General features: G+C 45.4%; 50 protein-coding genes and 1 tRNA gene (2 of these 51 cut by a window edge). 37 read left to right on the plus strand and 14 right to left on the minus strand.

Annotation, left to right across the window (positions count from 1 at the left end):
* Positions 1–515 carry the 3' portion of an ATP-binding cassette domain-containing protein gene (locus tag ACESPQ_RS04095; RefSeq protein WP_257271275.1) on the plus strand. 211 nt of this gene lie to the left of the window's left edge, so the window shows 515 of its 726 coding nt (coding positions 212–726); its start codon lies off the left edge, out of view; the stop codon is at positions 513–515.
* Complete coding sequence (locus ACESPQ_RS04100; protein ID WP_373143964.1) at positions 509–2,857, plus strand: hypothetical protein; 2,349 nt, start codon at positions 509–511, stop codon at positions 2,855–2,857. Before ACESPQ_RS04095 ends, ACESPQ_RS04100 begins: the two co-directional genes overlap by 7 nt.
* 68 nt (positions 2,858–2,925) lie before the next feature.
* On the opposite strand, the gene ACESPQ_RS04105 is transcribed toward ACESPQ_RS04100, so the two are convergent.
* The 4 genes from ACESPQ_RS04105 to ACESPQ_RS04120 form a co-directional block, all read right to left on the minus strand.
* Entirely contained in the window at positions 2,926–4,380 is a 1,455-nt protein-coding gene (locus ACESPQ_RS04105) for a BclA C-terminal domain-containing protein (protein WP_373143965.1), read from the minus strand.
* A 175-nt stretch (positions 4,381–4,555) separates the two neighbouring features.
* A complete protein-coding gene (locus ACESPQ_RS04110) occupies positions 4,556–6,292 on the minus strand; it encodes an exosporium glycoprotein BclB-related protein (protein ID WP_118002684.1) in 1,737 nt (578 codons plus the stop codon).
* Between the two features lie 320 nt (positions 6,293–6,612).
* Positions 6,613–7,212, minus strand: a complete 600-nt coding sequence (locus ACESPQ_RS04115; RefSeq protein ID WP_002607931.1) for a BclA C-terminal domain-containing protein — start codon at positions 7,210–7,212, stop codon at positions 6,613–6,615.
* A 134-nt stretch (positions 7,213–7,346) separates the two neighbouring features.
* Positions 7,347–7,790, minus strand: coding sequence for a hypothetical protein (locus tag ACESPQ_RS04120; RefSeq protein WP_373143966.1), 444 nt, complete (start codon positions 7,788–7,790; stop codon positions 7,347–7,349).
* A gap of 406 nt (positions 7,791–8,196) precedes the next feature.
* Here ACESPQ_RS04120 and ACESPQ_RS04125 point away from each other — a divergent pair, with 406 nt between their 5' ends.
* From ACESPQ_RS04125 to ACESPQ_RS04170, 10 genes are all read left to right on the plus strand, one after another.
* Entirely contained in the window at positions 8,197–8,958 is a 762-nt protein-coding gene (locus ACESPQ_RS04125; RefSeq protein WP_373143967.1) for a DeoR/GlpR family DNA-binding transcription regulator, read from the plus strand.
* A 292-nt stretch (positions 8,959–9,250) separates the two neighbouring features.
* The gene (locus ACESPQ_RS04130; RefSeq protein ID WP_008819593.1) at positions 9,251–9,862 is read left to right on the plus strand and encodes a bifunctional 4-hydroxy-2-oxoglutarate aldolase/2-dehydro-3-deoxy-phosphogluconate aldolase; all 612 of its coding nucleotides are present in this window, start codon (positions 9,251–9,253) and stop codon (positions 9,860–9,862) included.
* Between the two features lie 15 nt (positions 9,863–9,877).
* Positions 9,878–11,797, plus strand: a complete 1,920-nt coding sequence (locus tag ACESPQ_RS04135; protein ID WP_242407418.1) for a PRD domain-containing protein — start codon at positions 9,878–9,880, stop codon at positions 11,795–11,797.
* Positions 11,790–12,254, plus strand: a complete 465-nt coding sequence (locus ACESPQ_RS04140; RefSeq protein WP_002607936.1) for a PTS sugar transporter subunit IIA — start codon at positions 11,790–11,792, stop codon at positions 12,252–12,254. Before ACESPQ_RS04135 ends, ACESPQ_RS04140 begins: the two co-directional genes overlap by 8 nt.
* Positions 12,251–12,565: a PTS fructose transporter subunit IIB gene (locus ACESPQ_RS04145; protein ID WP_002607937.1), complete on the plus strand. Its 315-nt coding sequence runs from the start codon at positions 12,251–12,253 to the stop codon at positions 12,563–12,565. Before ACESPQ_RS04140 ends, ACESPQ_RS04145 begins: the two co-directional genes overlap by 4 nt.
* A 5-nt stretch (positions 12,566–12,570) precedes the next feature.
* Entirely contained in the window at positions 12,571–13,614 is a 1,044-nt protein-coding gene (locus tag ACESPQ_RS04150; RefSeq protein WP_002607938.1) for a PTS fructose transporter subunit IIC, read from the plus strand.
* Between the two features lie 589 nt (positions 13,615–14,203).
* Positions 14,204–15,595 carry a glycoside hydrolase family 1 protein gene (locus ACESPQ_RS04155; RefSeq protein WP_373143968.1) on the plus strand — a complete coding sequence of 464 codons (1,392 nt, stop codon included), beginning with the start codon at positions 14,204–14,206 and terminating at the stop codon, positions 15,593–15,595.
* Between the two features lie 252 nt (positions 15,596–15,847).
* The gene (locus ACESPQ_RS04160) at positions 15,848–18,268 is read left to right on the plus strand and encodes a glycyl radical protein (protein ID WP_373143969.1); all 2,421 of its coding nucleotides are present in this window, start codon (positions 15,848–15,850) and stop codon (positions 18,266–18,268) included.
* Positions 18,262–19,170, plus strand: a complete 909-nt coding sequence (locus ACESPQ_RS04165) for a glycyl-radical enzyme activating protein (protein ID WP_373143970.1) — start codon at positions 18,262–18,264, stop codon at positions 19,168–19,170. The genes ACESPQ_RS04160 and ACESPQ_RS04165 overlap by 7 nt, the downstream gene beginning before the upstream one ends.
* Before the next feature lie 298 nt (positions 19,171–19,468).
* Positions 19,469–20,002 carry a hypothetical protein gene (locus ACESPQ_RS04170; protein WP_002607942.1) on the plus strand — a complete coding sequence of 178 codons (534 nt, stop codon included), beginning with the start codon at positions 19,469–19,471 and terminating at the stop codon, positions 20,000–20,002.
* A gap of 252 nt (positions 20,003–20,254) precedes the next feature.
* Here the strand turns inward: ACESPQ_RS04170 and ACESPQ_RS04175 are convergent, their stop codons facing one another.
* Positions 20,255–21,034, minus strand: coding sequence for a DeoR/GlpR family DNA-binding transcription regulator (locus ACESPQ_RS04175; protein ID WP_002607943.1), 780 nt, complete (start codon positions 21,032–21,034; stop codon positions 20,255–20,257).
* Between the two features lie 234 nt (positions 21,035–21,268).
* On the opposite strand from ACESPQ_RS04175, the gene ACESPQ_RS04180 reads away from it, so the two are divergent.
* Positions 21,269–22,342: a transaldolase family protein gene (locus ACESPQ_RS04180; RefSeq protein WP_002607944.1), complete on the plus strand. Its 1,074-nt coding sequence runs from the start codon at positions 21,269–21,271 to the stop codon at positions 22,340–22,342.
* 410 nt (positions 22,343–22,752) lie between these two features.
* Here the strand turns inward: ACESPQ_RS04180 and ACESPQ_RS04185 are convergent, their stop codons facing one another.
* Positions 22,753–23,340 (minus strand): NUDIX domain-containing protein, encoded by a 588-nt coding sequence (locus tag ACESPQ_RS04185; protein ID WP_002607945.1) that lies wholly within the window; start codon positions 23,338–23,340, stop codon positions 22,753–22,755.
* A gap of 128 nt (positions 23,341–23,468) precedes the next feature.
* On the opposite strand from ACESPQ_RS04185, the gene ACESPQ_RS04190 reads away from it, so the two are divergent.
* Positions 23,469–23,696, plus strand: a complete 228-nt coding sequence (locus tag ACESPQ_RS04190; protein WP_002607946.1) for a hypothetical protein — start codon at positions 23,469–23,471, stop codon at positions 23,694–23,696.
* Positions 23,697–23,780: 84 nt separating this feature from the next.
* A complete protein-coding gene (locus tag ACESPQ_RS04195) occupies positions 23,781–24,239 on the plus strand; it encodes a thioredoxin (protein ID WP_118002674.1) in 459 nt (152 codons plus the stop codon).
* Between the two features lie 304 nt (positions 24,240–24,543).
* Here ACESPQ_RS04195 and ACESPQ_RS04200 read toward each other — a convergent pair whose 3' ends face one another.
* On the minus strand, positions 24,544–24,855 hold the full coding sequence (locus ACESPQ_RS04200) for a hypothetical protein (protein WP_002607948.1): 312 nt from the start codon (positions 24,853–24,855) through the stop codon (positions 24,544–24,546).
* 139 nt (positions 24,856–24,994) lie between these two features.
* Between ACESPQ_RS04200 and ACESPQ_RS04205 the strand changes: the two genes are divergently transcribed.
* The 5 genes from ACESPQ_RS04205 to ACESPQ_RS04225 all read left to right on the plus strand — a co-directional run bounded on the left by ACESPQ_RS04205 (position 24,995) and on the right by ACESPQ_RS04225 (position 30,172).
* Entirely contained in the window at positions 24,995–25,453 is a 459-nt protein-coding gene (locus ACESPQ_RS04205; RefSeq protein WP_002607949.1) for a pyridoxamine 5'-phosphate oxidase family protein, read from the plus strand.
* Between the two features lie 453 nt (positions 25,454–25,906).
* Positions 25,907–26,884: a sugar ABC transporter substrate-binding protein gene (locus tag ACESPQ_RS04210; RefSeq protein ID WP_257376820.1), complete on the plus strand. Its 978-nt coding sequence runs from the start codon at positions 25,907–25,909 to the stop codon at positions 26,882–26,884.
* 2 nt (positions 26,885–26,886) lie between these two features.
* Positions 26,887–28,194 (plus strand): sensor histidine kinase, encoded by a 1,308-nt coding sequence (locus ACESPQ_RS04215; protein ID WP_002607951.1) that lies wholly within the window; start codon positions 26,887–26,889, stop codon positions 28,192–28,194.
* Positions 28,194–28,871, plus strand: coding sequence for a response regulator transcription factor (locus ACESPQ_RS04220; RefSeq protein WP_008727190.1), 678 nt, complete (start codon positions 28,194–28,196; stop codon positions 28,869–28,871). The genes ACESPQ_RS04215 and ACESPQ_RS04220 overlap by 1 nt, the downstream gene beginning before the upstream one ends.
* Entirely contained in the window at positions 28,868–30,172 is a 1,305-nt protein-coding gene (locus ACESPQ_RS04225; RefSeq protein ID WP_002607953.1) for an ABC transporter substrate-binding protein, read from the plus strand. Before ACESPQ_RS04220 ends, ACESPQ_RS04225 begins: the two co-directional genes overlap by 4 nt.
* 485 nt (positions 30,173–30,657) lie before the next feature.
* Here the strand turns inward: ACESPQ_RS04225 and ACESPQ_RS04230 are convergent, their stop codons facing one another.
* Both ACESPQ_RS04230 and ACESPQ_RS04235 read right to left on the minus strand, forming a co-directional pair.
* The gene (locus ACESPQ_RS04230) at positions 30,658–31,350 is read right to left on the minus strand and encodes a response regulator transcription factor (protein ID WP_002607954.1); all 693 of its coding nucleotides are present in this window, start codon (positions 31,348–31,350) and stop codon (positions 30,658–30,660) included.
* Positions 31,347–32,858: a HAMP domain-containing sensor histidine kinase gene (locus ACESPQ_RS04235; protein ID WP_257328131.1), complete on the minus strand. Its 1,512-nt coding sequence runs from the start codon at positions 32,856–32,858 to the stop codon at positions 31,347–31,349. The genes ACESPQ_RS04230 and ACESPQ_RS04235 overlap by 4 nt, the downstream gene beginning before the upstream one ends.
* A gap of 452 nt (positions 32,859–33,310) precedes the next feature.
* Between ACESPQ_RS04235 and ACESPQ_RS04240 the strand changes: the two genes are divergently transcribed.
* Positions 33,311–33,754 carry a hypothetical protein gene (locus ACESPQ_RS04240; RefSeq protein WP_002607956.1) on the plus strand — a complete coding sequence of 148 codons (444 nt, stop codon included), beginning with the start codon at positions 33,311–33,313 and terminating at the stop codon, positions 33,752–33,754.
* A gap of 66 nt (positions 33,755–33,820) precedes the next feature.
* Here ACESPQ_RS04240 and ACESPQ_RS04245 read toward each other — a convergent pair whose 3' ends face one another.
* Positions 33,821–34,699, minus strand: coding sequence for an alpha/beta fold hydrolase (locus ACESPQ_RS04245; RefSeq protein ID WP_002607957.1), 879 nt, complete (start codon positions 34,697–34,699; stop codon positions 33,821–33,823).
* Positions 34,700–34,841: 142 nt separating this feature from the next.
* Between ACESPQ_RS04245 and ACESPQ_RS04250 the strand changes: the two genes are divergently transcribed.
* Entirely contained in the window at positions 34,842–36,899 is a 2,058-nt protein-coding gene (locus ACESPQ_RS04250) for a BglG family transcription antiterminator (RefSeq protein WP_109771141.1), read from the plus strand.
* 122 nt (positions 36,900–37,021) lie between these two features.
* Here the strand turns inward: ACESPQ_RS04250 and ACESPQ_RS04255 are convergent, their stop codons facing one another.
* Together ACESPQ_RS04255 and ACESPQ_RS04260 are read right to left on the minus strand one after the other, a co-directional pair.
* Positions 37,022–37,486: a hypothetical protein gene (locus ACESPQ_RS04255; protein ID WP_002607959.1), complete on the minus strand. Its 465-nt coding sequence runs from the start codon at positions 37,484–37,486 to the stop codon at positions 37,022–37,024.
* Between the two features lie 133 nt (positions 37,487–37,619).
* On the minus strand, positions 37,620–38,396 hold the full coding sequence (locus tag ACESPQ_RS04260; RefSeq protein ID WP_373143971.1) for a DeoR/GlpR family DNA-binding transcription regulator: 777 nt from the start codon (positions 38,394–38,396) through the stop codon (positions 37,620–37,622).
* Positions 38,397–38,552: 156 nt separating this feature from the next.
* Here ACESPQ_RS04260 and ACESPQ_RS04265 point away from each other — a divergent pair, with 156 nt between their 5' ends.
* Positions 38,553–39,581 carry a 2-hydroxyacid dehydrogenase gene (locus tag ACESPQ_RS04265; protein WP_002607961.1) on the plus strand — a complete coding sequence of 343 codons (1,029 nt, stop codon included), beginning with the start codon at positions 38,553–38,555 and terminating at the stop codon, positions 39,579–39,581.
* A 108-nt stretch (positions 39,582–39,689) separates the two neighbouring features.
* Entirely contained in the window at positions 39,690–40,517 is an 828-nt protein-coding gene (gene rhaD / locus ACESPQ_RS04270; RefSeq protein WP_002607962.1) for a rhamnulose-1-phosphate aldolase, read from the plus strand.
* A 69-nt stretch (positions 40,518–40,586) separates the two neighbouring features.
* Here the strand turns inward: rhaD and ACESPQ_RS04275 are convergent, their stop codons facing one another.
* A complete protein-coding gene (locus tag ACESPQ_RS04275; protein WP_373143972.1) occupies positions 40,587–40,823 on the minus strand; it encodes a hypothetical protein in 237 nt (78 codons plus the stop codon).
* Between the two features lie 377 nt (positions 40,824–41,200).
* Between ACESPQ_RS04275 and ACESPQ_RS04280 the strand changes: the two genes are divergently transcribed.
* The 10 genes from ACESPQ_RS04280 to ACESPQ_RS04325 all read left to right on the plus strand — a co-directional run bounded on the left by ACESPQ_RS04280 (position 41,201) and on the right by ACESPQ_RS04325 (position 51,391).
* Positions 41,201–41,368 (plus strand): hypothetical protein, encoded by a 168-nt coding sequence (locus tag ACESPQ_RS04280; protein WP_258291445.1) that lies wholly within the window; start codon positions 41,201–41,203, stop codon positions 41,366–41,368.
* Between the two features lie 192 nt (positions 41,369–41,560).
* Positions 41,561–42,169, plus strand: a complete 609-nt coding sequence (locus ACESPQ_RS04285; RefSeq protein ID WP_002607965.1) for a response regulator — start codon at positions 41,561–41,563, stop codon at positions 42,167–42,169.
* Positions 42,170–42,492: 323 nt separating this feature from the next.
* Positions 42,493–42,975: a PTS sugar transporter subunit IIA gene (locus ACESPQ_RS04290; protein WP_002607966.1), complete on the plus strand. Its 483-nt coding sequence runs from the start codon at positions 42,493–42,495 to the stop codon at positions 42,973–42,975.
* The gene (locus tag ACESPQ_RS04295; RefSeq protein WP_002607967.1) at positions 42,972–43,274 is read left to right on the plus strand and encodes a PTS sugar transporter subunit IIB; all 303 of its coding nucleotides are present in this window, start codon (positions 42,972–42,974) and stop codon (positions 43,272–43,274) included. Before ACESPQ_RS04290 ends, ACESPQ_RS04295 begins: the two co-directional genes overlap by 4 nt.
* A 50-nt stretch (positions 43,275–43,324) precedes the next feature.
* Positions 43,325–44,740 (plus strand): PTS galactitol transporter subunit IIC, encoded by a 1,416-nt coding sequence (locus ACESPQ_RS04300; protein WP_002607968.1) that lies wholly within the window; start codon positions 43,325–43,327, stop codon positions 44,738–44,740.
* Between the two features lie 3 nt (positions 44,741–44,743).
* Positions 44,744–46,033 (plus strand): sn-glycerol-1-phosphate dehydrogenase, encoded by a 1,290-nt coding sequence (locus tag ACESPQ_RS04305; protein WP_373143973.1) that lies wholly within the window; start codon positions 44,744–44,746, stop codon positions 46,031–46,033.
* 8 nt (positions 46,034–46,041) lie between these two features.
* Positions 46,042–46,737 (plus strand): L-ribulose-5-phosphate 4-epimerase, encoded by a 696-nt coding sequence (locus tag ACESPQ_RS04310; RefSeq protein WP_002607970.1) that lies wholly within the window; start codon positions 46,042–46,044, stop codon positions 46,735–46,737.
* Between the two features lie 30 nt (positions 46,738–46,767).
* Positions 46,768–47,574 (plus strand): HAD-IIA family hydrolase, encoded by an 807-nt coding sequence (locus ACESPQ_RS04315; protein ID WP_109771138.1) that lies wholly within the window; start codon positions 46,768–46,770, stop codon positions 47,572–47,574.
* Between the two features lie 355 nt (positions 47,575–47,929).
* Complete coding sequence (locus ACESPQ_RS04320; protein WP_373143975.1) at positions 47,930–49,189, plus strand: hypothetical protein; 1,260 nt, start codon at positions 47,930–47,932, stop codon at positions 49,187–49,189.
* A gap of 33 nt (positions 49,190–49,222) precedes the next feature.
* Positions 49,223–51,391: an InlB B-repeat-containing protein gene (locus ACESPQ_RS04325; RefSeq protein WP_373143976.1), complete on the plus strand. Its 2,169-nt coding sequence runs from the start codon at positions 49,223–49,225 to the stop codon at positions 51,389–51,391.
* A gap of 514 nt (positions 51,392–51,905) precedes the next feature.
* Here the strand turns inward: ACESPQ_RS04325 and ACESPQ_RS04330 are convergent.
* Positions 51,906–51,981, minus strand: a tRNA-Val gene (locus tag ACESPQ_RS04330).
* Positions 51,982–52,826: 845 nt separating this feature from the next.
* Here ACESPQ_RS04330 and ACESPQ_RS04335 point away from each other — a divergent pair.
* The 3 genes in view from ACESPQ_RS04335 to ACESPQ_RS04345 are tightly spaced (at most 21 nt apart) and all read left to right on the plus strand, a layout consistent with a single transcriptional unit that may run on beyond the window.
* Positions 52,827–53,423 (plus strand): TetR/AcrR family transcriptional regulator, encoded by a 597-nt coding sequence (locus ACESPQ_RS04335; RefSeq protein WP_002607975.1) that lies wholly within the window; start codon positions 52,827–52,829, stop codon positions 53,421–53,423.
* A 21-nt stretch (positions 53,424–53,444) separates the two neighbouring features.
* A complete protein-coding gene (locus tag ACESPQ_RS04340) occupies positions 53,445–55,517 on the plus strand; it encodes an efflux RND transporter permease subunit (protein WP_373143977.1) in 2,073 nt (690 codons plus the stop codon).
* A 13-nt stretch (positions 55,518–55,530) separates the two neighbouring features.
* A protein-coding gene (locus tag ACESPQ_RS04345; RefSeq protein WP_002607977.1) for a hypothetical protein crosses the window boundary here: on the plus strand, positions 55,531–57,671 show its 5' portion. 25 nt of this gene lie beyond the right edge of the window; the window shows 2,141 of its 2,166 coding nt (coding positions 1–2,141); it begins with the start codon at positions 55,531–55,533; its stop codon lies off the right edge, out of view.

A 57,671-nucleotide genomic window follows, 5' to 3' on the forward strand; every position in this document is an offset into this window, starting at 1 on the left:
ATTATGCGTTGCTCGGTTATGCTCCGCAGCAGCAGGGACTGTATGATGAATTCAGCGGGGAACGGTTTCTGACCTATATGGCTTTGCTGAAAAACATCGACAGGAAACAGATACGAAAGGAGGTGCTGCGTGTCGCAGAGCTTGTGAATATGCAACAGCACCTCAAGCAGCGCTGCGGTGCATATTCCGGTGGTATGAAGCAGCGTATCCTGGTTGCGCAGGCATTGCTGGGGAGTCCGGAAATTCTGCTGTTCGATGAACCGACGGCAGGCCTGGACCCGAAGGAGCGGGTGTCTCTTCGTCGTGTGTTTGATTCGCTGAAGGAGGAGCATACCCTGTTGATTGCAACCCATGTTGTAAGTGATGTGGAATCCATTGCAGATGAGGTTATCTTTTTAAAGCAGGGCAAGCTGATCGCGCAGGGTGGTGTTGATGAGCTGCTGCTTTGCCATCCGGGTATCGCTTCACTGGAGGAGCTGTATCTGCATCTGTTTGCCGGGGAAGCGTCATGTTGAAAAATCTGTATGCAATGGAGCTGTATAAGCTGTGGAAAAATAAAAGGTTTCTGCTGTTTCTTTTCCTGCTGCTAGTATGCAATATCGGCTTTCTTTCCTACGAAACATGGGGGCAGCAAAGTGCAGAAACAACAGCCTATCAGAAATTATCCACCCATCTGCAGACCTTATCCGGTGATGAGCGCTTTACGTATCTGCAGGGGCATGCACACGACGTGGAGCTCGCCCTTGTACGTGAACAAATCCGCAATCTGAAAACACAGCACGATCCGCAGGCGGAGATGCGGATTGCAGCCTTGCGCGACCAGTATCCCGAGCTTAATCAAAGCGGAACTACACCTTCTTTATATATCGGTGATCTGGAAGCGGAAACTGCTTTCTTGCAGCCGATTATAAAACAGGCGGACACGGTGAAGCGGTATGCGGATTTTCTCAAAGAGGTCGAACAAAAGGCAAAAACGATATCCGCCATTTCCATATTTGCAAAGGAAGATAGCTTCTCCATCCGCAATATAGAGAAAAGCAAAGAGGATTATGCGGCAATGCATACAGTATCTATTGATTTCCAGCTGCAGGATGCCTTGCTGAAGGCGTTATCATATCCCATAACCGCTGTACTTGTCATGCTTGCAATTTTTCTGCTTGCGACCATGGTATATCAGCAGGAGAGTCAAAGAAAGCTGCTGCCGATGCTGTATGGGAATTTACGCGGCCGGCATACCTATATGAATACGAAGACGGCTTCCATTGCAGTATCCTCTGCTGTGATTGTTGGCCTGTTTTACGGGAGTAATCTTCTGCTTATGGAGCTTGCGTATGGCGGCATTCACCTGTCTGCTTCCCTGCAATCGCTTGCGGCTTTTCAACAATCCATTCTGCCAATCAGCATTTACCAGTTTCTTTTGCTGTTTTTCTTTCTGAAGATATGCATCTGTTTTATTTTCGCTCAGGCAATGCTGCTTCTCTGCATGGTTTTTAAGCATAGGGTAATCAGCTGTCTCAGTATGATTGCCTGTGTTCTGTTATCCTTGTTCATGCATATATTCCTATCTCCGACCGGGACCTTCCGTGTACTGTATTATCTGAATCCGATTCGCCTGTTTCAGGTGATTGAGCTGTTACAGGGCTATGTGAATTTCAATGTGTTTCAACAGCCTGTATCCCTAACATTGCTTTACGGCAGCCTGCTTTTCATTACGGCTGTACTATTGTTCGTGCTGCTGCATATCATGGTGGAGCGCTCTGGTCGTAGCTGTCAGCTTCCGGCATGGATACAGCGTATACATATGCCCGTCACCTGCAGTTTATGGGTACAGGAGTGCTATAAGCTTTTCTGGGTACAGAAAATAGCGCTCGTCCTGCTGGCTTTTGCCGGATTTCAGCTGTACAGCTATTCGCATACGCAGCTGTATACAAGTGAAAAGGAACGGTTGTGTTCCTCTTATATGCAAACGCTGCAGGGGGAGCTGACCAAAGAAAAGGAGCAGTTTCTTCAGAAGGAAAAGACCTATTATGAGGATTTGCACAAACAGGAGGCACGTCTGCAACAGCGTCTTGATCAAAAAGAAATCAGTATGGCGCAGTATCGCCGCCAGGTGGAGCCGATTTCCAACATGCTGTTAAAGGAGGAAACCTTTCAGGAGGTGCTGCAGGAATATGAATATGTAAAGCAGGATTCCTCACGTCAGTTTGTAGCTCCCTTTGGCTATCGGCGACAGTTTTTTGTATCTGATCGCTGGAGTACACTGATCTTTCTCTTCCTGTTTCTGCTGAGTATAGCGAATCTTCAATGCATTGAATATCGCAATAAACGGCAGATTTTGTTACAGACATGCGTGCATGCAAAAAAGGCGCTGGTAAACAGAAAGCTGATACTTGCATTACTATGCGGTACTGCCCTGTTTATCATGGCGCGTCTTCCACAGCTGCTCCTTCATGCAAAAACCTATGGATTTCCATGCATTACAGCGTCGATTACGTCCCTGCAGGAGTTTGCACAGCTGCCAGCCGGTATCCATATTGCAGGCTTTATGATAATGGCGGCAATCCTTCGAATGTGTGCCCTGCTTCCGGTTATCATGTTCTGCTTTATGGTTTCTGTCCGTGTCCGTCAGCAGCTGTTTACGCTGTTATCGGCATTGTTGATTTTTTTGTTTCCACTGCTGCTGTCTGCCGCCGGTATTCATGTTCTGGATGCGGTGAGTCTGTATCCGCTGCTGTATAATGAAAGCTGTATGACATCTGTTTCCGGAATGTGGAATCTATTGTTTTCCATCCTTGGTTATTTTCTGTTTTCCATTGCATGCTACCGCCTTGCCCGTTCCTTTGAAAAGCATGTATAAGAAAAAACACTTCCCGTTCATAGCTGCATTTAAGCAGAAGGGAGGTGTTTTTCTTTAAGACAGTGCTGCTAGTTTGCCAAAGCATCATCCAGACGCTTCACACTCAGTGTGACGGTAACGCCTGTACTCAGGGTCAGCGTTAAGGCGATAGCCGCACTGACTGCCATATCGATTATATCACCGGCTGATAAGGTTTCAATCACACTGCCGGAATAGATGGACTCTGTTGCGATTGCCAGCAGATGGCGTTCTTCCGTACTCGGTATGGCTGCACCGTTGCGTCGTACAGCAAGGGTAACGGCAGCCCCCAGTGAAGCGGAAGCGTTGAACATATAGTTGATTTCATAGACACCGCTGGTAACTATGGTTAATGCATTCACAGGGGCAAGATCAACATTGGAAGCAGGCATATCCACAGGAAGAGGCAGCTGCTGCTCAGCACCGATTAACAAATTCAGTGTCTGGGCGGAATCATTATACTTACCACCATAGGCAAGTAGACCTCCTCCGCCACCGCCTGGTCCAGTATCCCCGCGCGGGATGATGAAATTCAGCTCGATGCCATCCGGTGTTTCAACGTAGGACACATTGGCAGGAGTACCCGGTTCGGAGGTTGTCGTACTTCCAACTCTTACAATCGGTGTAGCTCCTGTTTCACCCTGCGGTCCTTGTTCACCCTGTGGTCCGGGTTCTCCCTGCGGCCCTGGTTCCCCCTGTGGGCCTGGATCACCAATAGGACCTGTCGGTCCGATGGCACCATCGGCCCCTGTAACACCAGTGGTACCTGTAGCACCTGTATTTCCGGTAGCCCCAGTTGGTCCCGTGGCTCCCGTCGGTCCTGTCGGCCCAATATCTCCAGTAGCACCAGTTACACCAGTTGCTCCGGCAGCGCCTGTACTACCGGTGGCTCCCGTCGGTCCTGTCGGCCCAATATCTCCGGTAGGACCAGTTACACCGGTTGCTCCGGCAGCGCCTGTACTTCCGGTAGCCCCTGTCGGTCCGGCAGGTCCGGTAGGCCCAGTTGCTCCATTTTCACCCGTAGCGCCAATGGCACCCGTCGGTCCGGTATTTCCGTTTGCCCCAGTTGGTCCTGTAGCTCCGATAGGGCCTGTTGCCCCTGTATTTCCAGTAGCACCAGTTGCGCCTGTCGGCCCGGTAGCTCCTACGCCGGGTCCTGTCGGTCCCGTAGCCCCTGTAACTCCGGTATCACCGCGGGGAATAACGAAATCCAGTACATGATTTGGCCCCCCGCTGTCATGTACCTGTGCCGGTGTTCCCGGGTCAGCTGTTGTTGTGGAACGAATGGTTATCGTCTCAGATAATCCGGTAGCGCCCGTAGCGCCGGTGAGACCTGTATTTCCGGTAGCTCCAGTGGCACCTGCTTCTCCTGCCGGACCTCTGAATCCCCGCGGCCCCCGCGGTCCAGGACAGCAGCATACATCATAGTCACCCTGGTCACAGGATGAAGAACTGCATTCATTGCAGCAGTTTTTGTCATCAAAATCATAGTCATCATAATGCATATCGTTCACCTCATTTATGTTAATTCATTTTAGTATATGGCTGAGCTTAAAAATGGGGAATGGTATTGTCCCGGTTCCGATGAAAAGACATGATTTTTTTAAGTATCCGGCAATCAGCTGTTAACTGATTGTCCGGTTTTATGAAAGAAAAACGATTCGGATGTGCAGTTGTCTATCAGGATATAGCGATTCCTGCGCTGGCATAGCCGGCAACTGTGTTGACAAGGCTCAATCCGGCAGCAGTAGCAGTGAATACAAGCAGCAGTCTGGTCTGGTTCGTAACTGCAATCGATAGACCTGTTGTTGTACCGGAGGATATCGTTCCGATAGCGATTACCCCGGTTATTGCCGGAGCAAGTGTCACAACTGCTCCTGGGACAGCTGTGAAGGAATTGTTTGGTGCTGTAGACTGATAAAGTGTTGCTGTGATCGTTACAGTGGAGCCAACCAGCGACAAAGCGGCAGTGGTTGAGAAAAAAGCAGAAATGGAAGTTATGGTACCTGCTCTTGGCATGGAAAATGCAAAGTTTGTCAGCGTTCCCGCTGCATTGGTCAGGTCAATAACACCACCTACAATGCTGACACCTGGCGCAGAGCTGCCGAAGCCGACAAAGCCCGGTGTACCAACAAGTCCGCCAGCAATCGTTGTTAGTGATAACGGAATACCGGAGCTGTAAGGAATGATTGCAGAGCTTCCTGCCAGACCGGTAGCTCCGGTTGCTCCAGTGACACCGATTGCGCCATCAGCTCCAGTAGCACCAGTGGCTCCGGTAGGTCCTGTGGCACCATCAGCCCCGGTGTTTCCGGTTGCTCCTGTCGGTCCCGTTGCTCCGGTCAAACCGGTACTTCCCGTAGCGCCTGTCGGTCCGGTAGGCCCGGCAGCACCATCCGGTCCGGTATTTCCCGTGGCACCAGTTGGTCCCGTAGCACCGTCAGCCCCGGTGTTTCCCATAGCCCCGGTCGGTCCCGTAGCACCTGTTAAACCGGTATTTCCAGTAGCACCAGTCGGTCCGGTAGGCCCGGCAGCACCATCGGCGCCGGTATTTCCCGTGGCTCCGGTCGGACCTGTTACGCCGTCAGCTCCCGTGTTTCCGGTAGCCCCGGTCGGTCCTGTTACCCCTGTGCTTCCGGTTGGTCCAATCCCTCCGGTAGCTCCGGTACTGCCTGTTGACCCGGTCGGTCCGATAGGACCGATTCCACCAGCTGCTCCGGTAATACCGGTAGCCCCGGCAGGTCCCGTTGGTCCGGTAGGCCCCGTGCTTCCCGTCGCACCGGTCGGTCCTGTCGCCCCCGTATTGCCTGTTGGTCCGCTAACGCCGTTGGCTCCGGTGTTACCCATAGGTCCTGTTGGTCCGGTTACACCGTTCGCTCCGGTATTTCCAGTAGCTCCTGTTATGCCGCTGGCACCAGTCGCCCCCGTAGCGCCTGCTGGCCCGATGGGTCCGGTATTTCCCGTAGCTCCGGTTGAGCCTGTGCTTCCGGTCGGACCCGTTGGTCCTGCCGGTATAGTGAACAGCAATGAAGCGCCGGAAGGTGTAAATGTCTCAGTGACACTGGCCTGTGTTCCCGGATCTCCGGTAATGGTTCCTGCAACGGTAATCACAGGTGTCATGCCCGTAGCTCCCGTGTTTCCGGTAGCTCCTATGCTTCCTGTCGGTCCGGTATTTCCGCGTAATCCTGCCGGTCCTGTATTTCCGGTATTTCCGGTAGCCCCGGTAGCTCCGGTAGGCCCGGTAGCGCCTACACCCGGTCCTGTCGCCCCGGTAGCCCCTGTTGAACCCGTCGGTCCGGTTGCTCCCCGAAATCCGCGTGGTCCCCGCGGTCCCTGGCAACAGCTGTTACAGTCACAGCTGCAGGAAGAAGCATCCTCGCCATAGCAGTCATCATGGTAATTATAATCATCGTAATGCATATTGCTCACCTCACTTTCTAAAACAGTACAGTATATGTAAGATAAAAATTCGTGTCGTGTTAAAGTCCCGGATTTTATATAAATACATATCCCAAAGCAAAAAAAGCACTCCTTTTTCTAATCTGTCTGAAGTACATCCTACATAGAACGAAAGGATAGCGTCTTCAGACTTTTCATCGGATACTCCTTTGGGGTATCCCCTCGTAAAAACAATACCAGTCACATGATGTGAATGGTATTGCAGGACCAGAGGATATCAATTAATAGAATGCAAATATTCAGGTATTGTGATAAAAATGTCAGAATCTTGTTTCTATACATCAGGCTATTCTAACAATATTTAATGATGCTCCGGTGCCGGATTGCAGGGTAACCGTACCATTTACTCCGTAAATTTGTAATGATAAAACATCCCCTGCTGTTAAAGACTGCATGAATGATACACTATATTCATTTGAGGATGTTGAGGACGTACTGATAGAGTTTAATATCGGCGTACCATTCCGTGTTACTCTTGATGACATTGGCAATCCAGATGTCATTTTGATAACATAGGATATGAAATAGGTACCTGTTTGATTAACTGTGAACTGCGTATTCGAAGCATTTGCCATAAATCCGTTTATATAGGGCTGAACAGGCAGAGGAATATTCGTTCCATCGGATGTTACCGAAACGGTAGCAGCGGAAATATTCAGTGCGGAGAGTGCATTCGTGATAACAGAAGTCCCGGTTGGACCTGTGGCACCTGTATTTCCTGTCGGCCCCGTATTTCCAATAGGTCCTGTTGCCCCGGTCGGACCTTGAAAACCGTGTGGACCGCGCGGCCCCGGACAGCAGCACGGGGTATAGTCATATGGATGACAGGAGGGCATACTGCATGGATCACAGCAGCTGTCATCGTATTCATCATAGTGCATAATACGTTCCAGTATATGGGGAACATACAAATCCTGTATTTACATTCTCCCATATCCGTTGCAATTTCTTTACATAACACAGGGAAAATTCACCTGCTTCCAGGCATCTTTATGGCAATACCTCCGCCGGCTTGCTATGGAGGCAGAAAAAAGCGGAGATGTCCTAACCTCCGCGCATCCCTTACAGGATAAATAAATCTATACTGCAGCTTGAAACCGAATACGCCGGTACGTCCATTCGGTCCCAATAGCAGTGCGCCTGCACGTCCGACAGCGGCAACTCCGCTTTCCAACGTAATAAATAAATCCTGATTCGGATAAAGCGTAATGATCTGCTGGAGGATATTTCTTATCTGCTCCTTACAGTCACAGCAAACGGTTTCCGAAGACCCGGCAGGTCTTGTGGGACCGGTAGCGCCTGTTGCTCCACTTGATCCTGTGGCACCCGTTGGTCCGGTAGCTCCACGATATCCTCGCGGACCCTGTGGTCCCTCACAACAGCAGCTCTCAGCACTGCTGCAGGATGGCGCCTGCTCTGCACAGCAATTGTCCATGCAGGCATAATCATCATAATGCATACTGCTCACCTCGCTTTCTGATACAGTATAAGCTATGCTGTCTGCATAAATATGTATTGACGATATTCCAGAGAGACTTGTATTTCTGTAAGTTATATACATATATATAGCCATAACGGTTGATAGATGAAGCCCTAGATAGTGACAGGCATATTCAGTTTCATGCAGGGTGTCTGTATGCTGTTGTGAATTTCCATGGCGGATGAAACAGGTGTTGATGTGTTTCCATTGAACATCCGTAAGGGTCTAAAAACAGGGAAAGCTGTCAGAGATGACCATAGCCATAACGAAGCCCTGCTGTCAGGAATGCTCTTTCTTCTTTCTGATTTGTCTAACCTTTGTTACATCATATTGCGGACTTTTTGTCGTGCGTATGCTATACTGTTAACATAAATGAGGTGATTGTATGCTGTCTACAGAGCGTAAATTATATCTGCTGCAGAAGGTGGAAAGAGAAGGAACCATCCATGTACGGGATGTCGCAAAGCAGCTTAACATCAGTGAGACCACGATTCGACGCGATCTGATGGAGCTGGAGCAGGAAGGAAAGGTGCGAAGAGTGCACGGCGGTGCTGTCAGAGAAAGCCTGAATCAGATTCTGACGGAATCCAGAGAGCTGCTGATGCAGGATCGTATGCTGATCAATTTTGACAGAAAATCCAGAATCTGCCGCAGTGCCAGTGAGCTTGTTGAGGATGGTGAATGTGTCTTTCTGGATGGAGGAACCAGTATCGTTGCCATGATTGACTATCTGCAAAGCCGTCCCATCAAAATCGTGACGCATAACCAGCTGATTGTACAGCGGCTGCACGATCCGGTTGCACAAATCATCATCATCGGTGGAGATTTCAATGCGAAATATCACATGAGTGAGGGACCGATGGCGCAGAATATGCTTGGTCTGTATAATTTCGACAGAGCCTTTATCGGCTGTGCAGGCATGGACCCTATCAGCGGGCAGTGTTATACTGCGGAAATGGGAACCAGGGAACTGAAGGAAATTGCGATGAGAAACAGCAATCACAGCTATCTGCTGATCGATGACAGCAAGCTGTTTGTAAAGGGCTTCTGCAAATTCACAAATGCGGATGCCTTTGAACAGATATTCTGCAATAGGCTGGATGAGACTGTGGAAAACCTGCCAGATAATATGAAATTTGTGGAATAAGCAATATATGGATATTGTATAAAAAAACCGGAAGCATTTTCGCAAATAGTGAAAGGCACTGGTTTTTTTTGCTTTTTTCCTTAAGGAGAAATGCTGATAATTTGATCAGTATGACCTGTAGTTTCTTATATCACGGTAAAGGTGATGAATGTGTCCCACTACTATTCTATATGCGATTGCTTGCATAAAATACGGGAGCAGTAAATAGAATTGCAACAATATTGTTGCAGAAAAAAGGCATTTTCGAGGGTGTGAATGCGTGATACTATTTTCCTGTAAAGGAGGATTTGATATGGAATTATCGAAAGTGACGATGATTTTAAGAGGGTATACCTATGAGCAGGTACGCTGTGTTGCTGAAGTTCTGATTAACAGCAGCTATGTGAAAAACATGGAGATTACTTTAAATACCAGCAATGCATATGAAATCATCAAAAAGATTGCTGATGAGTTTCAAGGGAGATTGCATATTGGCGCTGGAACCGTTCAGACATATGATGAGCTGGTTCAGGCGATTGCAGCAGGGGCAGTCTTTGTTTTATCTCCGAGAAAAATGAATCAGAAGATGCTCGATTATTGCAAGCAGCACAATGTGATTGCAGTTCCCGGAGCTTTTACACCATCCGAAATCGCAGAATCCTTGGAAATGGGAGCTGATATCGTGAAGGTATTTCCAGCGAATGAAGTAGGCTTTGATTATGCAAAAAAGCTCTGTGAACCAATGGGAGAGCTTCCTCTCATGGCGGTCGGAGGTATTCAGGCAGGAAATGTGAAAAAAGCTTTACAATCAGGTTATACTTATGTAGGAACAGCAGGCGGTCTTTTTGAGAAGGAAGATATTCAGAAAATGCGAAAGGATCATATGTTGAAATCTTTAGAAGTATTCGAAAAAGAATTATTATAGATAGGAGAGATTCACTTGAAGGCTGCGCAAAGACAAAAAAAGCTACTGGAAATATTAACATACAGCGAAAATTATATGACTGTTCAAAGTCTTGCTGATACTTTTACTGTATCAAAGCGAACAATACATAATGATATTGCGCAGCTGGAAAATCAGGGAATAGAATTTGAAAAAAAGCCTAGTGCCGGATTAAAGCTGAAAAACAGAAAAGAGGCCCGCTTTGTAGAGCATATGGATAAATATCGGCCGGAGCAGCGTAGAAAGCAGCTTATGAAAGAACTGCTGTTTTATGAAAATAGAATCACCTTTCAATCAGCCTCTGCGTGTTATATGGTGGGGGTAAGCTCGATTATTGCAGATATCCATTACATAAAAGAGCATATCTTAAATGATGCGACAGTGTCACTGATCGGAGATGAAAACGGTACCAGGCTGACGGGGACAGAAATAGAATGGCAAAAGGCGTTAATCTCATTTAATGAATATCTGATAGCATCGGAAAATCTGACATTCACGGATGATGCAATGCTGGCATTGTTTAAGGAATTCTATGATACAGATATTATAACAGCATGCTACACAACAATTCAGGCGCTGGATGATTTCAACATATATATTGCTGCACAGCATTATTTAATCAATCTGTTCAATGTCATGATTGTATTATGTCATCGCTTGAGAAAAGGATACCATCACAAAATTATCCATAATGCATTTTACAGCGATCAGATAATGGCGATGATGTATTATCTGATTGGTGATGATTTACTTCGTATTCTGAAGAAGGATTTAAACATCACTTATGAGGATGGCGATATATATTTCCTTTCTATGTATTTGAGTGCAAATCGGATTATGCTCAACAGCTCTTTACATAGACGGGCAAATCCATTTAAGCATATAGTTGAGAATTTGATTGAAAGAATGTCAAACTGCGTCGATGTTGATTTAACGCAGGATCAGGATTTGTTTTACAATCTCTGTCTGCATCTGGAACCGATGATATATCGGTTGAAAAATCGAATTTATATCACTAACCCGATGTTATTTGAAATTAAGCAGCAATATCATTTGATGTTTGATTTGACTTGGATGATTATGGACTCTATAAGGACAACGCTTGGGGTCACGCTTACTGAGGATGAGGTTGGCTTTCTTATGCTTCATTTCCAGAATGCATTGGAGAAGAAAAAAAAGAGTAAGCGTATTTTGGTTGTGTGTCCAAACGGGATAACAACTTCGGAATTGATTGCCAACAGGATACGAAGTGTCCTGCCGCCTTTAGACATAATTGAAGCGGCATCGATTGATACGATCAACTCATTTGAATTAAGGAGTATCGATTTTATAGTGTCAACCATACCTTTGAAAAGCCTTGATAAACCGGTTGTAGTTGTTTCAATGCTGATCAATGATTCTGATATACAGAGGATTGAAGAGCTATATAAGAAAAAGTTATCAATACCCAAGGAAGCGGATGTACGCTTTATTGAAATCCCACAGTATTTGCATGAGAAAAATATTTATATTAATGATGGGAAAATAACAAAGGATGAAATTATTCATCAGGTCTGTATGGGCCTGAATAAAGAAGGCTGTGTAGATGCGCATTTTGAAACCAGTGTATGGGAAAGAGAGCAGAAAGGAGGAACGGATATCGCGGTTGGAGGTGCAATACCTCATGGCGCAGTTTCCACTGTACGAAAAACACAATTGGCTTTATGGATCAATAAGGAGCCGGTGAAATGGTCTAAATACCGTGTGAAGGTGATTGTATTTTTCGCATTGAACAGCGAGGATACAGCAAAAACAAAGGTTATTTTGGAAGAAGCCTTTTCACTTATCAAAACAAAGGAAATGATAGAAAAGCTGTCTTCCATGAAGAATAAGAAGGCTGTTATAAAATATATATTTGGAGGAAGCCGATTTGATTAGAGAAAATCTTTTATATTTAAACAAAGATATCCGTGATCGTGAAACAGTTATCACATATATTGCAGATATGGCAGATACTGTTGGATTATTAAGCGATAAAAACCTGTTTTTAAAAAGTGTTCAGGAAAGAGAACACATATTACCCACATCTGTAGGCTTTAAAGTAGCTATACCGCATGGCCGGAGCAGCAGCGTCAGAGAACCATTTGTATCCTTCATGAAAACAAAGCATGAATTTATCTGGGATACGAGAAACAATAATGAGGTGGATTTGATATTTCTGATTGCCGTGCCTGAAAAAAATGAGAATAACCTGCATCTCCGGTTTCTTTCGGAAATCAGTAAAAAATTGATGGATAGCAGCTTCAGGGAACGATTGCGGAATGCGGATAATGAACACGAGGTATTCGTTATGTTACATGAAATTAATGAGAAAGTGATGGAGGAAAACACATGAAAATTATAGGAATAACAGCATGCCCAACAGGGATTGCACATACATATATGGCACAGGAGTGTCTGGAAAAGGAATGCAGAAAAAGAGGCTTTGATGTGAAAATCGAAACACAGGGCGGTTTGGGGATAGAAAATGAACTAAGTGAAGAGGATGTAGCTCAAGCTGATGTTGTAATTCTGGCAGTCAGTGTCGTTATTGAGGGGGAGGAACGATTTGAGAATAAGCGTGTATTACATACTGATGTGGATGAAGCAATTTCGCATGTGGAAAAGCTGGTAGATAGAGCGGTTGCACTCGTAGAAGGAAATTGATAATTATGAAAACGATTTGGAAAGATATTCAAAAGCATTTGTTAAGTGGCGTATCCTTTATGATGCCGGTTGTCGTTGCCGGTGGTGTGATCCTGGCAGTTTCCTTATTGGGTGCAACGCAGACGGAAACAGGACTTGTTCCTAATGGGCCGTTGCTGACCTATTTGAATCAGCTGGGAAAAGCAGGAATGGCGATGATGATTCCTGTATTCGCTGCCTATATTTCATATTCTGTAGCCGGGAAACCGGGTCTTACACCGGGATTCATTTTAGGTTATATTGCAAACAATGCTATCATGATCAATGGTGTTGAGGTTAAGGCAGGATTTCTGGGAGCACTTATCTTAGGTCTGCTTGCGGGCTATATGGCGAAATGGATGAAGGGATTAAAGGTAGGGAAAACGATTCGCTCCATCATGCCTATTTTGGTCATTCCAATCTCAACTGTCCTTGTACTAGGCCTTGCTTATTATTTTATAATAGGATATCCGATTTCCTTTCTGATGCAGGCGCTGTCAGATTTGATGGTGACTTTGAACGGCAGTGGGAAAGCTGTGCTGGCAGTGTTTATGGGGTTCTTTAGTGAAATTGATTTTGGAGGACCTGTGACAAAAGCTGTCTCCATGTTTACACTTTCTATGATCAATGAAGGGATCATGGAGCCTAATGGAATATTCAGAATTCTGGTAGCTGTTCCTCCGATTGGAATCTTTTTATCCACGATTATTGCTAAGAAAAAATATAGTGAGGAAGAACGTGATAATGCGAAAGCTGTAGGTATTATGGGATGTCTGGGGATAACAGAGGGAGCAATTCCGTATGCTATCAAAGATCCGAAGGCTGTGTATCCTGCATGTATTATCGGAAATATCGTCGGGGCATTGATCGGGGCCTTTGGAAATGTGGCATGTCCGGTACCGCATGGTGGATTCATTGTACTTCCGGTCGTAGAAAATCAACTTTGGTTTGTTGTTGCAATACTTGTCGGCTCTGTCATCACAGCACTGCTGCTGAAGGTATTGAAAAAGGATGTTCTTGAGGAGCGCTAAAAAGTTTGCTCTTAAATACTTAAACAGCTATTCGAGCAGAATTACAGAAATCTATACAGCATTAAAAGAAAGTAATAGGCTCTTTCTCGATTACAGGTAAACTTAACATAGGGAGACATCCATACGATTGTAGTTATCAATAGAAGTTGAAGTCTCCCTTTTGCAAACACCCTAAAGTAAGAAAGAAACGAAGCTATCATATGCTGTCAACATACGGGCAGTCTGCTGCTTTTGTTAAAAATGCGGTAAACTTATACAGTGAATCAGATATATGAAATTATATAGTTCTATTTTGATGGTGATAAGGCAAACCTGTCTCTTTTGAATAAGGAGATAGGTTTGCTTTATCTTAGCTGATTGTCACTTGATTCCGCATCAAATGCACTTATAGAAGCTATCGAGAAAAAGTGCAGTATGAGATATTGGATAGTGTTTTTACGTATTGGAAGACATCTGCTTTAAATTCACCACAGCGTATAGGATATGTAAATGCGTAATTTCTATGAATACCAAGACGAAATAGTAAGAAAACGCTTTCCTGTTTGCCCTTCCTGATTTATCATAAGAGTATAAAGAAAAGAGGGGTTTTATGATAAGGACGATACCTGAAGATTTTTTAATCGGAACAAGCAGCAGTGCATGGCAGATCGAAGGGGTGGCAGGAAAAAGCAAAGAGCAGAAAAGCTGGGCAGAGCTGTTCTATGCATCAGCACCGGAAAAATGGCATGATGGAGTCGGACCGGAAAAGGCGGCTGATTTCTATTACCGCTACAAAGAGGATATTCATACCATGGCATCTCTTCATATGAAAGCCTTCCGCTTTACCATACAATGGGCGCGGTTTATGAAGGATCCGATAGCCGGCATTGTGGATGAGGAGGCAGCTGCATATTATCTTGATGTGATCAAAACCATTCGGAAGGAGGGAATGGAGCCGCTGATTTCCCTTGAGCACTGGGACCTTCCGGCAGTGCTCATCGAACGCTTTAACGGCTGGGCAGGCAGAGAAACGCTGGACTGCTACATCATCTATGTGAAAGAGGTGCTGCGGCGTTTTGCGGATCAGGTAACCTGGTGGTTCGCCTTTACAGAACCAAACATACCAATTGATAACGGGTATATGGATGCCATATGGTATCCGTTCACCCATGATCCGAAAACCGCTTATCAGGCACATTTTCATAAGATACTGGCTACCTCGTATGCAGTCGCATGCATAGAGCAGTATCGCTCCTATGGATGCCGCATGGGGGCTATGGTGCACATGACGCCGGTCTATGCGAAAAGCGGAGAGATTCAGGATGTAACAGCCGCATGGTATGCCGACTTGTTTCATGTGCGTCTGTATCTGGACCCGTACCTGAAGGGAGAGTTTCCAGCGGAGCTGCTGCATCAGCTTAAGCTGCATGACTGTATGTTCACCTATAAGGAAGAGGATTTGCAGCATATCCGAGCACATCGTATTGCTATGCTCGGTATTGATTATTATTTTCCGATACGCGTGCAGGCGCGCAGTCATTCGTTTTCCGGCCCCTTTCATCCAAAGCAGTTCTACGAGCCATGGATCAAGGAGGATCGCAAATTCAATGCGGACCGCGGCTGGGAGGTTTACGAACAGGCTGTCTATGATATTGGAATGCGCCTGAAAAATGAATATGGCAATCCAGACTGGCTGATCAGTGAAAACGGTATCGGTATTGCACATGAGGAGCGCTACCGAAACGAGCAGGGAAGCATTGACGATGATTATCGAATCGACTTCCTTTCTGAACATCTGCGGTATGCGCTGAAAGCAAGGGAAGCAGGCTGTCACTGTCATGGGTATCTCGTCTGGTCCTATATTGATAATGTGTCCGCCATCAATGCGTTTAAAAACCGATACGGTCTGCTGGAGCTGGATATAGAAACAGGAAAGCGGATTCCGAAGAAATCGGCATACTGGTTTCGGGACATATTGGCTAAAAAGCAACTTGATGATTGAAAATGTATGATAATGCATGATTAAACATACAAAAATATGCATAAACAAAATAATATGAGCGCAAATGGCTTGCGTCCCGGTTGGAATCCCATTATAATATGCATAGAAAGAATCAAAGCACAGCTGGATTCTTTGACGCAGCCTGCATGAATTTATGGATGGACGGTTTGCGGGTGTCATGATGCTGCAATCAGCAGGCACACGCAGACGATCCATACCAGAAGCAGGCGCATCGCTATGAGGAGGGCGCTTATGAAAGATTTTCTATTTTATACACCTGCAGCATCCGGCGTTGACTGGAAGCGCATCGATTCTCTTCGCCATGTCATGGAGAAACGCACTGCCAGTATATGCTCGCAGCGTGCTCTTCTGTATACACAATCCTTTCAGGAAAGTGAAGGAGAACCGTATATCATTCGCAAGGCAAAGGCCTTCGCCCACACCCTTGCCCATATGGATATCTATATCCAGCCCCATTCCCTGATATTCGGTAATCAGGCGTCCGCAAACTTCGCGGCTCCGATATTTCCGGAATATTCCATACAGTGGGTCATTGACGAGCTGGAAGCCTTCGATCAGCGAAGTGGTGATGTGTTTCAGATCAGCGAGGAAGTAAAACAGGATTTGAAACGCATAGCACCATACTGGCTGCAGCATACCCATGAGGATGAGGTCAATGCACATCTCAGTGAGAATATCCGTCTTGCAGAGAAGCAGGGAGTTTTACACCGCGGTGGCATCTCCATGTCCGGGGATGGTCATATTGTACCGGATCATGAAATGCTGTTGCAAAGAGGGTTTCGTTCGATCATCGATGAGGCGAAGCATGCCCTGACAAATACTGACTTGCAGGATGCACAGCGTAATTACTATCAGGCGGTTATCATTTCACTGGAAGGGGCTCTGCTGTTCTTTCAGCGCTTTGCCAAGCTGGCGGAGGAAATGGTGGAGCATGAGCAGGATGAAAAGAGAAGACAGGAGCTGCGAGTTATAGCACATATGGCCGGGACCATGATGGAACAGGGGGCCAGAAGCTTTTATGAAGGAGTAGAGGTGTGCTATATGGTGCATGTTCTGCAGATGATTGAAAGCAACGGGCATTCCTTCTGTTACGGCCGTTTCGACCAGTACATGCGAAAGCTGTATGAACAGGATGTAGAGCGGGGTGTGCTGACAAAGGATCAGGCATTGGAAATCATCACGCACATGTTCATTATGAATTCCTCCTGTAACAAGGCGCGTCCCTACGGTCATACAAAATACTCACAGGGCTATCCGCTTTATTCCAATCTGGTCGTCGGCGGGAAAACACCGCAGGGAAGCGACGGCACCAATGAGCTTTCCTATCTATGTATTGAGGCGATGCATCTGACATCCTTAGCGGAACCGAATTTCTCTGTCCGTTATCATTTGGAAACACCGAGGCAGTTTCTGAAGGCGGCTGCCTTGCTGATTCGCACCGGATGCGGCATGCCGAGCATGTTCAATGACGAGGTTGCCGCAAAGGGAATCGAGGATTTGGGAATACCGAAGGAGGATGCGCTGGATTATTGTCCGATTGGCTGTGTGGAAACCGGAGTTCCGGGGAAATACGGGCATCGGGCTACCGGGATGACCTATGTAAACTGGGGCAAGGTTTTGGAGATTCTGCTGCATAACGGTGTGGATCCTGCAAGCGGCATCCAAATGCTGTCGGTCAATGGACAAGGCGGGGATGCTGTTACGTTTGAAAACTATGAGGAATTGTGGCAGGGCTGGGAAAAGCTGCTGAAATTCTATTCTGATATATCGGTGGAATGCGATGCAATCTGTGATGATTCTCTGGTAAAATATGATGCTGATCCATTCGCAAGCTGTTTTATACAGGACTCCATGAAGCTGGGGAAAACCCTGAAGGAGGGTGGCTGCCGCTACGATGTGATTTCACAGTCCAATATCGGACCGTGCGTTGTCGGAAACGCATTATACGCAATAAAGAAGCTGGTGTTTGAAGAGCAGTCGGTAACCTGGGAAGAGCTGATGACTGCTATGCAGGATAACTGGCAGTCTCTGGAATCTGCTAGAATTCATAAAAAAATACGTCATGTAGCCAAGTTTGGAAATGATGATGATGCGGTGGATGAAATTGTTAAGGATGTTTTTGATTCCTACCTGAAGCTGCTTCCGCAGTATCGTACACAGCGTTATCAGCAGGGACCTGCAGTAAGCTGCTATACGATGTCGACCAGCAACATCACCTCCTATGTACCAAACGGCTTTGTCGTCGGCGCAACACCGGACGGGCGGTTTGCGGGAACACCGTTAAACGAGGGCTGTTCTCCAACACAGGGGACAGATACAAGCGGTCCTACCGCGGTTATCAATTCGGTTGCCAAGCTGCCAAACGAGCAGGTGGCGGCAGGACAGCTGCTGAATATGCGTTTCTCCAGCGGTGCACTGGCAGGAGAGGAAAATCTCGATAAATTTGTCGACTTTCTGATGGCCTCTGCGAAAAAGCACATCTACCATAATCAGTTCAATGTCATAGACAGTGCAACGCTGCGTCTGGCGCAGGAGCATCCGCAGGATTATACGGATCTGATTGTGCGTGTTGCCGGTTACTGTGCTCAGTTTGTTTCCCTGATGCCGGAAGCACAGGAAGCCATTATCGCACGTACGGAGAATACATGGTAGCCATTCACCTGTCGACCATACAGCGCTATTCCACAAAGGACGGCCCTGGAATACGGTCCACCGTGTTTCTGATTGGCTGCAATCTGCGCTGTGCATGGTGCTCCAATCCGGAGCTGATGCTGCCGTACAATAAGCTGCTCCATTTTTCATCTCTGTGCCGCGGCTGTCAAAGCTGTGTGCATGCGTATCCAACAGCTGTATACATGGAGGACGGTGCTATTCACATGCATCCCTGTGCACAGCATATGGCAGGGGAGCTGGAGGAGGTATGTCCCTTTGATGCCCTTGAACAGGTTGGTATGCAGGTGGAGTGCCAACAGCTTGTAAAGCAGCTGGAAAAGGATTTCACATATTATGAGGAGTCCAAAGGCGGCGTGACGTTCAGCGGCGGGGAGCCGCTGTTACAGGCTGAGGCTCTGGCGGAAACACTCTGTCTGCTGAAGCAGAAGCACATAGCAACATGTGTGGATACCGCTGGTGATGTGGCATGGGAGCATATGGAAAGGGTTGCGGAATACTGCGATTTGTTTCTCTATGACATCAAAGCCTTTGATGCGGCATTACACAAAAAAATCACCGGAGCGGACAACGGCCGAATTCTTGATAATGCAGGAAGACTGGCGGCAATGCACAAGCCGATGTGGATTCGCATGGTCATTGTGAAGGGGTATAACGATGATCGAAGGGATTTGCGGAAAAGACTGCAGTTTGCGGCATCACTGGGTTCTGCAGTAAAAAGAGTAGAGCTTTTACCATATCATGCACTGGGTGAAGGTAAGTATAAAAGCATGGAGCTGGCATATCCGATACAGGAGGATGCCTGTCCGGATGCTGAAACGCTGGCTTATTGCATGGAGGAAGGGCGAAGGCTCAGTCTGCCAATGTATATGGAAAAAGCGTGAATATACTGGCGGCTGTCATTCATTCATAACTATCACATTCTTTATTCTGTTAAGAAAAGATAATAGTGTGAATGTATCAAAAGTTCTTTTAATTATTAAAAAATATGATACAATAATTTTAGGAATGTGATCGTGATAACTTTGAGCATGATATGAAGGCTACAGGGTGAGAAACCTGGCGGAATCCGGAATATACCGGGGTTCATGGATTGTTAGAGAGGTAAGTATCATTGATGGAGGATACCATCAGTGTGCTTGCCTTTTTTTGTTATCACGAGCAGGAAAGGAGTGTCTTGACATGGGACAATTTATCAGATTGAGATTGACGAATGAGCTTTATGTGCTAAAAAAGGACAGATGGGGGTGTGCATATGATACGGACAGGATAACGGACATGCTCAATTCATGGTTTAACATGCAGCTTTATGATGCAGAGGAGCTTGAGGACAGCGTTCTCTTTACACTCAAAAAGGATGTGTTTCAGGAGCATTTTCTCTCGTTTCTTATGGAACAGACACAGATTATGCATGATTTTGATGCGGAAGAAATCAAGGAAGAGGTGGAAGCATTGAAAAGCAGAAGCCTGCCTGATTATATGAAATGGATAAAGGAAAACCGCATGCCGTCCTGTCTATGGTATGGAAAATGCACCATTGTCTCACCGCTGTATTGTTCCGAAAAGCTGTATATGAGTGCCGATGGCGTGGATTATCTGGTAGAGGGTAAGGCTGTTATGGAATGCTATGATAGTTTGTTTACATACATCCACAACATGATTCGCAAAACCTCTGCGAATCCCTTAAAGGATACGGTGGCAGTTCTGCTTGACTAAGCATCCCTTTCGATTTCTGGATGCTATTGGATGGTATGTGAACAGGTAACGTCTTTTTACGCTATTACACTATGATGAATGCCGATATAAAACAGCATAGAATTCGCTAGGCTTTCCTGTGGTCTTATATACACAGTCTGCCTGCTTTTTTGATTTTTTGTGCTTGCGCCGTGTTATTTTGCAGTCTGTAAAGGATGAGAGGCTTCCCGGCAGACACAGCATAAACATAGCGTTCTTGTCTTTACAGTCGCATCATAGGAATTCATAGTCCTCATCTGATACACAAATCAGCTGCCTGACCTCCTTCACCATATGCTGCTCCTGCTCAGTAATCTGATCTGTTATCAATACGTCGTAATCGGACCACCTTGCGAAGGTATATGAGGAGGATTTTCGAAACTTGGAGGAATCGCATAACAGAATCCTCTGCTGTGCCTTCCGCAGCACATGCTGCTTGACCTCCATCTCCTCATGGGAAAAGGTTGCCGGTCCAAACGAATCAAGAAATCCGTCGCAGCCCATGAAGGCGGTATCGATATGGATGGCGTCAATCATGCTGTTTGTAAAACCGCCGATCGCAGCCTTGCCCTGCTTCTGCAGCAGCCCTCCTGCAATCATCAGCTGATGTGTGGTTTCCGATACCATAGACGCAATCGCAAGAGAATTCGTGACAACGGTCAAGCCCTTGCGTAGTCGCAGATATTTTGCCAGATATAGAATCGTACTGCCCGGATCAAGAAAAAGAACAGTGTTGTCCTGAATGAAATCCAGTGCCCTGCGTGCAATCAGCTGCTTTTCATATACATGCTCGCTCATTTTCACATCCAGCGGCAGCTGATAATAGGTGTTTTTTATTTCAGCGCCGCCATGATTTTTTATGATGATGCCCTGTTCATCCATACTGTTGAGATCCTTGCGAATCGTTTCGGTTGTGACCTGCAGCTGCTCCGCCAGTTCACTTACACGTGCGCTTCCCTGTGATACAATGATGCGATAGATTTCATTTCTTCTCTGCTGTGTTGTTTTTGCCATGGAGTCTCCCTCATTTCTATAGCTCCATGGTAGCGCAGCCAAAGGCTTTCGTCAATATAATCTCACATATGGAGTTGGGATTTCTTTGTAAATATTTGTATAAATTCTTTTCTTTGCTATTGAAAACAAGCTTTTCTGATTGTTTATTCTGAAAAAACAGGAATCATATTGCATTTGTGTAAAAATGCTTTATGATGTAGGCACAGTTAGAAAAAGAAAAAGGAGAAACCGATTATGAAGAGTAAACTGATTGAAATGCGTGAGAAATATCCACAGACGGAGCTATGGACGGATTCCTTCCATACAGCTGATCATGCATATGGTCTGACACAGGGGATCACAGGCATCACGACAAGTCCTACCTGGGTGTCCCGTATGCTGTGCAATGAGGAAGGTAGTGAGCATGAAAAGATACTTTGTGAGCTGCAGGGAAAGCATCCTGAATATAATGAACAGGAAATGATATGGGCTTGGACACTGGAAATGGGAAAACGCAGAAGCAGGGTTCTGCTTCCGCTTTGGGAACAGGGGAATCCGAAGCAGGGGCGTTTCTCTATTCAGACATCCATCTATGACTACAGCAATACGGAAAAAATGGTACGCATGGCAGAGGAGGTAAACAGCTGCGGTCCGAATATGCAGGTGAAAATTCCATCCACAAAGGAAGGAATCAAGGCGATGGAGGAGGCTACCTTCAAAGGAATCAGTGTGATGGCGACCGTTTGCTTCAGCGTGGATCAGGCAGTCGCGGCAGCTGAGGCGATCGAGCGGGGAATGAAGCGGCGAACTGCGCAGGGGCTGTCCAATGCAGATTTGAATCCGGTGTGTGCGGTTCTATTGGGAATGCAGGAGGACTGGCTGAAATCCTATGCGGAGAGCAGGGATATCGTCATACACCCGGACGCATTTGCATGGTGTGGTGTGGCCATCTGTAAAGAGGTATACCGGATATTTCAGGAACGCGGATATAAAACCAGAGTGCTGACGGCTTACTACCGCCATCAGCTGCACTGGTCTGAATTTATCGGAGGAGACATTATCATGACCATTCCTGCAAAGTGGCAGAAGCGATTCGCAAATTGTGACGTGGAAATCCGTGATTATATGAGTGAGGCTGTGGCTGCGGACAAGCTGAAGCATCTGAATAAGCTTACACCGTTTGTACAGGCGTATACACAAGGGTCTTTGACAGAGGATGATTTCAACAGCTTCGGACCTGTTATTCTGACGATTCGCTATTTTACAGAGGAATATGAAAAGGCGGTACATAAGGTACGTGACATTCTGTTGCCGAATCCCATCCGTTAACTGCCTCGCCTTCAGCATGCGGCTGCCGTCTGTAAAACACTGACGGTAAAGCTGTCATGAGGATCGCTCAGCACATAGCTTACAAACAGATATGGGGAGATATGCGTGACCGCTTTGGCAGCATAGAACAGGCAGCTTCAAAAACCTGTACATAACAGATATTTGCAGTGTTGTGTTTAGCTGCTGTTCTGTTAGAAAATGCCTGAAGCAGCATGCCACAGACAGTGAATCCCTCCATGAGAAAAAGCACAAAGCCGGATAAGGACTCCGATAACGCTTTGTGTTTTTGTCATGGTCAAAACCCGAAATTGCCAACTCTGCATATATCCTTATAGTTTTCTTATTCAGAAGCAGGACAAAAGCAGTCATTCGGCATCATCTGTCCAGCAGTCCCGTATCGGGATAACTTTCTAAGCAGCCGGTAGAAGCTTCAAGAAGCTCAGCGCATCCAGTATCATTTGTATATGATCGAATGCCAGTGCTTCCTGATCCGGATTTACGCTGCGCGCTGTTTTCATATGGTACTGCATGCGATGCTGTGCATGATACAGGGTAAGCGTATTATCGTTTATCTGTACTTCAAACCATGCCGCATCATCTGCATCGTCCTTTGCCTCAACCTTTACATCCTGATTGATCAGCGCAACGTGGGCAACGGAAACTACACGCATACGGGGATCGCGGTGGACAGCCCCATAGGTATGCAGCTGGTATAGCTGCACCTGATTGCGTTCAATGGAGGTTTCCTCCTTCAGCTCGCGATAGGCGGCATCCAGAATATCTTCCCTGATATTCAGAAAGCCTCCCGGTAAGGCCCACTGCTGTATATAGGGATGATTTTTTCTGCGAATCAATAACAGCTTCAGCCGGTTTTCGTATTTAGAAAATATAAGCATGTCCACGCTGAGGGCAGGACAGGGGTAGCGGCTGGCATCATATGCCTTTAAAAATTCCTCCTCTGTCTGACCCTTTGCATTCACCGGTTGTTTTTTTATCATACACTTCCGCCTCTTTTCTACTGTAAGCATAGCACAGGATTTCATTGTGTAGAAGAAAAAATTATGCAGAATGCGGAAATCCATTTCTTAATATGCTATGATGATAGAGAAGAAACGGAGGAGCTGTTATGGATACAAGACTTGCGGAAAGATTATTCGTACTGATTACATCCAATATGGATCGTACCTATGAGGAAGAATGCAATATGGCTATGGATGTATTTCTCGAAGAGGAATTTGACATGGGTGAGCTGAAGCGCATGCTGCTGTATCTGCTGGATAAGGTGAAGGCAGACAGGCGGGAAATGGTGAAGGAAAAGATCGAACAGCAGATTGGTTCTTTACATGAGCAGTAGCTGGCAGATTTTGCAAGGCCGCCCTGCTTTTCATTTTGTGGAAAATACGCTATACTGATAGCATCAGTCAAATGGAGGTCGGATATGAAGGAATTTATCAGATTATGTGGAATCGCAGCTTGTACACTGCTGCTTCTGACAGGCTGCAGTTCAAAATATGAACGTGATGATGAGCCGGGAAGGGTGGAAAATATCACCGTTGCAAAGATGCAGGAAATGGTGGATAAGAAGGAAAGCTTTGCCATTGTATTTACGCAGACTACCTGCTCACACTGTATAGAATTCAAGAAAATGCTGGATGGTTACCTGCTGGATCATAACGTTGTACTGTATGATGTTGTTCTGGATGAAGCACCTGCCTCACAGCGGAAATCTGATTTGAATACGATTCGGAAAACCTTTCCGGGAATGAACGAAACACCTTCCCTTTACTATGTGAAGGAAGGAAAGCTGGAAAATCTATTGGAAAACGGTGATGATGGCTTAACGGAGGAAAAATTCGATAGCTGGGTACAGCGCTATAAGCTGGATGAGAAAAAATAAAATACATAAAAAAAGTATTCTGTATAAGGGATGTTTCCTGTTATAACGGAATACTTTTTTATGGACTCCTGTTTAAAAATATGCGCTGTCAAAGAAATCATAAAAGCAGATTACTGTAAGCTGCTGTCACATAAGGCATTCATGGGAATTACAAAAAGCAATCGCAAGCGCACTTTCTTTCAATTCCAAGTGACTGATAAAAGGTATGGTTGCATACGACCGGTTTGCATCTGTTTCATTGGCTGTTGATACTGTATGACAAACATCCTTTTCTCTTTGCTTTGATCAGATTTGAGAACAGGTATTATTTATTAGCTTTATCCACATAATACCAAAGCTTATATTGCGGCTCGTCAAACTCACTGACATAGGCATTTTTAGGATTGTCCTCACTGATTTTAATGCGCAGGCGCTCCTGCAGCTTCAGCTTCTTCTCATGAGCAGGAAGGATACTGTAAATCAGCTGTCTGACCTCGTAGCGCTGCTGGTTAACGTGATATTCCACAGTTACATATTTGGAGGGTAATCCGCGATACAGATAAAAACCATCATCTATTTTTATTATACGGCCATAGCTTTCATATCCATGCAGTCTTGCCTTTTGTTTTCCAAACATCACCATCACCTGTTCAAAACCTTCCTTTTTATAACTATAGTATATCATTTTGATGTGGGAAAAGCAGGAACTTAAGAAAAGATAATATTTGAATATATTTGCTTGTGTTTCATGGTATACTTATATAAAAAGGAGACATATGAGACGAACAGACAGAGAAACAACAAGAGAAGAGGCATGGCGCATTTTTGATCAAAGCGCATATTCCGTGCTTTCCATGAGCTACCGGAATAGACCGTATGCCACTGCACTATCGGTAGCACGTATCAATGAGACCCTGTACTTTCACTGTGCCCGTGACGGGGAAAAAATCAGGGCTATGCGTGAAAATCCAAATGTCTGTTTGCACAGCGTTGCCCGTATGGAGAACTGTGCAGAAGGGTTTACTGTTTATTATGCATCCTGTACAATTAGAGGAATTGCGCAGGAGGTGGTTGATGAAGAGGAACGGCATCGCGCGCTGCTTGCCCTCTGCAGGACCTTTATACCACAGAGCATGGACATGGCAGAGCAGGAAATCCGCGATTTAAGGAGCGTTACTGCTGTGTGGAGCATCACCGTGCAGGAAATTACGGGAAAGCGGAATGTGGAAAAATGACAAATGTAATAAAAAACAAATGACATTTGAAAGTTGAATTTACAGGGAACCTTTTGTAAAATATACGTGCAATAAGATATTGGTTCTGCATGGTGGTAGTGCAGAAGCAGTTATGGTATTGTGGTGAATTTAGAAATTGGTCTTTCTTAAATTCCAATCTACAACATTGCTTGAATCGCACGGTATGACTTCTGCAGATGTTTGCTGGTAACATTCCTATGCAGAAAACCCATTCATAATCTGATCCGCTGCTAAAATCCTGAATCTGGAATAGACATGAAACCCTTCAACACCAATACAGGCGCGGAGTATCTCATACCGAATGCAAAGCTTCAGTCAATATGCAACCTATTTTATCAAAAAATATACGATAAAATAGAAAAGAACAAGCCAAAAGAGAGAGTGGCTTGTTTTTTTATGATATAATAATGGTTGATAAAAAGTGAGGTCTTTATGTCAAAACTGAAAGTGAGTATACGTTCCATTGTCATGTTTCTGTTCGCCCTGATGTTTGTTGTGGCCGGCTTGTCACTTCTGAGCCGCTATACCAGCGAGCAGTTCATCTATCGCAGCAAGAAGCCTCTGAAAATCGGGGCGACCTATATGACGCTGAACAATCCCTTTTTCAATGTAATCGATGATGAGGTACGCAATGTCGTCGAGGCAAACGGAGATGTTCTCATATCCCTGGATCCTGCACTTGATTTGCAGAAGCAAAAGGAACAGATTCACTATCTGATTGAACAGGGTGTCAGTGCGCTGATTATCAATCCGGTGGATTTTACGGGCTTGAGTGAGGAGCTGAAGGAGGCAAGGGAAGCGAATATACCGGTCATTACTGTGGATACGGATGTATTTGATGAGGATCTTGTCGCGTATTCTCTGATGTCGGATAATTACGATGCCGGTGTGCAGTGTGCCAAGGATATGATGAAGCGGAAGAAATCGGCGAATATCGTATTGCTTCAGCACAGTACCGCCTATTCTGCTGTCCAGCGGATTCAGGGCTTTGTCGATACCATTAAGGATAAGCCGCAGTACCGTGTTATGGAGCGAATCGAGTGTGAGGGACAGCTTGAAATCGCCATGCCGAAAATGGATGCCTTTTTGAATAAGGATATCTCCTTTGATGTGGTTATGGCACTGAACGACCCCAGTGCGCTGGGTGCCCTTGCCGCCATGCAGGATAAGGATCGTCTGCAGTCGGTACTTGTCTATGGTGTGGATGGATCGCCGGAAACTAAGGCACTGATCAAGGATCATATCATGACGGCATCCGTTTCCCAGTCACCGAAAACGATGGGAAAGGATGCAGCGGAGATCGTCTATAAAATACTGGAAAACAAGCCGTACAGCAGCAAGGCCAGAATACCGGTAACGCTGATCAATGAAAATAATATCGATCAGTTCTCTCTGGAAGGGTGGCAGTAATCATGGGGTTTATGAAATGGAGCAATGATGAGAAGCTGAAGGCGATTCACTGGATGATGTGCTTTCTCAATCTGACAATCATTCTGTTTATCAGTGTCATTATGTACATTACCACACTGCGCATCTGTGATATGTATGAGGCCAGGACCTTTCTTTCGACCTTACCGTGTCTGCCTTCCAATCCTCTGCGCATCATGATTACATCGGTCGCCTGTTTTCCGATACTTCTGTTTGTGATGCGGCTGCGGCATCAGATTCAGCTGACCACCTGGAAGCTGGCGGGAAGCTTTCTGCTGGAAACCTGTCTCTGTCTGATTATCATGCAGTCTCTCAGCTTTTCCACCAACAGCATTCTGCTTCTTGTGATGGCCGATCTGTTGACGTATATCAGCACCAACCGGGAACGGGCACTCTGTCTGGCCGTGATGATTGTCATCTATCTGTGCGGGAATTATGATTTTCTGTCCGGACGCTTTGCCATCGTCTCCTTCAATGACTATCTCGCATGCTATAACTCCATGACGCAGTCCGTGCTGTCCAGTATCCATAACACGCTGGCTTCCCTGAACATCATCATGTTTATCCTGTATATGATCTTTCTTGTACAGGAGAAAATCAATGAAAGCAAGAAATTTCTACAGATGAATCAGGAGCTGCAGGATTTGAATGAACAGCTGAAGGAATATGCCAACATCCGTGAAAAGATGGGAGCGACCAGAGAACGAAACCGTCTGGCAAGAGAAATTCATGATACGCTGGGGCACACACTGACCGGCTTATCCGTCGGTATCGATGCCTGTGTACTGATGAGTGAAATCGATCCGGCCGCAACAAAGAATCAGCTGAGCACGCTGGCGGAAACGGCCAGAAACGGCTTGAAGGATGTGCGGCGTTCCGTGGATAAGCTGCGTCCGGATGCACTGGAGCATTATACGCTGAAGGAAGCTCTGGATAAAATGATTCAGGAATTCCAGGGGGTTACCGATGTCGTTATTCATTTTGTATGTCATCTTCCGCATTTAACCTTTGATAAGGACGAGGAAGAGGTCATATACCGCATTATTCAGGAGGGAATGACGAATGCGGTCCGACACGGCAAGGCGAAGGAGATATTTATATCCATCGCAAAGGAAAATGATACGCTGATTCTGATTATCGAGGATGATGGAATCGGCTGTGAAACTATTAAGCCGGACTTTGGACTGCACCACATGCAGGAGCGTATCGCCCTCTTGCAGGGAGATATCCGGTTTTACGGATCCAACGGGTTTGTGATCCTTGCAGAAATTCCAATCAGGGAGGGTATCTGATGATTAAGATTATGATTGCGGATGATCAGGAGCTGATCCGCGAAAGTCTGAAAATTATATTGAGTACAAAAGAAGAATTCAGGGTGATCGCCACCGTAGGAAGCGGTAAGGAGGTCATTGAGGCAATACGCAGGGAGCAGCCGGATGTCATTTTGATGGATATGCGGATGCCGGATATGGATGGGGTACACTGTACCAAGTTTGTGAAGGAAGTGTATCCGGATGTGAAGGTTATTGTTCTGACAACCTTTGATGATGATGAATATGTATATTCTGCTTTGAAATACGGAGCCAGCGGCTATCTGTTGAAGGGCGTATCACTGGATGAGCTTTCCAATGCGATAAAAACCGTGCTGCAGGGTGGTGCGATTTTCAATCCCAATGTCGCAAGCAAGGCGATTCGTATCTTTTCGCAGATGGCGAAGAATAATGTGGTTACTGAGAAATTTCAAAGTCAGGATGATCTTCCCACACTGAGCAATACGGAGTGGAAAATCATTCAGCAGGTGGCACAGGGGCTGTCCAATAAGGAAATCGCAGAAATCCTGAAGTTTACAGAGGGTACGATACGAAATTATCTGAGTGTTATTCTGGATAAGCTGGAGCTGCGCGATCGTACGCAGCTGGCCATCTGGTATATACACCGGGAAAAAGCGGAACAGGACGATAACGGATGAAACGGCGTCTGTTGATCACTCTGGTGTTGCTGCTGCTGTGTATCGGCGGAATCGGATGGTTTTCCTATATGCAGCAGAAAACAGTAGTCCTGAAATTCGGCATGTTTGCCGGCAGCAACTGGGATGTTCCCAACGGAGACAGCTACAAAATTATCGATCAGGCCATTGAGCGCTTTGAAAAGGCACATCCGAATGTGCGGGTGGAATATGTGAGCGGTCTGCAGAAGGCGGATTACTCCGAATGGCTTTCCCAGCAGGCACTGGAAGGTGATTTGCCGGATGTATACATGGTGCTGTCCGATGATTTGTATACCTTTGCGGATATCGGAATGCTGGAGGAGCTGGATTCCTACATACAGCGTGATGAAAAGCTTACGGTGAAAAACTATTTTACACCGGCATTGAAAAGCGGACAGATGAATGGCAGGCAGTACGCCCTGCCATATGAAAGTGTTCCGACCATGATGTATGTGAATAAGACGCTGCTGGACAAGTTCGGTATCGCCCTGCCGGATAATAACTGGACATGGGATGATTTCTATACAATCTGTGAAAAGGTGACACTGGATTCGGATCATGACGGTTCCCTGGATACCTTTGGTGTTTACGGCTATGGCTGGCAGAATGCGCTTGCCTCCAACGATGCGACGATTTTCAATGCCAGCGGAACAAGTGCGACTCTGGCGAATGACAAGGTGTATGAGGCTGTGGAATTTACGAGAAAGCTGGAGGAGCTGAATAAGGGGCAGAGTGTGAACAGTGCCATGTTTGATAAGGGGATGGTTGCCTTTTGTCCGATGAAATTCAGCGAATACAGAACCTACAAGCCCTATCCGTGGCGTGTGAAGAAATATACGAATTTTGAATGGGACTGCATTCCAATGCCTGCGGGACCAGAGGGGGATAATGTATCGCAGCTGGATACGCTGAGTATGGGAATCAGTGCCAGCAGCTCGCATAAGAAGCTGGCGTGGGAATTTTTGAAATCGCTGTGCTATGATACAACAGCACAGAAGGATATTTTTAAATATTCTCAGGGCGTTTCCGTGTTAAAGGATATCACGGGCTCCAAACAGGTGATGGAGTATTTACTGAAGGATGCCCCGGGGGATTCCACCTTCAATATGGATTTCTTTAATGATACGATGGAGCATGCAATTCCGAATACCAAGTTTACTGATTACGACCAGGTGATTTCGGTTGCGGACAGTGAGATACGAAGACTGCTGGGGACGGATGAGGATATCAAGACAAGCATCAATACCCTGCAGACAAAGATTGATCTGATTTTGAAAAAATAGAGGAGCAGGGAATGGTAAGCGGGTGATTCACAGGACAAACGGGTATTGAAGCGCTGAATAGCTTTGATACTCGTTATTTCTTAAAAGAGTTTACAATACCTTTGCCTATGTGCAGGACTCCTGCATTTTCTTTGGCTTTCAGGCTCAGAGTGCAGAATGCAGTGCGTGTGTTTCCACCAGATAAAACAATGTGTACTTATCTACAGACGGATGTTTGTAGGTGCTGGTAATACGGGAATATACGGGGTGTATCTTTTACTTGGTGAATCATACCGTGCTATGAAGGGAAATGAATCTGTAAATAGAAACATATGAATTGGCATACAAAATATGATGTGTTGTGAAAAGGCGGTATATATACGGAGATATCCGTCATGTTTGATTGTAAAAAAAAGGGAATCCGGCGATTATGAGTGCAATAGCTTTGGATATCCCTGTTTTTTTCTGCATAACTAGCTTCGCTTTGATAATTCATTCGTGTGCGTTTAATATTTGCGGAAACGATAGCCGCTTCCCCATACGGTTTCGATAAATTTCGGATTGGCACTGTCCTTTTCGATTTTCTCACGGATCCGATTGATGTGTACGGTAACGGTAGAGATTTCACCGATGGCATCCAGTCCCCATATTTTTTCAAACAGCTGATCCTTGCTGAAAACGATATTCGGATTTTTGGCAAGGAATACGAGAAGCTCAAATTCCTTGTTGGGGAGAACGAGGGATTCACCATCCAAAAAAACCTCATGGGAGTTTAAATCAATCATCAGATTTTCGATTTGCAGCAGATTCTCTTTTTTCTGTGCTCCCTGTGTCAGCCGTTCATAATTGGCGATTTGTGATTTCACTCTTGCAATCAGTTCGCTTGGATTAAACGGCTTTACGATATAGTCATTGGCACCCAGACCAAGACCCCGGATTTTATCCATATCCTCACGCTTGGCTGATACCAGAATGATCGGTACATTTTTCGATGCTCTCAGATTCCGGCATACCTGAAAGCCGTCTTCCTTCGGTAGCATGACATCCAGCAGAATCAAAGCAAAATCCTCCTGCAAGGCGCGTTTTAATCCGCTTTCACCATCCTCACAGATTTCAACCTCATAGTCATTCGCTTCCAGATAATCGCGTTCCAGTTCCGCAATCGCTCTGTCATCCTCTACAATCAGTATTCGTTTCATAGCGTTGTTCCTCCTTGTAAAAGCGGCAGTCTTATCGTAATACACAGACCCTTGTTCAATTCACCGCTGGCGCTTATTTCACCCTTCATCTGGGTTATGATTTGCTTGGTGATGGAAAGACCCAGTCCGTTTCCCTTCACCTTGGAGCTTCTCGCAGGATCGCTGCGATAGAAGCTGTCAAACAATCTTGGTGCCTGGGATGGATCGATTCCGATTCCATTGTCCTGAAATGTGAGAATGCATTCCTTCTTATCGCATTCCAGTGTGACATCAATGTGCACCGGATTCTCACTTCTATATTTTATACTATTCTGACACAGATTGTCCAATACCCGAATAAAATGTGTACGGTCCATCAAAACCTGCACGGGCTGCGTGCATTTGACGGTAAGCTTTATGCTTGCATGCTCATAGCGGGAAGCACATTCCTGATACCAGTCTTGTAAAAAGTCTGCCAGATTTACACATTCATCATGAAACGGCACCTGTCCCAGATCAAGCTTGGATAAGAGAAAGAGACTTTCCACCAGCGCATTCATGGCATTTGTTTTCTCCTGTATGATATGCAGATAGTGCTGCTGTTTTTCCGGCGTATCCGCAATCCCGTCCAGCAGTCCGTTGACATACCCCTGCATGGAGGTGAGCGGTGTGGAAAGGTCATGGGAAATGCCTGCAATGAGCTCCTTGCGGTTCAGGTCATATTGGGACCGCAGCTTTTCCGACTCGATCAGCTGCTTGCGCATCGCTTCGAAGTTTGAGCACAGCTCGCCGATTTCATCCTCTTTCTCCACAGAGATCTCCTGCTTCAGATTACCGCTTCGGATTTCACTGGTAGCCTGATTGAGATCATACAGCGGAATCAGGATATGCTGTGCCAGCTTTCTTGTCAGTACGGCACCCAGTGCTACAATGAATAATACCATGAATACACCGGTTGCGACAATCGTTATTTTGATCATCAGCTTGGTATGCTCCCAGGATTCATAAGAGTCCTGAGGGAAGGTTAGATCCATCCCGGAAAAGGTTATGCGCAGGGTTTTATCCGCCGCATTTTTCAGCTCAGCCTGATATGCCATGCCGTTTGCATTCCATATGATATAAGGAAGCTCATACTGCTTTGTTTCGGCTATGCTTTCGAATTCCTTCTGCATGCTTTTCCGGTTGACTCCGCTGCTGTGGTATAAAACCTCCGCTTTTTGATCGTGTGCTTCCTCGACGAAAATATGAAGACCTGATTTTTCAAGCTGTGCGAGAATACGTCTGGCCTCGTCCGTGATGTGCTCACTTCCTGCCAGCTCGTCGTTCATTGTTTTGATTAGCAGTGTAGGTCCGTAGTTTGAGGTGTTTAACAGGACATTGCGGATGAGTGCAGCCGGAGAGTGTGTCACAAAGGAAAATCCCAGCAGCAGGGAAAACAGAATGAAGCATACAAAAATGATGGGAATGAGTACCATAAGAAAATTGGAAAGCAGTATTTTTTTACGTATGGATATATCTCGATAGCGCATGTTACCACCCCTTTGCATGTTCATTATGTAGGAATTCATCATGAAAAGCAAGGAAAAACGGCAGTGTTAATAGAAAGTATAGAATCTTTGCTGTCTGTCTGTATGCCAAAGCCGGACAGCCCTTACACCGTATATGGAAGGAGAATAAAAACATGTAAGCGTACATGATATGCACTGCTTACATGTTTAATTTATAACACATTTCCGTTTGTTGCGATCACATTCCGATACCACCAGTAAGAATCCTTCGGATACCGTTTCCGTGTCCCGTGTCCTGCATCATCCTGATCGTTGTAAAGGCATGGAATGGAGCAGTCAGCACATCGTCAATGATGTATTTATGATACAGATTTCGCTCAGATTGTAAGAATGCATGCGAAACAGCAGGACGCGAGGTTGCAATTCCTGCTCTCTATGTTACGATATATATGGAAAAGGATGGAGGGTATCATATGAAAAAAATACTGCTTCTGTGTCTGGTGTTTCTCTTCCTGGGCAGTTTTACCGCATGCAGTAAAGCCGGGAATACAGCCACTGCGGATGGTCAGGAACAAATTCTGGAGGAAAGCGATTTTTCAAAGCTGGTGAAGGATGACGACATATTGAAGGTTTCATCGAAGGATACGGATATTACAGTGAAGCTTGGATCTGTTCCAAAGGATCTGGTTGTGAGCGGGGAGCTTCTGGATGCTTCCGGAAAGCCGCTGTACCATCATGTGGTGAAGATTTCATTTCAGGAAAAAGATGGAAATATCGTCTTCCAGAATGAAGCGCTGCTTCTAAGTGCTGTAAGCAGTGATTCGGATATTTTAAAAAAGAGTCTGCTTGCCTATCGTATTCACAGTGAAAGTGAGAATATGGACTGGCATCTTCTTGTGCAGCTGCAGGATGTATAGCCTAATCGATTATACATAAGAAAAGCTTATCTTTTATATAGCATGGATAAGCTTCTTTTTTCTATTTTAAGAGCCTGCCTTCTGCAGCTTTTTCTTTGCTTTTTTATCCTTGATCTTATTCACAAGATGCTTCCAGTTCGGCAGGTAATCCCCCTCCTGCTGTTCCTTCTGTTTACGAACCTTTCGCTTTTGCTGGATATCCTTGTTCTGTATCCAGCTTTTGACAAAGCGCAGGTATTCCCTTGGATTGCCAAGACTGAAATCCCCGTGCGTATAATTCATCAGCATGAAAATCTGTGCATCACTCAGTGCCTCTTTCAATAGATCGGCACTTTTTTTCATACTCTTCTTCTCACGCTGTCCAACCAGAATTGCTGTTTTACATGTAGCCTGCGCCAGATTTTCGGGAAGCTGAAAGGTACTGACTGTATGGTGTATGCTTTTCAGGTTTTCCTTTGTCATTGCCTGATAATTTTGATAATAATCCTCAAAGGCAAAATCATCATTGAAAACAGTGTAGTACATGAATTTATTGAACCATTTTTTTCTTGCCAGTGCATTTGTGTAGATGCCGGCATAGGCACTCCAGCTCTGCAGCTTTACCGGCTGCATCATCGCACTTTCAATCATGGCGTATTCGCACAGATCCGGCTTCATAGACAGCATGGAAACGGCAATCTGCGCACCCAGTGAAAATCCTGACAGCACCTGGATATGCCCGTTATAAAACTCCTGAAGATAGGTAAGCAGCTCCTCTGCACACTGCTGTATACTGATGAATGGTTTCTGAGCTTCACTTCCATGTCCGTCTAAGACGGGGACGATGAGGGTGTAATCTTTTTTCAGCTCCCGTATTTCTTCCTGAAAGCTGAAGGCGGAAAGGCATTCTCCGTGGATATACATATAGACCGGTTTGTTTTTCTGAACATAGGTTTTAAATTGCATGATGACCAACCTCACTTTATGCTTCCATTATACGATAGGAAACCGTTTTTAGCTGATTAACTTCTTGCGGAGTCTTTTGCAGAAAATTAACCTTTGCATTTTGACATATTTTCTATATGATATATGGTGAGGTAGATAGCTAATGAATAAACGTGCACGAGAAATCATTTTCTGGATAATGGAAAAGCGGGATTATCAGGAAACCTGTACCATCAATGATCTGATGGACAAATTCAAGGTATCGGAACGAACGATTCGCTATGATCTGGAGGGAATCACGGATTTTCTTCTGGAAAACAAGCAGAAGCCGATTCAGCTTTGTGAGCATGGCGTGATTGAGCTGCAGAAGGATACTGATACCATTCGCATGCTGCTGGGACAGAATGATTTTTATTCCTTCAAGCTGAGCAAGGAGGAACGCATGCATATGATTCTGTATCTGATAGCGAATACGGGGGAGCATGTAACCCTGCAGCAGCTGGCGGATATTCTTTTTGTATCCCGTTCCACAATCATTCATGATGTGGATGATGTACGCAAGAGCATTCAGAAGCAGGATCTGGAAATCGTATCCCTTCGCCGAGGTCTGCGTATTCAGGGCAGGGAGAGCAGCCGCCGGATCATGCTGATGCATCTGCTGCGCCTGCCGTATGTGCAGCAGTATCGGATTTCAGAATATAAAGATATGATGTCCCCACAGGATTTGGAAAGCCTGAAGCGTATGATCAAGGATGCGGAATTATCAAGCAGCCGTTTTTTAACTGACGGTTCCTTTGAAGATTTGCGGCAGTATCTAATGCTTATGATTGAACGCTACCATAAGCATCGGTTTGTGGAGATCGACTATGTATCCCAGCATCTGTCCACGCAGAAAATGGCAAGCCATCTGATGAACAAAATGGAGGATTATTTCGGTATGGAGCATCGGCTGCAGGAGGAATACCTGCTGGCGGATATCCTGTACAATATGCATTATCTCAAACGCAATGATGTGGATGAGAAGATCATGCAGATTCAGGTCATCTCCAAGCAGTTTATTGATGCCGTAGCGCATGATCTGAATATTGATCTGCGCAATGATTTTCAGTTTTACCAGAATCTGACCAATCATCTGCAATCCACATTTAAGGATCTGGATATGGGGTATGATAGTGACAATGAGCTTCTGTATGAAATCGTGAAGAAGAATTCGGAGGTTGTCGCAGCGATTGAGAAAAATCTGCAGCCACTGGAGCTGTTTGTACAAAGAGCCATCACCCGTGAGGAAATCGCCTATATCACCATTCATGTCTGTGCGGCAATGGAGCGCAACCGTTATCAGGGTGCGCAGTTCACGATTCTTCTTGTGTGCAACTCCGGTGTGGGAACCTCACAGCTGCTGTTAAGCCGGCTGAAAAAATACTTTCAGTTTTATGTAGCGGATGTTCTGCCGGTGCATGCACTCGCGAATTATGATGTTACAGGAATCGATCTGATCATATCAACGGTACCGCTGAAGGAGGAGCGCTGTGAAACCATCATTCTGCATCCGTATCTGAGTGATGAGGACTGTATCCTTTTGGGTGAAAAGCTGGAAACATTGAAAAGCGGTATGCACCGTGTGAATTCCAATCCGAATTTTCAGCGACTTCAGACACTGATTGCGAATTCCATTGCCATCAGCCCGCTGGATAAGGATGAAATCTATAAGAATATTATCCGGGATCTGCAATCGCATTTCTTTCCGATAGCCCCAAGTGACAAGGCAACGCTTCGTGAACTGCTTGCCGGACATATCGAGGTGGATGTGGAATGTGCAGACTGGAAGGAGGCTGTCAGAAGAAGTGCGCAGCCATTGCTGGAACAGGACTATCTGAGTGAACAGTACATCACGCAGATGATTCGCAATATTGAAACAATGGGACCGTATATCGTACTGGCACAGGGCTTTGCCTTGCCGCATGAATCGCCGGATGTCGGTGGGATGCAGCTGGGGATGCAGCTGATTCGGCTGAAGCATCCGGTACCGTTTCATTCGCAGTTCTATGATCCTGTGGATTTTGTATGCTGTCTGTCCACGATAGATAAGGACTCGCATTTGAAGGCAATGTTTCATTTAATGAATCTGTTATCGAAAGCGGATTTCTGTGAGAATATCAGAAAGGCGAAAACCGCAGAGGAAGTATATCAGATAATTTATGAATATGAATCCATTTTATAAACAGCTCTTTGCAGGATACTGTAGGAACGTACTACCATGCGTAAAAGGGCTCATGAAGTAGTATCACACATAAAATAAAAAGCTTTCTGAAGAGCTGCGATACGCATCTGAAAGCTTTTTTATTATTCTGCCAGCAGAACACCCGTATAGGTCGCAGCCATCGTATCCCCCGTTATATCCATACGGTTTATTTCGATACATTGCAGCTGACCATGCAGGGATAAGGAGCCGCTGTTTTCCTGAAATTGCAGCGTATCCGGAAATTCTATAAGCTTTCCCGATTTCTTGGTTATGGTAACACTGCGAAAGTGGAATGGTGCAGGAATCAGTTTCCCAACCTTTTTGTAAAGTGAATTTTCTGTCAGTTGAATCTTTGTGTCCTTTGTCACATATGCACTATCCAGCTTTACGGATACGGCTTTACCGATATCAAAGCGCTTATCAATTCCGGTTTCCTTAATTACATGTTCTTCCGATTGTGACAAGGTATTGCTCCATGGCTCCGGATTTTCTTTTGCACCGATCGGCATGGATACGGCAAGACAGGCTGCCATAAGTGCAGCACATGGTAAAAGCTTTTTCTTCATAACATCATTTCCTCCCTATTTTCTGTTCAGTGATTAGAACTATATCTAGTATTATACCATAAAAAACGGGTTCTCCTCATTTTTCAGGCTAATTGTAAAATGATGCATAACAATAAAATCTGAGTTTATGAAATTAAATTTGTGGTGCAGCTTTCACCACGCGGATACCGCATTGCCGATATGCCTCCAGCAGACTTTCATCCGCGTCCTGATCTGTGATAAGCGTATAGCTCTGTTCATGAGATATTGCAATGAAATCACGGCTGTTCAGCTTACTGGAATCACACAGGACATAGACCTCCTCCACAATGGAGAACAGTGTTTCCAGCAGACCGCTTTCCACCACACTGTCGGTATACAGGTTTCCCTTTTCATCTATCGCATTCACACTTAAAAAGGCCTTTGACAGCTGAAACTGTTTTAGATTTGTCTGTGCAATCGGACCGGTCAGCGTGAGGGAATTGCTGCGCAGTTCACCACCGAGCATAAAAATGGGTAATCTGGAATCCTGATACAATTCATATGCCACATTCACAGCATCGGTTACGACGGTCAATGGCAGGTAGTGCAGAAGGGCAGACGCAAACATATCCATCGTAGAGCCGCTGGCAAGAAAAATACGATCATGCTCCTTCAGAAAGCCTCTTGCAATATGGGCAAGCTGCCGCTTTTTCTCTGTATGCAGCTTACGGCGCTTTGCAAACGGTGTCTGCGCATCAAAGGTTTTCTTTTCCTTTGCGATGGCACCTCCATGTGTTCGAATCAATGCTCCCATCTGTTCCAGCTCCATGAGATCACGACGAGCGGTCATGGCCACTATGTGGAAGCTTCGGCATATCGTCTGTACGTGAAGCTCTCCTTTTTCCTGCAAAAGCGCAAGTATTGCTTTCTGCCGTTCCTGTTTTGTCATTGTTATCACCTGCCTTCACTATATCATAAAATGTGCGTTTCGAACAATAAAATTAAAAAAAAGATGAAATATAAACAATAAACATGAATAGTGTTTCTGAATTTTCATTTTTGTACTATGATGAATGTGCGAAACGAACAATTAGGAGGAATGTATATGAAATGTGTTGCTGTTGGAGATATGTTTCTGTCAGAGGAGGCATTCGCTAGGGTATTGAAACATCACGCACTGTTTTGTTCCTATCACGGCTTTTCATGGAAGGCGGATCTGGATCGTGTATCTACACGTACGCTGATTCGCAAGATTGAAACAAAGGGAAGTGAGGCATATGCAGTCGAAGGGGAATTGAAGGAGGCTATGCTGGATGCGGACGTGATCTTCATTCATATGTGTCCGGTGGGAAAGGATATCATTGAGCAGGCACCGCACTTGAAGTATATTGTTACGGCAAGGGGCGGTGTGGAAAACATCGCGGTGGAAAGTGCAAAGAAAAAAGGAATCAGAGTTATTCACTGTCCCATGCACAACGCCTTTGCCGTTGCTGAGCTGACGGTTGGGTTAATGATCTGTGAAACACGAAATGTGACAAGAGCAGATCGCTCCCTGCGCGAGGGTATCTGGAGAGAATCCTATCCGAATACCGGATCGATACGGGAGCTTAGAAGTATGACGGTAGGTTTGATTGGCTTTGGTGCAATCGGTCAGCTTGTCGCACAGCGCCTGCAGCCGTTTGGATGCAGCATCATGGTACATGATCCCTATCTGGATGCATCTGTTATTGAGCGACTTGGCTGTATCGCGGTTGATAAGAAAACCCTGTTACAGGAAAGTGATATCGTATCCCTTCACGGTCGCATCGGACCCAATGATCCCCCGATTATCGGGCGTGAGGAATTGAAGCTTATGAAACCGGTCAGCTATCTGATCAATACGGCAAGAGCGGTACTGGTGGATATGCCGGCGCTGGAGGAGGCGCTGCAAAACGGCAGCATCATGGGGGCTGCGATCGATGTATTTCCGAAGGAGCCGCTGACTAAAGAAGATGCTGTCGTACAACTGGATAACTGCACACTTACCAATCATCGCGGCGGGGATACTCTGGATTCCTATGAACGCAGTCCGGAGCTGCTGCTGGAACAGCTGCAGGAGGCAGTGCAAACAGGACATACGAAATACATGATATAAAACCTATATGATTGCCCTGCACACAGAGGGCAATGTCTTATGCATGATTTAAGATAAGGATGGCTTACAGCTGCTTGCTATCCTGTGGGATATGAGAGGAGAAAACATATGAAAGTAGAAGAAACATCATTTTTAAATGAATATATCGCTATGGCGGATTATGGCGACAGACTGGGCTGGCATGAGCGCAACGGCGGGAATTTCACCTATTGGATGAAGCCGGAAAATGTTGCGGATGTAAAAGATGAATTGCACGATAAAGGGGAATGGCTGCCGATTGGTACCAATGTGGATAATCTTGCAAATGAATATTTTCTAATCAGCGGCACGGGAAAGTATTTTCACAATATGAAAAAGGATCCCCGGCATACAATAGGCATCATACAGGTTGATTCTACCGGTACAAAGTATCGTATTCGCTGGGGTCTTGAAAACGGAGGCCGTCCTACCAGTGAGCTGCCTACGCATCTTATGAATATGGCAGTCAAGGCAAAGCTTACAAATAATGAAAACCGCGTGATTTATCACTGTCACTGTCCCAATGTGATTGCACTTACCTTTCTGCTTCCGCTGAAGTCGGAAATTATCACAAGAGAGATTTGGGAGATGATGACGGAATGTCCGATCATCTTTCCTGAGGGAATCGGTGTCGTGGAGTGGATGGTACCGGGAGGTCGCGAGATTGCCGTTGTCACAAGCAGGCTGATGGAAACCTATAATGCGGTCATATGGGCACATCATGGAATGTTCTGCAGCGGCGTGGATTTTGATTCCACCTTTGGTCTGATGCATACGATTGAAAAGAGTGCCGAGATGTGGATCAAGGTGCATTCCTGCCGACAGGATAAGCTGCAGACGATTCCTGTGGAGGGCTTCCGTGATTTGCAGGAAGCGTTCCAAGTAATACTGGATGAACGTTTTCTTTACAAAAAGTAGATAAATAAAACTCCGGTCATGACCTATGCTTGACCGGAGCTTTTTCATACCGCTAACAGTTAAACTCTTTTACTTCTGAATGGACCTGTTTCCAGCCACAAGCAGTATGATACAGGAAAGTGATGAAAGGATAGAGATAAGCAACAGAAGCCAGTACAGCATCCCATAGGAATCGAAATATTCTGTGACACTGATCATCTCATCCAGGGCGATTCCGCTCGTCCATAAGAATACCATGGAAATAGCCAGTGTCCCCAATGAGCAGAGAAGCAGAAAAGGCAATACTATTTTTTTATAATTTGACATAAAGATCCTCCATTTCTATTTATATAAGCTTTCGCATGCCTGCTGCGTAACTAAATGGTTGGGCATTGAACATCATCAGGTACGCAGATAGCTGCAAACAGGAAAATGATTTGATTTACAGAAGGGGAAAACCACTACCTTATCATCTACTTCCCTATGTTTATTTTACATGGAATGTGGAAAATGTAAATATGTAGGGGATGAATGGTATCTATCCAGGAGGGAACGGTCTATGTGTTACCAGAATAGGAGGAGAGCCAGTTATGCTTTTAATTTTTTACCGTTTCCTACCTAAATCGACCGCTTGTCCCATTTTTATTTACTTTTATGATCATAATGTTTATGATGAAGACGATGATAGGTGGAGGAAGAGACAAATGAAAACATATACCTTATTGACTGTGGATGATCAGGCGGATGCGGCAGAGCAACTGAGAAGTGGTATCGAAGGTATAAGTCCCGGTGTATTTGATATAGCGGTGATGAATGATGTACAGGCGATACAACAGATTTTTCATCAGATAGCTTTTTACATCTTAAAATGACCGAATGATACCTGTGGCATACCGCTTGTCCCAAAAGCCTTTTCATCTTTTCAAATTATGCTATTGTATATATAACGCGCGAAGGACAGAAGCCGGCACCTGAATGTATCCATAAAGGAAGCCCTCCTCTATCCTGTGTGCTTCACCATATAACTGGAAACAAGGCAACACCATGCCGACAGGGAGGTACTTATGCAGCACTATACTATACTGATTATTGATGACAAAAGAGAACAGGCAAAGGAAATCAAAAAGAAAATTGAAGCCCTGCATCCCGCCTTTCATGCTGATATCGCCAATGACGCAAGCTATGCATTAAAGGGCACCTATGATGCCTATCTCAGCGATCTGATGATGCCGGTTCACTCCGGTATAGAAATCGGAAATATGATTTATAAGGAAAATCCGGATGCCATTATCATACTCATGTCCTCGCTGGATAATTTCGCCATTGAGCGCACCCAGCAGTTTTCCGCCTTTACCTTTCTTCCCAAATCCAAACTGGATCAGGAGCTTTTGCCGCTGCTTCAGCATCTGGAACGCCGCCTGAATTACATCAATATACGCATCCATGTAAAAGATGGGGACAAAAGCATCGCTGTACCGATTTATAAAATCCATAAAGTGAGCGTTATAAAAAAGCAGCTCTGTCTGGACATGGGAAATACACGCTATACCTATTCATGCGATTTCAGGATTTTCAGCGCATATACGATGATTATTTTGTCTGTCCGAAAAACGGTCTACTCATCAATCCGTCCTGCGGCTATTACTATGAAGCGGGGCATACACTGCAGCTGAAGGAGGAATCGATTCGTGTCAGTCTGCTGAAGCGGAAGGAATTCAAAGAAAAATACCAAAAATATTATGATAGCCTCATGTAAATCCCGGCTGTTATTCATGTCACAAAAAGACGCTGTACGCTGATACAGGGTCTTTTTCTATGGTACAATTTGCAGTATGCCTGCTGTGCAAAGAATTCCACTGTTCAAAACTCTGCAATCCTCTGCGCAGTCTTTTACTCTTTTATGAAAGCGCTTTTTGCATTACACTGTAGGTGGATAGAAACAGCGGGATACATGAAGGGGTGGCATCCCTCATGATCGACAAAAAGGAGTATGGAAATGATTTGGGAAGACTTAGATAAAAAACTGATTCACCTACAGGCGGAAGCAGGGCATGCCAATGATATCTTTGATCAGCTGGGCACCTGCTTCATAAACGAGGGCTACAGCCGAAGCGATTATGTGGAGGCCCTGAAACAAAGAGAGGCACAGTTTCCAACCGGATTGGATATCAATGGATTCGGTGTCGCAATACCGCATACGGATGCCGGCTATGTACTGCATGAAACTGAAGGAATCATGACACTGAAGCATCCGGTAACGTTCATTCAAATGGGCAGTGATGATACACAGGTAGAGGTGAAGGTTGTCTTCATGCTGGCGATTGAGGATCCCAAAAACCACATTAAGAAGCTGCAGCAGATTCTGCGTATCATACAGGACAACGCCGTTCTGGAGAAGATCTATCAAGCCTCCAGCGCCGACGAGGTCATAGATATAGTAAAACAGAAGGAAATAGAAATAGGAGGAGAAAACTTATGAAATCAGTAAACATTCTATCAATCTGTGGTTCGGGAACCGTCACCAGCAGCATGGTGGCCGCAAAGCTGAAGGACCGTTTGTCCGAGCACGGCTATCAGGTAAGTGCTACCGAGGCAAAACCGACCGAGGCTTTAAATCTGGCGCAGTCAAAACGCTTTGACATTATCGCACACACCTCACCGCTTCCTAAGGGAGATTATGGGATTCCTTGTGTCAATGCCTTTGCCTGCATCACAGGAATGGGAGAGGACAAGTTCTTCGAGGACTTCCTCAAGGCACTGCAGTCAATAGGGAAATAGGCATTCGACTTCGCAGTACGCAACATAAATTATAAAGGAGAGATAAACGTATGGTTATATTAGAATTTCTGAAATCAATGATCGACAATTTTGGGGCTGCGGTTATCGTACCGATCATCATCGGAATCATCGCATTGTTCTTCCGTGTCAAACCGCAGAAAGCATTCCTTTCCGCCTTATATGCCGGAGTATCTCTGGAGGGTATTTCCCTGATGGTTGGCGCATTCACACCGATTATCACACCGCTGGTAAAGAATATGGCGGATGCCATGGTCAATATCACCGGTGTAAATCTGAATGTATTCGATGTCGGCTGGCAGGCAACCAGTCTGGTAGCATTCTCGACAAGTGCCGGTATGATTTATCTGGGACTTGGTATCGTATTACAGACTGTGCTGTTTTTGATCAAATGGACAAAGTGCTTCCAGCCATCCGATTTATGGAATAACTATTCCTATATGGTCTGGGGAGCCATGGTTATCTTTGCGACAGATAACTTTGCACTGGGTATTGCCTGCATGGTGCTGCTGAACCTGTATTCTCTGCTGATTTCCGATATGCTGGCAAAACGCTGGTCTACGTACTATCAGTATCCAAACTGTACCATCATCGCTATGCATAACATTGAACCGGGTATTTTCGCCATTGTCTTCGATCCGATTCTGAATGCAATCGGCTTCAACAAACTGAAGCTGAATCCGCAGACGATCCAGCAGAAAATCGGGTTCATGGGGGAACCGATGACCATTGGCTTTGTATTGGGTGGTATTATCGGTATTCTGGGAAACCTGTCCAATCTTGGCTCTATGGCAGGCTGGGGATCTGTGCTGACGGCTGCTGTTGCCACGGCTGCGGTTATGGCCATCTTCCCGAAAATCACAGGGTTCTTTGCACAGGCATTTGCGCCGATCACCGAGGGTGCCCGTAAATTCATGGGCAATACCGGAGATCGCGAATGGTATATCGCCGTCAATGATGCTGTCGGCTATGGAGAGCCTGCAACGCTGACGTGTGGATTGCTGCTGATGCCGGTTATGGTACTGATTGCATTCTTCCTGCCTGGCAACCAGACACTGCCGGTTGTCGATCTGGTCGCAATTCCTTATATGGTAGAGGGACTTGTTGCCGTATTCAACGGAAACATGGCAAAGGTCATCGTTACCGGTGCCATCTGGTTCAGTGTCGGCTTACTGATGTGTACGTATACAGCACCGCTGTTTACCGAGGTTGCCAAGGGCGCAGGCTATGCGATTCCGGCAGGTGCTGCCATGATTACCAGCTTCAATATACTGGGAAAACCGCTGATGGGGCTGATCTTCCTCGCCTTCCTGAGCGGAAGTCCGCTATGGATCGGTGTCGCCGTCGTCGCATATGTGGTCTGCTATGCCGGATACCGCATGAAACAGAAAAACGTAGAGGAGTATCTGGAAACACAGGCAATGAAAAATGCAGAGGCGGAGGCTTAGGCTATGAAGATTGATGTACAGGAATTCCGTAAGCCGTGTGCCTGCGGAAGAACACATGAAATTGTTGTAGATGATATGATTATTGAGAAGGGCGCCATACAGCGCCTTCCTCACATCATGAAAACATATTACAGTGAATACAAAACGATTGCCATGCTGTGCGATGACAATACGTATGCAGCGGTAGGAAAGCTCGTGGAGGAGCTTCTTCCCAATATCATCACCATCCGGCTGAACCCTGAAAATCTGCATGCGGATGAGCATGGTGTGGAGGCTGCACAGAAGCAGCTGGACAAATATGCGGGAATTGACTTTCTGATTGCGGCAGGCTCAGGAACGATTCATGACATTACCCGCTATCATGCGTATGAGAAAAAGCTTCCGTTTCTGAGTATACCAACGGCTGCCAGTGTGGACGGCTATGTTTCCACCGTTGCCGCCATGACATGGCACGGCTTTAAGAAAAGCTTTACGGCGGTATCTCCGCGCTTTGTGCTGGCGGACAGTGAAATCTTTTCAAAGGCACCGCTTCGTCTGACCGCAAGCGGCGTCGCTGATCTGCTGGGAAAATTTACGGCACTGTGTGACTGGAGAATCGCGCATGCCCTAACCGGTGAATATATCTGCGATACCGTCGTTGATATGGAATATAAGGTACTGAAGGAGCTTTGTGACAATCTGGACGGTATTCGCAACGGCGATTTGAGTGCCTACGAAAATCTGATGTATGGTCTGCTGCTGAGCGGAATCGCTATGCAGATGGTTGGTAATTCCCGCCCTGCATCCGGAGCGGAGCATCATATGTCACATTTGTGGGAGATGTCCGCAATCAATGAGCCGATTGATTTCTATCACGGAGAAAAGGTCGGTGTCGGACTCTGTATGGCCACGGCAGTTTATAAGAAAGCAGAACAGAAGCTGCGTGCGGGAGGCTATCAGGTGAAGGATCACATGGAGCTGGAAACAGAGTTCATCAAAGCCAATATCACCAGTCCTGTCCTGCAGGAGGAGATTCTGAAGGAAAACACACCGAATCTGATGGCAGATATCACCGGGAACATGCTGAAGGAGAAGGAAGCGGATATCCTGACGATTCTGGCAGACCTGCCGGATGCGGAAACTATGATTGGCTGGATGAAAAAGGTACACGGTCTGACGACGATGCAGGAGCTGACACTTGATGAGGCACTGAAAACGACAACACAGCGTCTGAGTCCGTATATCCGTCAGCGGCTGACCTTCATGCGATTGTTGAAATTCTACGATTTCTATGATGAAATCACAGAAGGGTAGGAATCACTATGCTGGAAGAATTAAAGCAGCGTGTGCTGGAGGCGAATCTCTTGCTTCCCAAGCACGGACTGATCACCTTTACCTGGGGAAATGTATCCGGAATTGATCGTGAAATGGGCATCGTCGCCATCAAACCGAGCGGTGTGGAATATGATCATATGACGGCACAGGATATCGTGCTGTGCGACCTGGATGGAAACGTGGTGGAAGGAAAGCTGAAGCCAAGCAGTGATCTGATGACGCATCTTGCATTTTATAAGAGCTTTCCCAATGTCGGCGGAGCGGTGCATACACACTCCCGCTGGGCAACCGCCTTTGCGCAGGCAGGACGAGCAATCCCTGCATTAGGGACTACGCAGGCGGATTACTTCTATGGAGATATTCCATGCACCAGACTCATGAGTGAAGCGGAAATTCACGGAGAATATGAACTGGAAACCGGACATGTGATCGTGGAAACCTTCACAAAGGAAAACCTGAATCCAGATACGATGCCGGGCGTGCTTGTACACAGCCATGGACCTTTCGCATGGGGAAAAGACCCCTTTGAAGCGGTGCATAATGCAGTTGTGATGGAGGAATGTGCTGCGATGGCATTTGTCAGCATCATGCTGCAGGACAACGCGGTACAGCCGATGCAGCAGGTATTGCTGGATAAGCATTTCAAACGGAAGCACGGTCCCAATGCCTATTATGGACAGTAGACCCTGCAAGCCGTATTAAGGATGGATATTATGATACGAGATAAGAAACAGATCCAGGAAGCGATGAAGCCCATACGGGCATTCATTCTGGATATGGATGGAACAATTTATTTAGGGAATGCATTGTTCCCCTATACCCGCAGCTTTCTGGATACGGTAAAACAAAGCGGGAGAGCATATTATTTCTTTACAAACAACTCCTCAAAGGACGTTAAGACGTATATCGATAAGCTGCATACCATGGGCATTGATATCGAACAGCGGCAGATGATGATTTCCACCCATGTCATCCTGCGCTGGCTGAAGGAGCATCATGCGGGAAAACGCGTGTATGTGGTGGGGACACCTGCTCTGCAGGCAGAGTTTCAACATCATGGCTGGCAGCTGGATGAGGAGCATCCGGATATCGTTGTTCTGGGCTTTGATACGACACTGACCTACGATAAGCTGTCAAAGGCCTGTCATTTCATCCGGGAGGGAGCCGCATACTACGGCATCAATCCCGATCTCAACTGTCCCATGGAAAACGATACCTTTATCCCGGACTGCGGAAGCATGGCAAGGCTGATTGAAGCAAGTACCGGTCGCTATCCGGAATTCTTCGGAAAGCCGAGTCCGAAAACACTGGAATACATCATTAAGGAAACCGGTCTTGACGCAAACCAGATCGCCATTATCGGGGATCGTCTGTATACGGATATCGCCGTAGCGGATCACAGTGCGGTTACCAGCATTCTGGTGATGAGCGGAGAAACGAAGGAAGCGGATATCGAAAAGAGCGAGGTAACGCCGGATATCGTGATCGAGGATATCGGAGAACTCGCAAAGCTGCTGTAGGAAACCGCATGCGTCATATGGCTTTCTATCAAAGGAATGCATTCCATAAAAACAAGGAAGGAATCCTCTTGCACAGACAGGGGATTCTTTTGCATTCTTCCGTTACATACAGATACACATTCAATTCCTATTCACCGATCTGTCTCGCATATAAACAGCAAAGAAAAGGGGAAAGAAGTCAAATTAATTGTATGGCAATGATTTCATAAATCATGATTGCCCGCTATGAACCCATGCATTGATCTGCGATTTCTCAGTGAACAAAACCGCATTTGCTTTTAAAGTCCATCAGAAGATGTTTCTATTTATTAAAGGTTGGAGTATACTGATGGTAGATGGTGAAACGAGGGATTACATGAAAAAGAAAATGAAATGGCGAAAGCTGGCACTAGCCCTGGCTCTGGCAGTGTCCTGTATGCCGCAGAGCATGAAGGCACAGGAGGTTGTTGAGCAGATGAAAGCCCTGCCTTTTGAGATTACGAATATCGGTGTATCATCCAACACGGTGAAAGCAAAAGAGGCTGTTACGTACACAATAGATGTACAAAGTGAAAAACCGATGAGCTCCAGAATAACAATACATCTGACTGCCCCGATTACAAAAAAGGAAAAAGGGGTAACTATGAAATATGACGGAAACGGACGATACACAGGCATATTTCAAACGTCTGAGGATGAGGAAGACGGCATATGGAGGGTTGATCGTATCGATGCAGGACTGGAAAATGGTGACAGAATTTTGATATATAATACCGTTGACCTGCCAAGCTATGCGGTATATGCATATGACTTTTCCCCTCTGGATGTAACGGTTACAGATTCAACAGGCGCCGATATTACAAGGCCGGAGCTGCACGGAATTTCCGTTTTGTCAAAAGAAGTCTATCCTGGTTCCGCAATTAAATATCAATTTGATGCAAGTGATGATATGAGTGGAATCAAAAGAATTTCAATCACCCTGCATTCTCCCAGTGGTAAGGCGTTGAGGAAAAACGTGGAATATTCGCAGGATCAAACGGTATATGAATTGACAATTCCTACAGACAGCGATCTGGAGGAAGGAAACTGGACCATTTATTCAGTAGCTCTGTGGGATTACAAAATGAATTTTGTGAACTATATCAATCAGCCTTTACTTTCATCTTCCTATGAGAATATGCGCTATTTAGATATGTCTGCACAGGGATTTCAGGTAGTGCCTGATCCGGATGTCGCCCAGGGACTGAGCAATGTATTTTATATTACGGATTCTAAAACAGTAAATGATTATGTTTACGATGGGGATTTGTATGTCGGGGAAAATGCTTTCCTTACAATGAAAAATGTGCATGTGACAGGGAATGTCTATGTACTGGGTGTATTGCGTTCCCAAGGTATTCAGGTTGATGGAACCGTGTTCTGCAAAATGAGTACGACAGGCTATAACAACACACAGGGTACGTTTATGTGGTCAGGAACAAATAGTATTCACAGTGTTCAGGCAACCAACCGGCCGGTAGCGGTGGTTCCGGTTCGCATTGATCAGACGCTCACGGCTTCCCAAAACGGGGATGTGGCTCTTAAGGGTGTATCCCTGCCCTACATCACGATTGCGGTGGAGGGAAAAGAAATGTAAACCGATTATCGAGGGCGTTTTGACGCCGGTATTGTGAACATCGGAGAAAAGGATACCGTAAATATCACATGGAAGCTCCCGTTTGGGATGCCGGCAGAAAACAATATTGCAGTAGAACGGGAAACTCCTGTATCACTGCATATGCTTACGCCTCCCGATAAACTGGAGTATATAGCCGGAGAGAAAGTATCGTTGAAGGGAATGCGCATAGAGGCTGTATATGCGGACGGCTCTAAGAGGGAAACCACGGCATACAGGGTGGAGAATACCGCTTTGACTACCGGAAATCATTCGATCACTGTCAGCTATCATGGCGCAAAAACATCGTTTCAAGTAACCGTGAAGGATATTCCGGTTACTTCCCTGAAGCTGAATAAGCAAAGTGCAACCCTGCATCCGGATGAATCGGTAGCCCTGCAGGCAGATATACAGCCCGCAAATGCAACGGACAAATCCATCGCATGGAAATCAAGCAACTCTGCAGTTGCCTCTGTGGATGAAAAAGGCAGGGTTACCGCCCTGAAGAGTGGAACTGCAGTGATTTCAGCTGTTATGAAGAACGGCATACGTGCCGAGTGTAGGATTACAGTGAAAATCGCTGTTGATCATATACAATTAGACAGCACAGCTCATGCGGTATTTGTTACAAATACAGGAGATGTAAAGGCAACGGTGTATCCACAGGATGCGACCAATCAGAAGGTGATCTGGCACAGTTCAAACACCAGTGTTGTGACCGTGGATCAAAACGGCCATTATAAGACTCTGAAACCGGGGTTTGCCTACATCTATGCAATGTCGGATGATAATGAGAATATCAGAACGTTTTGCGAAATCAATGTAAATGTTCCTCCGGTGGAGGTGAGTATTCAGGAAGCATCCTTGAATTTGAAACGAGGACAGTCCTATCAGCTGAATTATAGCGCCTATAGTCCTGCCGGCGTGAATGTCGCTTTCCAGTGGACGAGCAACAATCCGGATATTGCTTCTGTGAATCAAATGGGTGTCATAACAGCACACAAGGCAGGGGTGACATCCGTCAGTCTGAACTCCCCGTATGATAACGGCAGTGATGTGGTTTATGTGACGGTCACCAACCCGGTCAGCGCATTGAAAATGAATAAGGCATCCGCGAATATGACCAAGGGCAGCTATCTGCAGCTGTCGGCGTCCATATCTCCATCGGATGCATCGAACAAAGGTCTTACCTGGACATCCAGCAACAAGAATATCCTTACGGTCAGCAGCAGCGGAAAGGTTTATGCGAAGGGCTTTGGAACAGCTACGATCACTGCACAGGCAAAGGATGGCAGCAAGGTAAAAGCAGCAAGCAGAATTTTCAGCGGCTATGGTATCAGCTATGTGCTCAATGGCGGAAGCAATCATAAATCCAATGTCAGCGTGTATTACAATCAGGCAGTCAAGCTGTACAATCCTACCCGCAGCGGATACAGCTTTAAGGGCTGGTACTCCGACAGCAAATATAAGACGAGAGTAACGTCCTATAAAAAAGGAACCAAGGGAAACAAGAAGCTGTATGCGAAGTGGAGCAAGAACACCTACCGCATCACCTATAAGCTGAATGGCGGGAAAAATACGAAGTCCAATCCATCCACCTATTCTGTAACTTCCTCCATTTCCTTGAAGAACCCAAGCCGTAAGGGGTATTCCTTCAAGGGCTGGTACAGCGACAGTAAATATAAGAACAAGGTAACCAACATCAAGAAAAGAACAGGAAATCTGACACTGTATGCGAAGTGGAGCGCCACTTCCTACCGCATCACCTATAAGCTGAACGGTGGTAAAAATACAAAGTCCAATCCATCTGCATTTACAATCAATTCAACTGTATCTCTGAAAAATCCAAGCCGTAAGGGCTATTCCTTTAAGGGCTGGTACAGTGACAGCCGCTATCGGACACGGATCAAGACAATTAAAAAAGGAACAACCGGAAACAAAACACTGTATGCGAAATGGAGCAAAAACAGCTACCGTATCACGTATAAGCTGAATGGCGGGAAGAATACGAAATCCAATCCTGCCAAATACTCGATCACATCCTCTGTGAAGCTAAAAAACCCAAGCAGAAAAGGCTATCGATTCACAGGCTGGTATACGGATGCTGCCTGTAAAAAGAAGGTAACCGCTATTAAAAAGGGAACTACTGGTAATAAAACCTTTTATGCAGGGTGGAGAAAATAGGCGATTCATGCAAAAGCATGTACAAAAGCTGCTTGAAAATTAAGCTGTTCATGCTCTCTTTATGAAAAATAAGGGAATTCAAAGCTATTGTGTTTAACAATAGAAATTCGGATTCCCTTTTTATAATGTGAAACACCAGAAAAAACATACAGCGTGCTTACCTTTGTTTCAGCAACCTCTGAAAAATTACGAAAATCAGCTTATATGTAGACAGCAATATAGCTGTAAGAATTCAAACACCGGCGAAGCTACTATAAAGGAATATGGTTTTGCTATTCATGGAAATTTATATCCTTTCGCTATTTTAATGCAAGTGTATGATCAAAGAGTATTTTTCGTGGCGCAAACTCAGAATCTAAGAAAGCTCTGTTGTATAAGCTCATCCATAGAGAGAAACCTGCAGTTTTTGCTTTTCCCGTAGCCGGATATAACGCATCCAAAGAACTTGAAAGCAAATATAAAAAAAACGGCTCTGCCTTATTGATAAGGTTAGAGTCCGTTTCACGTTTATTCATGGTGGAGGCTGAGGGACTCGAACCCCCGACCCTCTGCTTGTAAGGCAGACGCTCTCCCAACTGAGCTAAGCCTCCATCAACGTTAACTATAATACCATGAATGATTTTAAATTGCAATTACTTTTTTGTGAAATCATAATATTTGTATTTATTTGTTACTGGCTACAGTCTATATGAATAGTATAAACCTGATTCAAAGAAGCAATTTGTAATGAAAACATGCATTTTTCTGTTTCATGCTCTTTACACGGATGTACTATACCATTTTTTTCTTTTTGATGATAGCGGGATCCAGACTGAGGTTCAATACAGTGCTCTCCCTAGGGGGATTCCCTGTCACTCGTTTAATAACGGTGTTACAGATAAAAGCAGCATCTTCATCCTCCGAACCAAGAACAAACTTGAAAAATATCGTTATCATATGTTAGCCGTTCCTGCACCTCCACGTTTATTTCTTTGTTTCCGATTACATCTTTTGTATGCATAGGTATCAATTCCTTTCCTATGCCTTACACTATTACATACGTAAAAAAAGGATGAAACTCCTAAAAAAAGAAACATTTTTTATATTAAATGATGTTTGTGTTTACTAGTGTTTTAATCGTGAATGAAAGAATATCTGCTTAATTCTTTTACTAGCTGCTATCCGGTTTCAGTCATTTATGAGCTGTGAAAATCAAAGCTGCTGATGTTCACGCACAAAAGCAAACACCTCCAGATAAAGCCACTGTAAGGTACGATGAAAAATAGGCCATAAGAAAAACAAATGTTAAGCATTTAGACAAAAATCAGAAATTGTATAGAGAACCTGCTTCAAAGCCGCATATAAATTATTGACGAATCGTCATTTTTGCAATATCCTTTTCATCGGTTAGAAAAAAATGACGAATCGTCATTCAGCGAAAACGGGAGAGAAGCATATGAAGAACAAGGTACTATTGAACAAGAGTGAGAAAAAGAAACGGATTGAAGAAGCCGCACTTGCATTGTTTTCCTGCAATGAGGTGCATCAGATTTCCATTGATCAGATCGCCCAAAAAGCGAAAGTTGCCAAAGGTACGTTCTACCTTTACTTTCATGACAAGGTGCAGCTGATCAATCATCTCATCGTAAAGGAAAGCTCCTCGATCATCAACGACGCACTCCTTGAAGCCAAGCGGCAAAGAATTGATGATAAAATTGACGAACTGATTTTTCTGATCGACCATGTCATCGCCTATTTCTGCAGACATCCGGAGGTTATCAAGCTTATACAGAAAAACCTGTCCTGGAATCTTGTTGGCGGAAAGCTGAAGGAGGATGACAATTATGAGGTGGCAGTGCATATGAACAGCTACTGTGACTTTCTGGTAACACTCGGGTATACCCGAAATGAAGCCTATCAGCTGCTGTTTATGATTTTAGAGCTTGTTTCTACCCTGTGCTATACTGCAATCGTGCTGCATCAGCCGGACGATATCGAACAGCTGAAGCCAATGCTGTTTACTACGATTCGCAAAATGATCGAACGATCATAAACAAGATTGGAGATGAAATGTATGAAGAAGCTTTCTGATTTTATTGTAAAGAAAAGAAATCTGATTCTGCTTGTTGCCGTACTGCTGCTGATACCCAGTGTTATCGGATATGCGCGTACGAAAGTAAATTATGACCTGCTGAGCTATCTGCCGCAGGATGCCGAGTCCATGATCGGACAGAAGTCACTGAGTGATGACTTCAATCTGGCGAGCACCGGTATGCTGGTCGTTGAGAATATGCCGGATAAGAATGTATCGGAATTAAAAAAGGAGATCAAGGCGATTGACGGCGTTAAGGATGTCCTGTGGAGAGATGATGTTCTGGATATCAGCATTCCCAAGGAGATACTGCCAAAGGATGTTCGTGAGATGCTGTATTCTGATAAGGGAACACTGATGGTAATCACATTTCAGGAGGAAACCTCATCCCAGCGTACGATGGATGCCATTAAAACCATCAAGGGCTATGCCGATCGTGAATGCTATCTGGGCGGCTTTTCCGCCATCACTGAGGATACCAAGGATTTGATGAACGAGGAAACTCCGCTGTATGCCGTAACTGCCATCATCCTGTGTATGATTGTATTGTTTATGGGGCTGGAGTCCTCCATAGCACCGTTTGTCTTCGTTTTGGGAATCGTTTTCCCAATCGTCTACAACTTCGGAACCAACGTCTTTCTGGGACAGATATCCTATATCACCAAGGCACTGGCTCTGGTCCTGCAGCTGGGTGTCACGATGGATTACTCCATCTTCCTGCTGCACCGCTATCAGGAGGAAAAAAAGAAAAGCAGTGATCGTGATGAAGCCATGTCAAATGCGATACAGGCTACCTTCACCTCCATCACCAGCTCTTCTATAACGACTGTCGCTGGATTTCTGGCATTATGCGCAATGCAGCTGACCCTGGGCAGGGATATCGGTATCGTTATGGCAAAGGGTGTTGTATTCGGCGTATTATCGACTATCATCATCCTGCCTGCGCTGCTGATGCTGTTCGATAAATATATTGAGAAATGGAAGCATCCGATCCTTTTAAAGGAACCGAAAAAGCTTCCGGGCTTTCTGACAAGACATTATAAAACAATTCTGGTGGTCTTTGTCGTTATCTTCATTCCGATGATTTATGCACAGGCAAATACCAATGTCTATTACGATCTGAATGCGACAATGCCTAAGGATTTTCCAAGTGTCATCGGTACGAATAAGCTGAAGGACCAGTTCCATATGACGACGACGCATTTCCTACTGGTGGACGAGAAGCTGGAAAATTATGAAATCAAGGAAATCTGTGATTCTGTGGAGGAACTACCGGGAGTTTATTCCGTCGTTTCCTATGAGAGTCTGATTGGCGGCGGTATTCCGAATGAGCTGGAGCCTGCAGCAGTGAAAAACATCCTGCAGAATGGCGGCAGAAAGATGATCCTGGTCAACAGCACCTATCGTTCCGCAACGGATGAAGAGGATGAACAGCTGAATAAGATAGATACGATACTGCATAAATACGATAAGCATGCGGTGATTGCCGGGGAAGGCTCATTGACCCGTGATTTGATTACTACGACGGATATTGATTTTAAAATGGTGAATATCTTATCTGTTGCCGCGATTTTTCTGATTATCGCTATCACCTTCAAATCGCTTGCACTACCGGTTATACTGGTAGCTTCCATCGAATTTGCAATCTGTATCAATATGGGGATTCCATTCTTCACCGGAACAACGCTTCCATTTATCGCCAGCATTGTCATCGGTACAATTCAGCTGGGAGCGACGGTGGATTATGCCATCCTGATGACAACACGCTATAAGGAAGAACTCAGCAACGGCAGTACGGTTATAGAGGCCGCGAAGGAAGCAGCAGCAAAATCTGCACCGAGTATTATCACATCCGGACTGTCCTTCTTCGCCGCATGTATCGGTGTATCCTTTATTTCCAAAATGGATTTAATCAAGAGTCTGTGTACGCTGATCTCCCGCGGGGCAGTGATTTCTATGCTTTCTATTCTGCTGGTACTGCCAGCTATGCTGATTATATTCCATAAGCTGATAGAGAAAACAACCAAGGGCTGGCCAAAAGCCAATCTGAAATAAGGAGGGTATTCATATGAAGAAAAATGTGAAAGCAGTAACGTGTGTGGCATTGAGTATGCTGCTGGTTAATTCCGGCATGGTGCTGTATGCAAAGGATGATGAAACGGTAAAGGATGAAACGGTTTACGCCATGCTGAACAGTGATGGCAGTGTCGATCAGGAAATTGTAAGCAGCTGGCTGCACAACGATAACGGTATTCGTAATATAAAGGAACAGCTGGACCTCAGCAATGTCAAGAATGTGAAAAGTGACGAAAAGCCGGAGGTTTCCGGAAAGACCTATACCTGGAATGCAGATTCCAATGATATTTATTATGAAGGAACGAGCACCAAAACTCTACCGATACAGGTAAGGGTGACTTATAAGCTGGATGGTAAGGAAATCAGTGGAAAGGACCTGATCGGGAAAAGCGGTAAGCTGGAAATTCATATTTCACTGAAAAATACGCAGAGTAAAACAGTGAATGTGAATGGCAGACAGACACGCATTCATCCATTTTATATGGGGGCAGGTGTACTTGATCTTTCCACCGATCATTTTTCAAATGTGAAGTGTGAAAACGGTAAGGTGCTTTCCGAGGGCAACAATACCATGGTCGCTTTCATCAGTGTTCCCGGATTGCAGGATACGCTGGAAAGCTGCGGTGTAACTGGCGCAAAGGAACTGCCGATGCAGGATGATATCACCATTACCTGTGAAGCTAAGGATTTTGAGCTTGGTCCGATTATGTTTGCAATGACACCGGAGGTGCCGGTGGATAAGCTGAAGGATATCAATTCCATGGATGATCTCACGAAGGGGCTGGATGAGCTGACCAATGCAAGTGCACAGCTATTGAATGGTACTTCACAGCTTTCTGAGGGTACAGTAACCTTCCAAGGTAAAATGCAGGAGCTGGTAAATGGTGTGCCGACACTGACGAACGGTGTATCTGCATTAAAGAATGGTACGCAGGAGCTGGTGAGCGGCTCAACCAGGCTGTACAGCGGATTGCAGGATTTGCATACCGGAATGAATCAGGCGAAGAAGGGAACTGCCAAGCTGAATAAAGCAACAGACGGTTTGGGTACACTGGTAAGCGGTGTTGATGAGATCAATACGAATATGCAGGCACTTGCAAAGGGCTTGCAGGATGGAAGCAATGAGCTGAATGCATCCCTGAGTGATGAAATGCTGAAAAATTTAACAGATGGTTTAGGAAATGTATCTGCTTTACAGGCGATGTTTGAAAAGGATCAGCAACATGTGGCGCAGGCTGCCGCTGATCTGGAGGCTGCACTCACAAGCACAGATGTTGATAACGCAGCAGGAAAACTGGGAGAAACTGCAGAATATCTAAAGAAAAAAGCTTTTAATGATAAAGGAGAGGTTGTGGATGCAGAGGCAGCGCAGGCTCTGAAAAGCCTTAAAAGTGCGGATGACTACTTATTAAATTATAAAACGCAGGCTACAGCTTCTGCGGTCAATCTGCAAAAACAGCTGACCCAGCTGCAGACAGATTCAGCAAATCTGAAAAATCTATCCGACATGGCAGCCTCTGCTGCTGAAATGCTGCCGAAGCTAAGCAGTTTCAAAGCAAGTCTGAATACTGCATCACAGGGAGTACAGCAGCTTGCCCGGGGTACGCAGCAGCTCAGTGAAAAATCCTCCTCTCTCTTAGAACTGAAAAAGGGAATTTCCACACTGGACTCCAGTATGACAACGGCAGTCGGTGGCATTAGCGAGCTATATAAGGGCGGTCAGGCTCTGGTATCCGGATTACAGCGTGTTGATCAGGGCGCAGGTGCTCTGCAAAGCGGTTCTGCGACTATCGGTAACGGAGCACAGCAGCTATATGATGCATCAACTCTGTTAAAGGATAAAACAGGGGAACTGCATGCAGGCATGAGCAAATTCAAAACAACCGGTATTGATGAAATGCAGAAGCAGGTTTCCCTGTCACTGGATGATGTCACACAGCTTCTTGCTATCAAGGATGAAATTGTAAAGGAAGCAGAGCAGGAGCACACCTTCAGCGGTGCACCGAAAAACAGTGAAAGCAAGGTCAAATATATTTATAAAACAGAAGAGTTGCAAAAGGAAAAAAAGACAGACACACAGGAAACAAAGAAAACAAAGGAAGAAACAAAGGATGATTTCTTTGATAAGATTTC

It is taken from the genome of Clostridium sp. HGF2 (genome assembly GCF_964240115.1).
Classification (GTDB): domain Bacteria; phylum Bacillota_I; class Bacilli_A; order Erysipelotrichales; family Erysipelotrichaceae; genus Clostridium_AQ; species Clostridium_AQ innocuum.

What these genes read in the sequence shown, in the direction of transcription:
- ACESPQ_RS04100 (WP_373143964.1), top strand. Translation starts at nt 509, where the DNA reads ATGTTGAAAAATCTGTATGCAATGGAGCTGTATAAGCTGTGGAAAAAT.
- ACESPQ_RS04105 (WP_373143965.1), bottom strand. Translation starts at nt 4,380, where the DNA reads ATGCATTATGATGACTATGATTTTGATGACAAAAACTGCTGCAATGAA.
- ACESPQ_RS04110 (WP_118002684.1), bottom strand. Translation starts at nt 6,292, where the DNA reads ATGCATTACGATGATTATAATTACCATGATGACTGCTATGGCGAGGAT.
- ACESPQ_RS04115 (WP_002607931.1), bottom strand. Translation starts at nt 7,212, where the DNA reads ATGCACTATGATGAATACGATGACAGCTGCTGTGATCCATGCAGTATG.
- ACESPQ_RS04120 (WP_373143966.1), bottom strand. Translation starts at nt 7,790, where the DNA reads ATGCATTATGATGATTATGCCTGCATGGACAATTGCTGTGCAGAGCAG.
- ACESPQ_RS04125 (WP_373143967.1), top strand. Translation starts at nt 8,197, where the DNA reads ATGCTGTCTACAGAGCGTAAATTATATCTGCTGCAGAAGGTGGAAAGA.
- ACESPQ_RS04130 (WP_008819593.1), top strand. Translation starts at nt 9,251, where the DNA reads ATGGAATTATCGAAAGTGACGATGATTTTAAGAGGGTATACCTATGAG.
- ACESPQ_RS04145 (WP_002607937.1), top strand. Translation starts at nt 12,251, where the DNA reads ATGAAAATTATAGGAATAACAGCATGCCCAACAGGGATTGCACATACA.
- ACESPQ_RS04150 (WP_002607938.1), top strand. Translation starts at nt 12,571, where the DNA reads ATGAAAACGATTTGGAAAGATATTCAAAAGCATTTGTTAAGTGGCGTA.
- ACESPQ_RS04155 (WP_373143968.1), top strand. Translation starts at nt 14,204, where the DNA reads ATGATAAGGACGATACCTGAAGATTTTTTAATCGGAACAAGCAGCAGT.
- ACESPQ_RS04160 (WP_373143969.1), top strand. Translation starts at nt 15,848, where the DNA reads ATGAAAGATTTTCTATTTTATACACCTGCAGCATCCGGCGTTGACTGG.
- ACESPQ_RS04165 (WP_373143970.1), top strand. Translation starts at nt 18,262, where the DNA reads ATGGTAGCCATTCACCTGTCGACCATACAGCGCTATTCCACAAAGGAC.
- ACESPQ_RS04170 (WP_002607942.1), top strand. Translation starts at nt 19,469, where the DNA reads ATGGGACAATTTATCAGATTGAGATTGACGAATGAGCTTTATGTGCTA.
- ACESPQ_RS04175 (WP_002607943.1), bottom strand. Translation starts at nt 21,034, where the DNA reads ATGGCAAAAACAACACAGCAGAGAAGAAATGAAATCTATCGCATCATT.
- ACESPQ_RS04180 (WP_002607944.1), top strand. Translation starts at nt 21,269, where the DNA reads ATGAAGAGTAAACTGATTGAAATGCGTGAGAAATATCCACAGACGGAG.
- ACESPQ_RS04185 (WP_002607945.1), bottom strand. Translation starts at nt 23,340, where the DNA reads ATGATAAAAAAACAACCGGTGAATGCAAAGGGTCAGACAGAGGAGGAA.
- ACESPQ_RS04190 (WP_002607946.1), top strand. Translation starts at nt 23,469, where the DNA reads ATGGATACAAGACTTGCGGAAAGATTATTCGTACTGATTACATCCAAT.
- ACESPQ_RS04195 (WP_118002674.1), top strand. Translation starts at nt 23,781, where the DNA reads ATGAAGGAATTTATCAGATTATGTGGAATCGCAGCTTGTACACTGCTG.
- ACESPQ_RS04200 (WP_002607948.1), bottom strand. Translation starts at nt 24,855, where the DNA reads ATGTTTGGAAAACAAAAGGCAAGACTGCATGGATATGAAAGCTATGGC.
- ACESPQ_RS04205 (WP_002607949.1), top strand. Translation starts at nt 24,995, where the DNA reads ATGAGACGAACAGACAGAGAAACAACAAGAGAAGAGGCATGGCGCATT.
- ACESPQ_RS04210 (WP_257376820.1), top strand. Translation starts at nt 25,907, where the DNA reads ATGTCAAAACTGAAAGTGAGTATACGTTCCATTGTCATGTTTCTGTTC.
- ACESPQ_RS04215 (WP_002607951.1), top strand. Translation starts at nt 26,887, where the DNA reads ATGGGGTTTATGAAATGGAGCAATGATGAGAAGCTGAAGGCGATTCAC.
- ACESPQ_RS04220 (WP_008727190.1), top strand. Translation starts at nt 28,194, where the DNA reads ATGATTAAGATTATGATTGCGGATGATCAGGAGCTGATCCGCGAAAGT.
- ACESPQ_RS04225 (WP_002607953.1), top strand. Translation starts at nt 28,868, where the DNA reads ATGAAACGGCGTCTGTTGATCACTCTGGTGTTGCTGCTGCTGTGTATC.
- ACESPQ_RS04230 (WP_002607954.1), bottom strand. Translation starts at nt 31,350, where the DNA reads ATGAAACGAATACTGATTGTAGAGGATGACAGAGCGATTGCGGAACTG.
- ACESPQ_RS04235 (WP_257328131.1), bottom strand. Translation starts at nt 32,858, where the DNA reads ATGCGCTATCGAGATATATCCATACGTAAAAAAATACTGCTTTCCAAT.
- ACESPQ_RS04240 (WP_002607956.1), top strand. Translation starts at nt 33,311, where the DNA reads ATGAAAAAAATACTGCTTCTGTGTCTGGTGTTTCTCTTCCTGGGCAGT.
- ACESPQ_RS04245 (WP_002607957.1), bottom strand. Translation starts at nt 34,699, where the DNA reads ATGCAATTTAAAACCTATGTTCAGAAAAACAAACCGGTCTATATGTAT.
- ACESPQ_RS04250 (WP_109771141.1), top strand. Translation starts at nt 34,842, where the DNA reads ATGAATAAACGTGCACGAGAAATCATTTTCTGGATAATGGAAAAGCGG.
- ACESPQ_RS04255 (WP_002607959.1), bottom strand. Translation starts at nt 37,486, where the DNA reads ATGAAGAAAAAGCTTTTACCATGTGCTGCACTTATGGCAGCCTGTCTT.
- ACESPQ_RS04260 (WP_373143971.1), bottom strand. Translation starts at nt 38,396, where the DNA reads ATGACAAAACAGGAACGGCAGAAAGCAATACTTGCGCTTTTGCAGGAA.
- ACESPQ_RS04265 (WP_002607961.1), top strand. Translation starts at nt 38,553, where the DNA reads ATGAAATGTGTTGCTGTTGGAGATATGTTTCTGTCAGAGGAGGCATTC.
- rhaD (WP_002607962.1), top strand. Translation starts at nt 39,690, where the DNA reads ATGAAAGTAGAAGAAACATCATTTTTAAATGAATATATCGCTATGGCG.
- ACESPQ_RS04275 (WP_373143972.1), bottom strand. Translation starts at nt 40,823, where the DNA reads ATGTCAAATTATAAAAAAATAGTATTGCCTTTTCTGCTTCTCTGCTCA.
- ACESPQ_RS04280 (WP_258291445.1), top strand. Translation starts at nt 41,201, where the DNA reads ATGAAAACATATACCTTATTGACTGTGGATGATCAGGCGGATGCGGCA.
- ACESPQ_RS04285 (WP_002607965.1), top strand. Translation starts at nt 41,561, where the DNA reads ATGCAGCACTATACTATACTGATTATTGATGACAAAAGAGAACAGGCA.
- ACESPQ_RS04290 (WP_002607966.1), top strand. Translation starts at nt 42,493, where the DNA reads ATGATTTGGGAAGACTTAGATAAAAAACTGATTCACCTACAGGCGGAA.
- ACESPQ_RS04295 (WP_002607967.1), top strand. Translation starts at nt 42,972, where the DNA reads ATGAAATCAGTAAACATTCTATCAATCTGTGGTTCGGGAACCGTCACC.
- ACESPQ_RS04300 (WP_002607968.1), top strand. Translation starts at nt 43,325, where the DNA reads ATGGTTATATTAGAATTTCTGAAATCAATGATCGACAATTTTGGGGCT.
- ACESPQ_RS04305 (WP_373143973.1), top strand. Translation starts at nt 44,744, where the DNA reads ATGAAGATTGATGTACAGGAATTCCGTAAGCCGTGTGCCTGCGGAAGA.
- ACESPQ_RS04310 (WP_002607970.1), top strand. Translation starts at nt 46,042, where the DNA reads ATGCTGGAAGAATTAAAGCAGCGTGTGCTGGAGGCGAATCTCTTGCTT.
- ACESPQ_RS04315 (WP_109771138.1), top strand. Translation starts at nt 46,768, where the DNA reads ATGATACGAGATAAGAAACAGATCCAGGAAGCGATGAAGCCCATACGG.
- ACESPQ_RS04320 (WP_373143975.1), top strand. Translation starts at nt 47,930, where the DNA reads ATGAAAAAGAAAATGAAATGGCGAAAGCTGGCACTAGCCCTGGCTCTG.
- ACESPQ_RS04335 (WP_002607975.1), top strand. Translation starts at nt 52,827, where the DNA reads ATGAAGAACAAGGTACTATTGAACAAGAGTGAGAAAAAGAAACGGATT.
- ACESPQ_RS04340 (WP_373143977.1), top strand. Translation starts at nt 53,445, where the DNA reads ATGAAGAAGCTTTCTGATTTTATTGTAAAGAAAAGAAATCTGATTCTG.